The sequence below is a fragment of the Pseudomonadota bacterium genome (genome assembly GCA_008501635.1).
Taxonomy (GTDB): domain Bacteria; phylum Pseudomonadota; class Gammaproteobacteria; order QQUJ01; family QQUJ01; genus QQUJ01.
Window position 1 is genome coordinate 1 of the sequence record QQUJ01000004.1, and the last position, 57671, is coordinate 57671.

The following is a 57671-nucleotide window of genomic DNA, read 5'->3' on the forward strand; positions in this document are numbered from 1 at the left end:
ACTGAACTCGTTGATCCATCGCACAGGTCTCTTTCCAGGGCATCGGCAAGTCCTCCTTGCCAACGCAATCTACCCTGTAAACCTTGTGCCCGGTCTATTCTGTAAACCATGTTACCGGTCTGTACCCACCCTAACCCTCTCCCCGAGGGAGAGGGTTAGGGTGAGGGGATCAAACCCACAACCGCACTCAGATATCTGCCCCCCCTCTTCCTCACCTTCTCCCTCAGGGAGAAGGAGTTCTTCGCTCAAACCTTCAGCAGACTCCCGCTCTCGCGGCCACGCCCATGGCTCACCATCCAGCGCCTGAAGACGAGGGGTTTGCGGATCCCCTATCGGCGATCCGGAAAGGAAGAACCGGGGACAAAAACCCTGGACAAAAAAACCGGAAAAACCATGATCTGTCCGTGCGCAACCTCTGTTTGATTCTGGTCAGAAGAGGGTGTTGTTCAGAAGGCGCGAGTTCAATACCGAAAGCGCGGGTAATAGCGGGTACTGCCAAGCTTTCCAGCGCCGAAATCGCGCCCTCTGGGTAACAGAATCACTGAGCAGGACCTGATCAGGGGTACCCTGAGTGCTCCGTTCGTACAGGCGGGTTTGCACAATTTGGTGCGCCCGTCACGATCACTGTTGATCTCCTGGCAAATAAACGGATGTGTCCGTATTTACGAGTCCATGTTGAATCCGGGCGCTATAGCTGCGCTTCGACCTGCTCGACGTGAATCACCAGCGCGCCACGCGCCCAGGGGAATTTCGCCTTGACCGCATCCACGACATCCCCGGAGCCGACAATCTCAGCGGTGCCGACGATGAGGTACCCCTGGCCGGGGCTGCGGCTTCCCTGCACCTTCCTGGAGGCGACCAGTAACTGAACGCGGTTATTCTTGAGGAGATTTTGCTCCGTCTGATGATAGCGGCCAGCCGGGAGAATGATCGTGTCTTCCTGGATACCCAGAGCGCGGTGGTAGTCACCCCAGTTGCCGACCACGTGAGGCCCGTTCTCCCCGGAGGTGACGATCGCCATGAATTCGGACTCTTCGCAGACTTCTCGACAATTGCCTTCGATCTTCTTCATTGCAGTAACTCCTTGACAGTGGGGAATGTTCAGTGTTGGAGAAAGCGATCAGCGGATTTCATATACCGCTGAGTTCCAATATCGGGCGCGCACGGCTGAGGCGCACACCCTTACCCGAGTTCGATGACAAGACCAGGATCGAAGTTTGGGTTCTCACTCACGCCGTTCCTGGCGTAGCCGCGTGGGTTACAGACCACACGCGTATCGTTCAATACATAGTCAAAGCTGTCGTGGGTGTGACCGTGTATCCAAAGAGCAACGTGTCTCCCGTCGATCAGTCGTTCGGCATCGGAGACAAAGCAGGCATTCAACGGGGAGTCGGCGAATCTCGGATGTATGCTTTTCGGCGACGGGGCGTGATGCGTGGTGACAACGGTTATACCCTGGAACGATTCCGCCAATCTTTCTTCCAGCCAATTCGCATGGCGGGTGAACTGCACTGCGGAGGCAGCCGGCGTGAACAGCGTTTCCGATACTTCGTCCATTCGAATTCTGCTGAAGTCATGCATGAAGTTCAACGCTGCATCGATTGCCAGATCTCGTCTCTCATCTCCGCCAAACAGCTGGAAATCGGTCCACAACGTCGTTCCAAGAAAGCGCACGCCATCGATGACGACAGCATCGTTGTCTAGCACATAGATGTCGGATCGGCAGCATAGCTGTCGCATTTCCTCGACCGTTGAGGCAATACTGCCTCCGTAGTATTCGTGATTACCCGGCACGTAAAGAAGTGGCTTGGCAACCGCGCTTGCCCATGCAATGGCCTCTTTGGGACGGGCGATGTCTCCTGCGAGAACCACGATATCCGCATCCGTTTCAGGCACCTCAAATGCAGCGACATTCAAATGGAGATCGGAAAGAATATGAAGTTTCATGAACTTCGCTCCCTAAGATGATTCCGGTAGTCGCACACAATCATCTGGTGGCAAGAACCACTTCACAGCGCCTCCCTTCCCGTAAAGAGAACCTCATGTGCATACCCTACTTTCCGGGTGTTTGTTCCATCCGCGTGGGCCCTTCGTCCTCTCGGTTTTCCGGCATCCTGTTCAGTTCCTCCATCCGTGGCGGCTGTACCGGTTCCCTCCATTCCGGGTCATGCGATGCGGGATCGGCCGCATCCGTACCGGGTAGCGTCAATCCCCTGGCCTGTTGCTCTTCCAGAAAAGCCTTTATTGCCGGCTTCAAGGTCTGGAAGCGGTATTTCTTCGATTTCTTACGCTGCTTCTTGGAGAACGCTTCATTGAAGAAGCGTCCCAGGTGTCGCTTCACCCGCGCGATATAAAACGAAACACCTGCAGCGGCCAACTCTTCACGTAACTCGTAGAGCTTGCGCAGCCCGGTAACGTCAATCACATTGATAGCGCTGGCGTCCAATACAACCCATTTGACCGGTGTCTTTTGTGCAGCAACGGCTGCCCGAACCCTAGCCTTCATGTAATCGGCATTGTAGAACACCAGATCTGAGTCGAACCGGTAGAGCAGAAGGCCAGGGATTGTCCTGGCGTCGGGATAGTCGGCAATATTGTGGAAACCTCTGTGCCCTTCTGCCCTGCCCAGTACCGCATCGTGTGGCCGCGACCCGACCGACAGCAGCCAGATCAGGGACAGGGCAACCGCCAGCAAGACCCCCGGCAGAACGCCGAGCGCCAGCACCCCCAGGGTGGTGCCCACGGACATCAGAAACTCCCGGTAACTCATGCGATAGAGCAGCCGCAGATCCGCCAGATCGAACAGGCCCATCGCGGAAACCAGGATTACGGCGGCGAGTGCGGTTGTCGGCACGTAGGCCAGGGGCGAGCTCAGAAACACCAGGACCAGCAGCATCGCTCCGCCCGCTATCAGTCCAACCATCTGGGTTTTGCCGCCCATGGCATTGTTTACGGCGGTACGGGAATCGGCGCCCGTTACCGGAAAGCCCTGGGCCAGACCGGAAGCCAGGTTGCACGCCCCGAATCCGATCAGCTCCTGGTTGGCATTGATCTCGTAGCCGTTGCGCCGGGCGAAACTTTTGGCGGTGAGCACGCCGCTGGTGAAGCTAACCAGCACGATTCCGGCGGCAGCGCTGAAGAGGTCATTGAAGACGCCGTGGTGGAAAGAGGGCAGTACGATCGAAGGTAGACCGCCGGGTACGTGCCCCAGGACCGTCACCCCTTGATGATCCAGACCAAAGCCTGCAACCAGGAGGGTGGCCAGGCCGACCACGACGAAGGCGCCCGGCAGTCGCGGCTGATAGCGGATTATCAGCATCAGAACCAGGAGCATGCCGGTCCCGAGCGCCGCTGTTGGCCAGTGACTTTGATCAACACGCTGAAAAAACTCCAGGATCTTCCTGAAGAACTGCTCTTCCGTGCTCGTGTAGCCGAGCAACTTTGACACCTGCCCCACCATGATGAGTAAAGCGATGCCGTTCAGATAGCCTGTCAGAATCGGTTGGGAGAGGAAATTGGCGATGAATCCGAGCCTGATTACACCGGCAAACAGGTAGAGCAGTCCGGTCATCACCGTCAGCCCCAACAGCAGCGCTGCGTAGTGCTCCGGATCGCCGCCTGCCAAGGGGCCCAACGTAGCGGCTACAAGGATGCAGGTCGCCGCATCCGGACCGGTGATCAGCTGGCGCGAGGAGCCGAACAGCGCGTACGCAAAGAGCGGGAAGATCGCGGAGTACATGCCGATGACCGGGAGCACGCCGGCAAGATCCGCGTAAGCCATGCCCACGGGCAGAGCGATCGCTGCAACCGATAAGCCGGCGGCGAGATCCCAGGACAGCCAGGAGAGCCGGTATTCGGACAGGGCCAGTATTCCCGGCGCAATTTTTCGAATCAGATGGCGCAGCTTCCGTACTGTGTCGTGAACAGACATGGTCGTCATTTCCATGCGATTGGCGTCCGATACTGGCTTACCCGGAGCCAGGCGGGTTGCCTGTTTGTCCGCATGTAGCACGGCATCTCATCACCACTTTGCTAAATGTACGCGCGGGGGAACTCGTTACTCGCAGAATCAAACAGTGACCGGGGTCCGGCTGGATGCATCGTCGGCTACGTATAGCGCCCTGCCAGCGCCCCATCCCGCTACCACGGAACCGATGCAGCTCACGGTGAACAGCACGCCCACGGCTCAGCTGCTCAGACTCATCGAGCGGCGGAACAGTGCAAGACTGGCCACAAAGAATGCGACGCCCAGCCCGGCCATCAGCAGGACTTCGATCCAGACCGATTCGATACCCGCACCGCGAAAAGCCACCGCCTTGGCAAAGGCGAGGAAATGGCGCGAAGGCAGCGCCAGAGTCAGACGCTGGACGATGTCGGGCTGGCTCTCCACCGCACCCATGCCACCCGAGAGCATGATCACCGGGATAATCACCATGATCACCAGCAGCGCGAACTGCGCCATACTGCGTGCCATGGTGCCAAGGAACATGCCTATCGCGGCGGCCGCCCACAGATAAACCGCTGCACCCGCGACCAACAATGGCACCGACCCCGCCACCGGTACCCGTAACACCCCTTGCACGACAAACAGAAGCGAGCCGATAAAGGCCACCAGAACCACGGCCATCGTCGCCAGAACCTTGGATAGCGCCACTTCCACCGGGGTCAGCGGCATCACCATCAGATGCTCGATGGTGCCGTGTTCCCGTTCGCGCAGCATCGCCGCGCCGGTCAACGCGATGGTCAGCAGCGACAGTTGGTTGAGCAATGAGGAGACCGCCTTGAACCAGACCGGGTTGCCGTTGGAGTTGAAGGCACGGCGCAATTCCAGCCGCAGCGGTGGATCGGGTAGCGCGGGGCTGCCCGACAGGAACGCGCGCGCCTCAGACTGCACGATATTGCTGATGTAGTCGGTGCCAAGCTGCGCCTGCGACACCGCGGTGGCATCCACCTGAACCTGCGCGGCGGGCGTTTTGCCCGCGATCACATCGGCTGCGAAATCCGGTGGGAAGGACAGCACGAACATGATCTCCCCCCGGTCCATGGCAGCGCCCGCCTGCTCGGGACTCATGGCCACCGGCGTCTGGAACCAGGGCGGTACCAGCGCCGAGCTAATCTGTCTGCTGAGGGCCGACTGGTCTTCGTCGACAATGGCGATGGCGGCGTTGCGTACCGTGTCGCCCGCGCCGCTCGCCTCCAGCATCACAGCGACGACGAAGGACCACAGGATCAGGATCACCATGACCGGGTCGCCCAGTACGCTTTTCAGCTCCTTGCCGAAAAGCCAGAAAATATTGATCAGACGCCGCACGCTCACCGCTCCTGCTTGCGCAGCGCGAGGATGGCCAGCCCGGTGAATACCGGACCGAAGGCCGCCAGTCGGAGCAGTGCACCACTGAGATCCGCCAGCCCCAACCCCTTGGTGAAACTGCCGACGCTGATCGTCATATACCAGGTCGTGGGCCAGAAGGTGCCCAAAATCCGCGCTGGGCCTTCGAGCGATGAGACCGGTTCCATCATGCCGGAAAACTGCAGGGTCGGCATGACCGACAGGATGGTACTGGCAAACACCGCCGTGACCTGGGTTGCCGTCATCATCGACACCAGCAGACCAAAGCCGGTCGCCGCCACCGCATAGACCAGCGCCGCCAGCGCCAGCAGCAACGGCTCACCGCGCAGCGGCACCCCCAGCACCAGGACCACCAGCGCCGTCAGGATCGCAAAATTCAACAGCGTGATGCCGATGTAAACGAGTTGCTTGCCGATCAGGAACTCTGCCCTGCCGGTGGGGGTGACGTAGAAATTGGTGATCGTCCCGATCTCCTTTTCGCGCGCCACGCTGACGGCCATCAGGATCGCCGGAAACAGCAGCAACAGCAGCGGCGGGATCGAGGGGCCGATTGACGGCAGACTGTCCATCGCCGGGTTGTAGAGAAAGCGCGGTTCCAGCACGACGGGTGCGGCGGCGCTAGCCGCTGCCGGGCGCGCGAGCATATCGAGCGCAGGCACCGCACCGGCGGGTTCGGCCAGTACATGCGCGTGGGCGCCCGTGACATAGCTTTCGATGGTGCCTGCGCGCCCGGTGTCGGCCCCGTCGATCGTCGCCGCCACCTCGGCCCCGGTGCCGCGCCGCAGATCGGCGCCGAAACCGGGCGGGATCTGCAGCGCCAGCGCCAGTTCGCCACTGGTCAGTCGGCGCTCCAGCTCATCGATACCCAGAAGCGGCGTACGGCCCAGAAACCAGAGGGAATCCTCGAACGTCGAGAGATAAGCGCGGCTTTCCGGGCTGCCGTCCTGATCCAGTGCGGCGAAGGGGATGTTGCGCACCTCCTGGGAAATGCCAAACGACATGATCAGCAGCAGCAGTGCGCTACCCAGAAAAGCGAAGGCCAGTCGTACCGGATCACGGCGTACCTGCAGCGCCTCGCGTGCGGTGAAGGCGAGCAGGCGGCGCACACTGAAGCCGGCGGCATCGTGCGCTGCACTGGTTTCCTCAGGGGCGATAGAGAGCCCCGCGCCCGTGGCGGGCTCGGGCGGAATCTCGGCGGAGATGTAGGCGACGAAGGCATCTTCCAGCGTCGCGGCATCGCGCGAGCGGATGATCGCCGCCGGCGTGTCGGTGACCAGCACCCGGCCGGCGTGCATCAGCGACATGCGATCGCAGCGCAGCGCCTCGTCCATGAAATGGGTCGAGATGAAGATCGTCACGCCATCCTTGCGCGACAGATCCAGCAAGAGCCGCCAGAAGTCATCGCGCGCCTGCGGATCGACGCCCGATGTCGGCTCGTCGAGGATCAGGATCTCCGGCGCGTGAATCACCGCCACCGCGAGCGACAGCCGCTGGCGCAGGCCCAGTGGCAACGCCCCGGCGCGCTGGTCCAGGTAGGGTTCAAGACCGAAACGCGGCACCAGGTCGGCCATCTGTCGATCGGTCAGTTCGCGCCCGAGGTGAAAGAGTCGTGCGTGCAGCAACAGATTTTCGCGCACGCTCAGCTCACCGTAGAGCGAAAAGGCCTGCGACATGAAGCCCACGCGGCGGCGCGCCTGCGGGTCCTGCGCATCCACCGGCTGACCGAAAATCCAGGCCTCACCCTCCGAGGCGGGCAGCAACCCGGTCAGCATTTTCATGGTGGTGGTCTTGCCGCAGCCATTGGAGCCGAGAAAGCCGAAAATCTCGCCCCGCGCGATGTCGAAGCTGACCGCATCCACGGCCGTGAAATCGCCAAAGCGCCGGGTCAGGGCACGGGCACGGATCGCCGGTTCACCGCTCGCAGCGGGCAGCGCGGCAACCGGCGCGGGGTCCGCGGCCGCATCGGTTTCGGCCGCGCCCGATTGCAGCAGCGCGACAAAGGCCTCGCTGACCGACCCGGTGCCGGTCTGGCTCATCAGCTTCTGCGGGCTGGCCTCGGCCAGCACGCGGCCCGCGTTCATCGCCACCAGATGGTCGAAGCGCGCGGCCTCTTCCATATAGGCGGTGGACACCAGCACACTCATCCCCGGCCGGTCGGCGCGAATGGTATCGATCAGGTCCCAGAACTGGCGGCGCGCCAACGGGTCGACGCCGGTGGTGGGCTCGTCGAGCAGCAGGAAATCCGGGTCATGGATCAGCGCTGAACAGAGCCCCAGTTTCTGCTTCATCCCACCCGACAGCTTGCCGGCGAGCCGGTCGAGAAAAGGATGCAGGCCGGTGGCGCGCGTCAACCGCTCGATACGCGCGGCGCGTTCAGCCCGGCCCAGACCGAAAAGCTTGCCGAAGAATTCCAGATTTTCATGCAGGCTGAGATCATGATAGAGGTTGCGCCCCAGTCCCTGGGGCATATAGGCGATGCGCCCGCCCACGGCGGCGCGATGGCGCGCATCGGCCATGTCACCGTCCAGCGTTTGCACACCGCCCTGCTGCAGCCGTTTGGCGCCCGCGATCAAGCCCATCAGTGTGGATTTGCCCACACCGTCGGGTCCGATCAATCCCACCATCCGCCCGGCCGGCAGCGCCAGCGTCAGATCGCGAAGCGCGGTGACCTTGCCATAGCGGTGGCTGACGCGCTCAAGACGGGTGACGGACGCAGCCTGCATGGCTAATCGGTGGGCGGGTCGGTGGGCGTGGCGACCAGCGGTGGGATGAGTCCCTCCGGCCAGTCCGGCAGGTTGCCGTCGTCCCCCGCCAGCCGCACCCAGGCGACGCCGCGTACGCCGGTCTTGACCTGGTCCATCCGCGCCGCGGCCAGTTCGGGTGGAATACTCACGCGGATGCGGAACATCAGGCTCTCACGCTCGGTCACGGTTTCTACTTGTTTGGGTGTGAACTGTGCTTGCGGCGAGACGAAGGACACCACCGCGGGCACGGCGGCAGTGGGCATGATATCGGGGACGATGCGCGCCTCGTCGCCGAGCCTGACGCGTGGGGCTTCGGTGGCGGGCAGGAAGAACTCCATGTAGATATTCTCGAGGCTGACCAGCGTCAGCAGCTTGCCGCCGTTGCCTAGAATCTCACCTGGCTGCGCCAGACGGTAAAGCACCCGCCCCGCGCCCTGTGCGTAAAGCGTGCTGTCGGCGATACGTGCCGCGATCTCGGCGCGCGCGGCGGCTTCGGCGTCGACGGCGCGCTGTCGGGCTCGCAGGTTCGCCTTGGTGGCGGCCAGCGCAGCCTCGGCCACCTGCGTCTCGGTGCGGCGTATGTCGAGATCCTGTTGCGAGAGCATGTCGCGCGTGCTCAGCGTCTCGGCGCGGGCCTGTTCACTGCGTGCCAGCGCCAGTTTCGCCTCGGCCTCGACCACCTGTGCGGACGCCACCCCGACCGCCGCCTCGGCGCTGGCCACCGCCGCCTCGGCGCGCATCAACTGCGACTTCAGTTCGGCGGTGTCCATGACCGCCAGCACATCGCCCGGCTGCACTCGATCGCCCTCCCGCACCTTGATTTCGGCCACCCGCCCGGCCAGGCGTGGCGAGATGTCGACGAGGTCCGCCTCGATTCGGCCATTACCGCGGGCAAACCCCTCGGGCGGCAGGCCCGAGGGTTTGAACAACACCGTCCATGCGGCGAAACCCAGAAGAGCCAGAAGGGCGATGAGAACGATGGAAATGGAGATCTTGCGGGACATGTGCTCTCCTCGTTGGCAAGCCCCTTCTGGCAAAAAGATCTGCCCGCATCAACAGGGAGCCTTTAAATTTTCAGCCACTACCTTAATGGTTGGGCGATAATGTACAACCCCGCCGCAAGCGGCGGGGCATCACTGCAAAGTCTAGTTGAAACACTCGCGGCGAGCCGCGAGTAATTTGACCCCCAGAGATTTCCTGCATGCTCTTGCTGGGCGGCGCACCGGGCGGGACTTCTCAGGCTCCGAACTCAATCATCGGTTTGATCATGCCGTCTTCTTTCCTCTCCATCATGCGGAACGCTTTCTCAATCTCATCGAATCCAAAGGAATGGGTGGTCATCGGAGTGGGATCGATCCGCCCGGTTTCCAGCAACCTCAGCAGGCGGGAGAGCCGCAAATGTCCGCCCGGGCAGAGACCCGTCGCGATGTCCTTCTCCGCCATTCCCACGCCCCACTCCACGCGGGGGATCTCGACGAACTCGCCGTCACCATGGTAACCAGCGTTCGAGATCATACCGCCGGGCTTGGTCACCTTGACGCACTGTTGCAACACCTTGGACGAGCCCAGCGCATCGATGGCCGCATCCACGCCTTCGCCGTTCGTGAGCTCGAAAATCCGCTCTACCACGTCAACTTTTGTGAAGTCCAACACCTCGTCGGCCCCATAGTGCCGAGCCAGCTCCTGTCGCTTGGGCACGCTTTCAATCGCGATTACGAAACCGGCACCCTGCAGGCGTGCCCCCGCCGTGCACATGAGACCCACGGGGCCCTGTGCGAAGATCGCGACAGTGCCACCGATGGGAATCCGGGCGTTTTCTGCGGCCATGAATCCAGTGCTCATCATGTCGCACACGTACACAGCCGACTCGTCTGGCACACCATCGGGGATCAGCGCGAGGTTGGCGTCCGCTTCGTTGACGTGTACGTAATCGGCAAAGGTGCCGTCCTTGATATTGGCGAACTTCCATCCTCCCAGCGCCCCACCAGACTGCGACGAATGGCCTCCCTGCGCAGCGTCTGAACCCCAGTCGGGGGTGATAGCACCCACCGCCACCCGGTCTCCCTGCTTGAAGTTGGCGACTAACGATCCGACTTCCTCGACCACGCCAACGACTTCATGTCCCAGCGTGAGGTTCTTCCGTTCTCCAATCGCACCATGGACGGTATGCACATCAGATGTGCAGATCAGCCCCTTGGTCGGACGCAGGATCGCGTCCAGGGGCCCACAGGTCGGCCGTTCCTTTTCAACGACGCCCACTTGCCCGGTTTTCAACATTACGAATGCCTTCATAGAAGTCTCCTTAAATTCTCGGTATTGGAAAAGGGCCGGAAAAGGCGGAAAAGGGGACGCCCATTAGCCGACTCCGGTCAAGCGGCACGAATGCTGTTCTTACAGGCAAATGTACTGAATACCACTAGCATCCGGTGAGGCACTTTGGTTCTCGATGTATTGCTCGTTAGTCCCATCCTGCTCAATCACAACGACGCCGGTTTCGCGCACCACCGGGCCCGGATCACCAACGTAACGGTGAAATAAAAGCTTCTCATCCTCGTCGTACCAAACCGGCGTACGATCCAGATGTAGACCAACGCCGGGAGCACAGGAGACGCACAGGGCAGCGAAAGGCGCTGTAGTAGCCACCCGATAAATTTTTCCGCCCCCGCCCTCATAAGCCAGATATCGATTGTCTTTAGACCATGCGATTCGATTGGGCTTGGCTGTTAACGTCAATGGAGTGCTTCCTGCGAACACCGTGCTGGTCGCCTGGAGGCTACCGTCCGCTTGCCGAATGACGACGTCACGACCGCGCACAAAAGCGACCCGACCATCCGAAGCCCAGGAAGGCAAAATGTCGTTCACGCCAATCGTTCGAACCAGCAACGTGCGGTTGCTGCCGTCCAGGTTGCTGGTATACAGGTCGTAGTCGTTCGGATCAGCAGGGCCGGTGCTGGCGAAAACTATCAGCCGATTGTCGGTGGAGATGCTTGGGTGACGACTGTTTAGCGACAAGGGCGACAATGGAACAGGTACGCTTCCCGGCGTTCGTGTATCGACGCGATACAAAGACAGATTGTCGTTGGTATTTTCCCAAGTGAAATAGAGCCAACGACCATCGGAACCCCAAGCATAATCAGTGGTCGCACGGCCCGCCAGGCTCCCGGTTAAATTCTTGAATCCACTGCCGTCTCTCGTTGCGACAAAAATGTCGTTTCTGGCGTGCTGCGCACCAAAATAGGCAAAGCGGTTTTCAGAGGGGGCCCAGATGGGAACTTTGTTGTTACGTGTTGGCAGAGACACGTTCCTGATTCGCTCACAGATCACCAGCCGGATATTCCCAGTCGTTGGCTGATGGAAAAGGACCGCGGATTGGCAGCCTAAGAGTAAAAAGGCGATAAATAGTAATGTGCCTGCTTTGAGTGGTTGAACCATAGCTCTCCTCCTTGAAGCCAGTAGGCGATGAATGCGCGAGTCCGGCGATTCTTCTTAAAACGTGTTCAGATTAGTATTAAAGGGCTCTGACCCCTTTAAATGCTTTCCCTTCGTCCCCTTTATACTCTTTTTCGCGACGGTCTCTCAGGTTTCCTGTTGAAGCCTTTGTTCAATATCACGCAGTAGCTCAATGGTACTTTCAAGCCGCGCCGGATCGAGACCACGGCTCAGGTCGTTAACCCAGCGTGCCTGAATTTGGCTGATCTGCTCGTATTTGTGTTTTCCCAGTTCAGTCAGCCGTATCAGTTTTGCGCGGCGGTGAAGGGGGTTGGGCTCGAAGGCGACAATACCCTCCTCTGCCAGCACATCAACCAACCGTTGGACACTCTGACGTTTGAGCCCCATCTCACGCGCGATCTGCGTCGCGGTGAGTGCGTTCCCATCCAATGTACCCATGACCTGCCAGCGTGCGCTGGTTAGTCTCAGTTCGCGGGTCAGGCGGTCACCCGCCGCCAGAAGCAGGCCATTCACCCGAAAGACAGCCAGTATCAGGTTCGTGGTGATTTCTCCGGATCTCGTACGGTTCATGTAATCCTTCCACTGCCATTGACAGCATACTGACAAGATGACAGCATACTGACAAACACCATGCGGTTTGTCAATCCATAACAGGAGTAGGGTTATGAATACGTTTCTTAAGGGTTTTCATCTTGTCGCTCTGGCAATTTTCCTGGGAAGTATCCCTGGGCACATTCTATTGGGGGCTATGGGAGATCCAGCGCGGGATCTCGAAGGATTTGCGGTGCTGATGCAGGCGAAACAAATGAATGTCCAATGGCTCACCGTTCCAGGTCTCGTGATCACCCTGCTGTCGGGTCTCACCCTCATGGTGAGGCGAGGAATCAAACCGACCAGGAATCGGTGGTTGGCAGCCAAGCTTGCGTTGGTTGTGCTGGTTGCTCTGAATGGCGCGCTGATACTGGGTCCCCTTAGTCGTGAAATGGCCACTATGGCCCAACATGCCGTGCAGGCAGGTGCACTGCCAAGTGCCTTTGCGACGCTGGAAGGACGGGAGGCGATCTTCGGTGCGGTCAATCTGGCGATGATCCTGACCATTATCGGTCTTGTCGTCGCCAAACCCGCTTTGCGGCGTGCAAATGGCCCGTCTGCGGGTATTCCACAATGATCTACCCATTGCTCAAGTTTGCCCACATCGTTGGCGTGATGCTTATTGGCGCCGGGCTCATTGGCGTCTGGTTTGCCGATCTGCGCAGCCGCCAACTGAGGGAGTTGAGCCCTTTTGCGGAGGCGGTACGCAACATTGCGGTTTTTTATGATGGCCTGGTGGTCCCGGGTGCAATTCTGTTGTTGCTATCGGGCAGTTGGTTGATCGCGGAGTTCTTTGGAGGTTGGCAGTTTCTGAAACAACCTTGGCTTCTCGGAATGGTGGTGCTGTTTTTGTTCGAGTTCATAGAGGGAAATACTGTAACGCGGCTCTACTTCATGCGGATGCGCCGCCTGACCCGAGAGGCCCTTCGCGAGGGACACTTTACGCCTGAGCTTGAGGCGGCGCGGGCGGAATCGGTACCCTCCTTCACCCATTTTCTGGATCTGCCGGTGCTATTGGTCATCGTGGCCTTGGGCACGATCAAACCGGAGACCTGGACGTTGTTTCTGGTGGGCTGTCTCGCGGCCATCCTGGTGGCTGTCGCATTGACGCGATACATACCCAAACTCTATCCGTGGGGTGCGGGGTAGTCAGGGTGAATTGCTGGCGGTTTCATTCCCCAACCGCAAATACTCGACATCGCAACTCCCTTGCTTTCGTGTTTCGATGGATGTTATCGGCCAATCGGTGGGCTGGCTAATATTTATTCCCTTCGTCCCCTTTTTCCTATTCCTCAAACAACTTTCCTTCAACCACTACAATGGGAAAGACAACAGAACAGATATTCGGACTTCGACGAAGCATCCCTATCTCTTTTTTCTCCGCCTCTTTCCTTTCATCAAGCTCGGCTACAGCAGCCAATGCAGCTTTTGAAACAGAAGTAACAGCGGAATAACATACATCTTTACCTGATGTTAAGGCCTGAGTTACACCATAAGCAGGCCTTTTAGGTATTGAGAATATCGGCAGGCGTTGAATATCAGCGTTTTTACATGCTTCGTGAAGAAAGTGCCTTCCTAGACTATTTGCTGCTCGTTGTGCCACGCGAGCTGGATCAGCCAATCGTTTTTTATCAGATGTAAAAAGCAACCACGGCTTATCAGTTGAACGCTTACATTCAATAAGAAGAGAAATTCGAAACAATACGTTTTCTACTTTTTTCTGCTTATATGCGACAATATCCAGCTCACGCGAATCACCTGTTTCAGGATCTGAATAATACTCCGATTGAACAACGCGAAAACCACTTTGTTGTAAGGTAGACGCTACACGCATTTCCAAGGGGTAACCTTGCTCATCAAGCCACTTTGCTATCTTTGTTTTTAAGTCGTCTTTTTCGGTCATGCTTATAGGTTTCTAACGTTTATACTCTGCTGAGCTGCCTTTTTGGTGTCGGCTGGAGTACATCGTTATACGTTATTCTCATCATCACTATCGGGCTGCCAAGATAGAGGGAGGACTGATTTTCCTTCCATATCCCGGTATCTAATTAGACTTGCTTTTTCTTTTACATCTCTTATTACTTTTGACCTTCTTTCGTATTCGGAATTTGCTTCCCCGTTTTCAGTATCCTTTTCAGGCGGTTCTGCTATATTTCCTATGCGCGCAGAAAAATGATATCCAATATCAAGTCTTCCGGCGATTTTTTTAACACTCATACGTACATGGCCTTCAAGCTCATTACCTCTTAGGTCAGGACGTTTGACGACTTTATACTGCTCGATTAATTCGGATGTTATTTCATTTATTTTTTCAGACATTAAAGACTCAGCCCATTTGTCAATTTCATCAATTAGTTGTTTTGGTGCATCTTTTTCTTCCAGTTCTGCTTTTTTCTTCCTAATATCAAGAAGCTTCTCATAACCTAGCAGTAATATGGCAATTGTGCCTACTATCACTTGTGCTGTTTCAGGTAATACTTCGAGAAAAACTGAAAAATCTGATGAAGAAATTGATCTTACTTTGAACTGTTCGGCTTTTCCTGTAACAAGCTCATTAAAGTGCATTAACTCTCGATTTAATTTTTGTAGATCTTTTGAAAAGTACTCGAGATCATCAGCATTCTCTCGTCTTGGAATAAGAACCCCTAATTCCGCAGTATACCCTTTTAGCTCTTCAGCACTTATACCAAGACGTTCAAATCCTGCGACTAATTGTTCTAGGCCTCCTCTGAAAGATGCAAGCTCAGTATGCATTTCTAGAATTTCTTTTTGTACTATGGCTGGCGTTACATCTACTTGAGTAAAACTGGCTTCTATTCTTGACTTAAGTGCGCCACCAAGAATTCCTGAGCCGCCAATTTCAGTAATTATTTGTTGTTTAGATACAGGCCTTTCATAAGATTCTATTTTTTCTAGAGCACCAATAAGGCTTAATTTATGAGCTGCTACTTGCTCTTGAGGTTGCGGCTGGTTGGGTTGATTAATGGTATTTTGTAATGCATCAGCTAATTGATTTAGACCGCTCACAAGACTTGCAGAGTCAATTTCTTTTATGAGTTCTAAACATATTGAGTGAAGTTGCTCAGCGTTCAAATTCCTTCTCCCTTGCTATTGTTTATTCGCATAATGTTCACATAAAAGGCCGGAGCAAGCGAAGCTTGCGTAGGCCCAGCCCGCAGGGCGATTTTTGATGTGCTGGTTAGGCACTCGAACGCTCACTTTACGGCCGATACAGCAATAGACAGAAGAGATTCCGTACCTTGTAGCATGGCATTTTGATTCGGTAGCACTATGCCGTGGAATCCAAGTGGATACCTCAAATGGAATGGCCTGTCGTAAACCTGATGAAGGTGTACTACCCATTCTGGTTGTGGCGCGGGTAAAGGGTAGCCTCTATTCTTAGATTCCTCCCAGAGAGAGAGAATGTCGTGACCGTAAGGCGCGCGGCTGAGCGTCTCGACGTTTAAACCAGCCTCTGACAGCATAGCTTTAAGACTCGCTTCGCAGGTATGGCCGCATAGAAGGGTGATGGCAAATGGGGGCTTGGGCGAAATATCCGCTAAGGGTTTTGCGCCCAAGAACATTCCTTTTGCAGCAGTCAAATAACCCTGAGCTTCCGTAGGTTGGAATGTCCTAATGCCAGTAAGATTGACCATAATTGTGCCCAACAGTTTCTTCAATCGAACACTTCAGCTATCCCCCGCGCAGTCCATTTCTGACAACGCCAAAAAAATCCGCAAGCATTCAATTAAGATGAAACAACAGACAGAGAATTATACGGAACTGTTCCAGCTAACTCCCTGCCGCCTGTTTCTGATCTCCTGAAAACACCCCGCCGCCAACTATTTGACAACACCCGCCTTTTCCAACCAAACGAGCTCTCGGTCGCGAAACAGGCGGAACACTTCCGTTGAACTGGGGATCGGCCCCTCCGGCCGACCTCAACCGCTTGCAGCCTCCTTGGCCTCGCTCGCCGCTTTGGCCTTCGCCTTCTTGTCCGGGTCGGGCAACATCCCCGGCAGGTGAATGATGTCGGTGGGGCAGACCTCGACGCAGATCTCTTTGCACTCCGGCCCGTAGTGACGGCAGGTGAAGTGATTGACGTCGATGGCGCCGTCGCGGTAGTCGATGGCCTTGGCGGGGCAGGCCTTGATGCAGAGCTGGCACTGGATGCAACCGACCATGCAACTGTCCTTGACCGCCTTGCCGCGCTCCTGGGTGAGGCAGGAGAGGATCACGCGATGCTCGCGCGGATACATGGTGAGCACGTCTTTGGGGCAGGCGGCGATGCAGAGGGTGCAGCCGGTGCACTTTTTCACATTGATCTCGACGATGCCGAGATCACTGATGTGCATGGCGTCGAACTGGCAGACGCGCACGCAATCACCCAGCCCCAGACAACCGAACTTGCAGCTCTTGGGACCGCCGAATGAGAGCATCGCCGCCACGCAGGTGTTGATGCCGTCGTACTCGGCCTGCTGTTTCGCCCAGTTGTTGCTGCCGTAACAGCGCAGCCGTGCCACCTCGTCGCGCATCTCGCCGACCGCCTTGCCGGTGAGCTGCCCGATTTCGACCGCGACATCGGCGCCGCCCGGCGCGCACAGGATCGGCGAGACGTCGGGATTTTCCACCACCTCCTCGGCGTAGGCGTGACAGCCCGCGAATCCGCAGGCGCCGCAATTGGCGGCGGGCAGATTCTCATTGACCTCTTCGACCACCGGATTGGATGGCACATGAAAGCGGCGCGCCGCGGCTGCGAGGGCGATGCCAAAGAACAGCCCCATGGTGGTAAAGACCAGCACACCCCACAGCGCGATGGAAAGCAGATTCTCCATGCGTCACATCACCTTGAGACCGGAAAAGCCAAGGAAACTCAGCGCGAACAGCCCGGCGATAATGAAAGCGATCGGCAGGCCGCGAAACAGGCGCGGCACCGGCGCCATGTCGACCTTCTCGCGCGCGCAGCTCATGAGGAACAGCGCCAGGGCAAACCCCAGACAGGCGCCGAGCGACAAGCTCACCGCCTCGACGAACGAAGCGCCCGCCGTGGCGTTGAGCAGCGGGATGGCGAGGATGACGCAGTTGGTGGTGATCAGCATCAGATAGATACCGAATTTTTTGTGCAGCGCCGGCGCGATTTTTTTCAGCACCAGATCCGTGCCCTGCACCAGACAGGCGACGATGCCGATGAAGGCGATGATCTGCAGAAAATCGAGCTTCAGCGGCTCCAGCGCGGAGTGGTGCAGCAGCCACGACAGCGTGCCGCTCAGCACTCCCACGACGCCGAACGTCACCCCCATGCCGATCGCCGTCTCGCGTTTGCGGCTGACGCCGAAGAAGACGCACAGACCCAGATACTTGGTGAAGACGAAGTTGCTGATCAGCGCCGCGCCGATCACGCCGGAGACCAGCAGGGCGACCACCGAAGGCTCGATGGACCACAGCCCCTCGATCCCGGCGATGCTCATCAGATAGTGGCCGCTGCTGCTCAGCGGCTCGGCGGTGGTGACGATGAAGGTACCGGCGTCGGCGCCGGGCAGCAGGCCGGTCAGCGTGATCGGGATATCGGCATCGTTGGCCTGCACCAGGCGAATGGCATCGACGTCGGCGGGCATGACGCCCTCGACCAGCAGTTTGTAGTCGGATAACACTTTCGCTGTCGCCGCCATATCTCTTCCTCCTTCTACCGGGGCCACCGTCAACGACGGTCAGTGGTGGCACCCGCCTCCCACCTTCTCCTCGGGGAGTTTGTGGCCCAGTCGCAGATCCACCCAGTTGTAGAGCACCATGATCAGCCCGATGGTGAAGAAGCCGCCCGCGGGCAGTATCACCAACAGCAGCGGTTTGAACGCCACGATCTCGAAACCGAACAGGCTGCCGCTGCCCAGCAGTTCGCGGAACGCCCCGGCGAGCACCATCGCCACCAGAAAGCCCAGGCCCATGCCGAAACCGTCCCAGAACGACGGTACAATGTTGTGCTTCATGGAGAACAGCTCCATGCGCGAGATGATGATGGCGAAGGCGACGATCAGTTTCACGTAGAGGCCGACCTGCTGGTAGGTCACCGGAAAGTAGGCGGCCAGCGTCATGTCCATCACCGTCACCCAGATGGCGATGATGATGGTGAAGATGGGGATGCGGATCTTGGGATTGATGATGCCCTTGAGTGCCGAGGCGGAAACGCTGGAGAGCACCTGCACCACGAAGACCGCCACGCCGAGCATCAGGCCGTTCTTCACCGAGGTGGTGACGGCCACTGCGGGGCAGAGACTGAGCGCCAGGCGGAAGACGGGATTCTCCTCGAAGATCCCGCGCATGATCATGGTCGAAACCGGAGGGGGTGCTTTGGTCATCCTGGAAACCTCAGTGGAACGCGCCCGAGTGTGTGGTTCTCGGGTCGGCTGGCAAGGCGCGACGACGCGGCAGGGTAGGTTCCTGCAAGGAGGAGCAACGCCGCCAGGCGGCCCGAGAACCGTGCAATCGGGTGCGTAGCGGGCTCACCCCTGCGATGAGCGGCGTCGAAGACACAAAACTCAGTGCTCATCGAATGCCCCTGGCGCTGCTGAGCAGTCAACTGCGGTTTCCAGGATCATAAATAGGCCTCCACGATGCGCATGCGCTTGCGGAAATTGCGCAGCGAACGCTTGACGCCGTTGGTCACCGCCACGCTGCTGATGGTGGAACCGGTGATGGCGTGAATCTGCGGGTGGGCGTCGATCTCGGCGCGGTTCTCGCGCACCCAGCTGTCAAGATCCATGTCCCCCAGTTGCTCCAACCGTTTGCGCCAGTCGTTGGGCAGCGGGTCCTTGATCACCTCGATGGCGTCGATCTGCTCGAATCTGCGCCCGGCGTACTGGTTCTTGAAGTAGCGCTGGGTGATCTCGGCGCCGAGCCCGGGGTCCTCCTCGTGCTCGATCACCTCCAGCCCCTGCACGCCGAACCGGGCGTCGATGGCGAGGAAGTAGCGTATCCAGGTCTTGTAGCCCGGCGTGCTCCCCTCCACCACGTAGCCCGCCACCGCGCCGTCCTGTTCGCCGATGAAAAAACGCCCGGCGTAGTTGAAGTTCGCGTTCTCGCCCGCGCCGGCCGACTGGCGCACCCAGGCATCCTTGTGATCGGGCGACTTCTCGGCGGCCACCTCGGCGGGCACTTCGCGGGTATCGAGCGGATTGCCCGCCTCGTCGACGCGCACCAGGGCGCGCGGCGTCAGATAGAGCACCTCCAGCGTCTGCCCTTTCCAGTGCAGATAGCGGCGCACCTCGTGGATGCGCGCCGCGGGCGTGAGCGCCAGCAGCGTCTGGATCATCGCCTGTTCGCGCGCCTGGATGTTGCGCACCTTCGCCGGTTCGGTGAGGTAGAAAAAGAAGCCCAGCACGATGGCCGCGGCGAGACAGGTCAGCGTCAGCCCGACGGCGATGCGCATCATCTCCGTCGCATTGGGCGGTGCCTGTTGTTGCTCGAGTTGCGCGCTCATGACGGCGTCCCCCGGTCCGCGACCCGCCTGGGCCGGAACCACTCTTCCAGTGCCGGCACCAGCAGATTCATCAGCAGTATCGCGTAACAGATCCCCTCCGGATACCCGCCCCAGTTGCGGATGATGCCGGTGAGCAGCCCGATGCCGAGGCCGAAGACGATCTGCCCGCGCGGCGTCGAGGGGCTGGTGACGTAGTCGGTGGCCATGAAGAAGGCCCCCAGCCAGAGACCGCCGGAGAGCATGTAGAGCAGCGGCGCATCGGAGTACGGCGCCATCAGCGCGGCCCCGGCGAGGACACTGAGCGGGATGTAGAGCTTGATGATGCGGTGCCAGAGCAGGAACGCCGCGCCCAGCACGACGAACAGCACCGAGACCTCGCCGATGCTGCCCGACTGCAGGCCGAGGAAGAACGAGAGCCAGGGATTCATGTCGCCCGGCACGCCGGTGAGCTGCAGCGCTTCGCCGCTCTGCGTCGCCGCCTTCATCACCGCCAGCGGCGTGGCGCCGGTGAAGGCATCCACCTGCGAGGCGCCGATCAGCCCCGGCGCCAGCCAGCGCGTGGTCATCTCCACCGGGAAGGTGGCCATCATGATGGCGCGCGCGATCAGCGCGATGTTGAAGATGTTGTAGCCCAGGCCGCCGAAGACGCTCTTGGCGAGCAACACGCCGAGCAGCGCGCCGACGAAGGGCATCCACAAGGGCAGCGCGGGCGGCAGCGTGAAGGCGAGCAGAATGCCGGTGCAGACCACCGAGCCGTCGCGAATCGTCGAGGGGATTTTGGTCAGCCTGCAGGCCAGATGCTCGGCCACCATACAGCCGAGAATCGATGAGAGCGTGATGGCGACGACCTGCCAGCCGAAGACGATCCACGCCCAGATCAGCGCCGGCATCAGCGAGATGTTCACCAGCCACATGATCTCGGCGGTGGTGCGCCCGCGCCGGATGTGCGGGCCGTAGGAGAGGTGCAGCGAATCAGTCGACATGTGCCGCCATACCCTTGATCTGATAAAGGCGCTCAACGCCAAGACGCGAAGACGCAAAGAACGCGGAGAAAGATTTTTTACATAAAAAACCTTTGCACACCTGGCGTCTTGGCGCCTTGGCGTTGAACGCATTCAATACAGCCATGTTCATTGCCGGCTCCGGGCCTGGTTTCGATACGCGGTTTTGGCCACCTGCATGAACTGCACCAGCGGCCGGTTCGAGGGGCAGACATAGGAGCAGCAGCCGCATTCGAAGCAGTCCAGCACGCCGTAGACCTCGGTCTCCAGCGGCCGCCCCCACTCCACGTACTGCGACACCTTGTTGGGTTCCAGACCCAGGGGGCAGACGTCGAGGCATTCGCCGCAACCGATGCAGGCGCCGTAGCGGTCGAGGTTGGTTTCGCTGCGGGTCAGAAACAGCAGGCCGCTGGTGCCCTTGACCACCGGCACATTGAGATCGGCCAGGGCACGGCCCATCATCGGACCGCCCGCCAGCACCTTCACCACCTCGCCGTTAAAGCCCCCGCAGTGTTCGAGCAGCGCCGCGATCGACGTGCCGATGGGCACGCGCAGATTCTTGGGTTGGGCGATACCGAGACCGGAGACCGTCACCACGCGGTCGATCACCGGCTTGTCGTTGCGGATCGCCTCGAGACAGGCGTACGCGGTCGCGACGTTCTGCACCACGATACCGACCTGCAGCGGCAGGCCGCGACGCGGCACCACCCGGCCGGTGAGCGCCTCGATCAGCTGGCGCTCGGCGCCCTGCGGGTACTTGGTCTCGGTGAGCACCACCTCCATGGCGACCGGGAACGGCAGGCTCTCGATGCCGAGGCGCTCGATCGCCGCGCGCAGCGCCTCGACCGCGGGTTGCTTGTTGTCCTCGACCCCGATCAGGCAGCGATTGACACCGATCATCCTGGCGATGGTCCAGGCGCCGAGCACCACTTTCTCGGCATCCTCCAGCATCAGCCGGTAATCGCAGGTGAGGTAGGGCTCGCACTCGGAACCGTTGATCAGCAGGGTGTCGATTTTGGCATCGGGCGGCAGTGTCAGCTTGCGGTAGGTGGGAAAGGCCGCGCCGCCGAGGCCGACCAGTCCGCCGTGTTTGATCTTCTCCAGCATCACCTCGCGCGACAGTTCCATCCAGCCCGGCTGTTCGGGGAATTCGGGCTCGTCGTCGGTGGGCTTGGCGAGGATGGTGATTGCGGTGTCGTGCACCAGCACCGGATGCGGTTCGCGCTGGACGTTTTTGACGATGCCGGAGATCGGGGCGTGAATGCGCAGCCCATCCGGGGCTTCGGCGATCACGTCGCCGCGTTTGACCAGATCCTTTTTTTCGACCAGCGGTTTGGCGGCCGGGCCGAGGCTCTGACTGACGGGGACGGTGACACTGCTGGGAACAAACGACTCGATGGCGCAGGTGGCGGTGAGCTCTTTGTGCTCGGCGGGATGAATCCCGCCGCGCGCAAAGGTGCGCTCGCCGGGCTTGAGCCACAACAGAACGCTCATGACCTGCCCCGTTGCAGCACACGAGGTGATACCCCGAGCATCCGCACCCTTCTGTCCAGGGGGCAGGCGCTTGCGGCGCATGCATAGCGAAGCGTGTCTGAGGAGTCAGAAACGTCGGGTGATCTGCCGGTAATCCACCTACGGTGAACGACAACCCAGAATCGGCTACCCATCCGTACAGCAGCTCCTAATCCGTCGATCAGCTTTGTTGTTATGTGATTGGTGGTGCGCCATCGTACCGCAACGCGAATCACAGTCTGCACCCGCGATAGGCTTTGATCAAGTGTGGGTATTAAAACGCAATTCATTCTCATCGTGAGGGTGCAAAGCACTTTTGTCCGCCGCTGCTTCATTCAATCGAGTTCGGATTGGAATCGCACACAGCACACGATCGATGATCTCGCCGCCCCGGTACGAGTCATCGACTCGCGTCGGATGGGGCAGGGGCAGCCGCCTCGTCGGTCGCGTCGTTCCACTGTATCGCCTGGTAGTCGAATCCCGAGTCGAGGGTGGGTTTGACAATCTGGAAATAGGGCGACAGATCGAAATCACGCGGTGCAAACAGGCTGTGATGCCGGATGCGGTAGATTTCGCGGCGCATACGCCTCCCCCGCAGATTGTCGGGACAGCGCTCGACACCCGGCAGGATAGGGTAGCGAACCCGTTGGAAGGCTTGGGCAATCAGGCTGGAGCAAATAGCCCGCGTTGGATCACCGCTGCCGAGCGCCAACATGCCGCGCCGATGGCGACTCGGCACCGGCGGGAGCGGCAACAGGTAGCGCATCAGATCGACGACGTTTTTCAGATCGTATTGCATGCCAAGGCTCTCGACCATGGATTGGACCACCTCGCGGCGATCGCTTTCGCTTAATCCCACGGGTCGGCAGACGCGGGTATTGAACGAATGGTATTTGCTGAGGGGGACGGCGATCACACCCTGCTCGATATCGGCCTCGATCAGCATGCCAAACCCCGCATTGCCCGGCGGCGGCGCCACGGCGTCGCCCACATAGAGCGCGGCGTGCGACCATGTCGATTGCGTCAAATACTTGATGGCGGTGCTGATGCGCAGTTCGCCCTCTACCAGCAACACATCAGCGGGTTGGAGGATGCGCTCCAATGTATCGGGGTCATGCACAGAAAATGCGTGATGACCGGCAACGGGCTGCGTGAGGTACCGCGCCAGCCAACGACCGATCGCCGTCAAAGGCCTGTTCACCTCTCAAGCCTCAGCCAGGGTGATAGCCTTCGTTGCACAGTTCGATCCCCCATCAACGTCTCAGCAATTCCACCAACGTCCGGGTCGAGACATCGTGATCCGCCCCGGTCGACTCACCGGACAACTCACGCAACAGGGTAGCCGCCAGCTGCTTGCCCAGCTCCACGCCCCACTGGTCGAAAGGATTGAGATTCCAGATCACCGACTGGACGAATACCTTGTGCTCGTAGAGCGCGATGAGCATACCGAGGGTGTGCGGATCGAGTGCGCGATAGAGCAGTGTCGAACTGGGCTGGTTGCCGGGAAACAGCTTGTAGGGCAGCAACCGTTCCAACGCGGCATCACTCAAGCCGGCCTGGGAGAGCTCGATTCGCGCTTCGGCTTCGCTTTTGCCGCGCATCAGGGCCTCGCTCTGCGACAGGCAGTTGGCGATCAGCTTCTGCTGGTGATCCCCCAGCGGGTAGGCGCTCTCCGCCGCCAGCAGAAAATCGGTTGGGATCAGGCGCGTGCCCTGGTGCAGCAGTTGGAAAAAGGCGTGCTGTCCGTTGGTGCCCGGTTCGCCCCAGATGATCGGGCAGGTCGCATAATCGACAAGCTCGCCGTCGCGATCCACGCATTTGCCGTTACTCTCCATCTCCAGCTGCTGCAGATAGGCGGGCAGCCGCGCCAGGCGTTGCTCGTAGGGGAACACGGCGTGGGTCTCGGCGCCGAAGAAGTTCGTGTACCAGACACCGAGCAGCGCCATGAGTACCGGCAGGTTCCGTTCCAGGGGGGCGCTGCGGAAATGCTCGTCCACCGCGTACGCTCCGGCGAGCAGTTCCTCGAAGCGCTCCATGCCCACGTAGAGCGCAATGGGCAGGCCAATGGCCGACCACAGCGAGTAGCGCCCGCCCACCCAATCCCAGAAGGCGAACATGTTGGCGGTATCGATACCGAACTCACGCACCCCCGCCGTGTTGGTCGAAATCGCGACGAAGTGCCTGGCCACCGCGCGCTCGTCGCCGAGCCTTTCCACCAGCCATCGCCGCGCCGTATGGGCGTTGGTCAGCGTCTCCTGCGTGGTAAAGGTCTTGGAGGCGATGACGAACAGGGTGCGTTCCGGATCGAGGTGCTTCAGCGTTGCCCCGATGTGCGCGCCATCGACATTGGAGACGAAGTGCGCCCGCAGGTGCGCCGCGGCGTAAGGTTCGAGCGCGGCGCACACCATTTGCGGTCCGAGATCGGATCCGCCGATACCGATGTTCACCACATCGGCGACCGGCTTGCCGGTATGGCCGCGCCAGGCCCCCGCGCGCAACTGACCCGTAAACTCGCGCATCTGCGCAAACACGCGGCGCACCGCAGGCATCACGTCTTCGCCATCGACGGCATAGGGCCGATCCGAGCGGTTGCGCAGCGCCATGTGCAGAGCCGCGCGTTGTTCGGTGTGATTGATTCGCTCGCCGTTGAAGAATCTTTCTATCCAGCGCGGCAACTCGCGCGCCTCGGCCAGCGCGACGAGCATCCCGAGCGTGTCGCGGGTGATTCGGTGCTTGGAGTAGTCGAACAGCAGATCGCCCAACGACAGGGAGAAACGTTGGAACCGATCGGGATCCTCGGCGAACAGATCGCGCATGTGCACGGTGGCGATGTCGCGCTTATGCGCGAGTAGCGCCTTCCATGCCGGGGATTGCGTCAAAGCCGTCATGCTCTGCCCGTTGCATTGTTGGGGTGTGCTGGGAGGCGATCCTAGCATCCGATCCCGATGAATACGAACCGCGAAATAGAGGCGGCCTGCATCCGTTTACGCGCAGCTTCGGTTATAGTGGCTGCGGGCGACCAACGACCTTTCCATGAAAATCCTATTCGTCACCAGCGAAGCGCACCCCCTGATCAAGACCGGCGGTCTCGCCGACGTCTCTGGGGCGCTGCCCAAAGCGTTGCGGCAACTGCGCAACGACGTGCGCCTGCTGCTGCCCGCCTACCCCCAGGTCAAGGAGCGCGCCGGGAAGCTGCGCCCGGTGGCGACGCTGCAGGTGCCGACCAGCGATGAGCCGGTCGCGGTGCTGAAGGGGCGCCTGCCGGGCTCGTCGGTGCCCCTCTATCTGGTGGAAGCGCCGGCTTACTTCGACCGGATCGGCAACCCCTACACCGCCGCGGACGGCAGCGGCTGGCCCGATAATCCGCTACGCTTCGCCCTGTTCGCTCGGGTTGCCGCACTCCTCGCCCGGGACCAGGCCGGCCTCGACTGGCAACCGGATATCGTGCATTGTCACGATTGGCAAGCGGGGTTGGTGCCCGCGCTGTTGAGCCTGGAGACTCAGCGACCGCGTAGCGTCTTCACCATTCACAATCTCGCCTACCAGGGGATCTATCCGGCCCAGTGGCTGACGGAGCTGCAACTGCCGAGCGCCCTGTGGTCCATCGACGGGCTGGAATTTCACGACCACCTGAGTTTCATCAAGGGCGGGATCGCGTTCGCCGATGCGGTCACCACCGTGAGCCCCACCTACGCCCGCGAAATCTGCCACGCCGCCTTCGGCTACGGGCTGGAGGGACTGCTGCGCAGCCGTGCCGAACACCTGCACGGTATCCTCAACGGCGTCGATTATTCACAGTGGAATCCCCGGGACGATCCCCATCTCCCGGCTCACTACAGCGCCGAACAACTGGCCGGCAAGAGTGTGTGCAAGGCAGCGCTGCAGGAGGAACTGGGCCTGCCGGTGGCCGCGCAGACTCCCCTGTTGGCGCATATCGGGCGCCTGGTGGAGCAAAAGGGTGTCGATCTGATTCTTGAAGCCCTGGATGCCCTGCCCGAGAGCGTCGAATTTCAACTGGCCATCCTCGGCAGCGGTGAGCGCTGGCTGGAGCTGGCCCTGCTCGAGGCCGCGCGCCTGCACCCCGAGCGCGTCGCGATCCGGATCGGCTACGACGAGGGACTGGCCCACCGCATCGAGGCGGGCGCCGATATCTTCCTCATGCCATCGCGCTTCGAGCCGTGCGGGCTCAATCAGATCTACAGCCTGCGTTACGGCACCGTGCCCGTGGTTCATCGGGTGGGCGGATTGGCCGACAGCGTCGTCGACGCCATCGACCACACCCTGGCCTCGGGTATCGCCACCGGGTTCGTCTTTGATCACGCCGATGCCTTCGATCTGCGAATGGCGGTACAACGCGCCCTGACCCTCTATCGCGATCCGAAAGCGTGGCGTAAGCTGATGCTGAGCGGCATGGCGCAGGATTTCAGTTGGACCCGCAGTGCCCGCCAGTACGCTGCGCTCTATCGCAGCCTTTTGGAATCCAAAACACCCCTGTCATAAGAAGTCCGAAAAAAAAGGGAGCACGATTCGACGCAAGGAGGAGAGAGTCATGAACATGGCGGAGATTCGGGCCATCGCCCAATCCAGAGCTATTCGACCCCTGCCCAAATCCAAACTGGCGCTGGTGCGCGCCATTCAGGTCAGCGAAGGCAACTTTCCGTGTTTCGGAACGGCCAGCGCGGGCCGTTGCGATCAAAGCCAGTGCCTGTGGCGCGAGGACTGTTTCAAACTCACGCACGTCTCTTCGCCGGCGCAATAAAAAGGCCTGCCTCGAGGGGCAGGCCTCTTTACAGGCCGGACTGTTTTGTTCAGGCGACCTGAGCGGGAATCGCGTTGCTCTGGCGTGCGATCTCGTTGCGCTCGTTGCAATAGACCAGACGCGGCTTGTGGTTCAGCAGCTCCTGCTGATTGAGCTGGGCGTAGACGCAGATGATCACCCGATCGCCAGGACTTGCCTTGTGGGCCGCCGCGCCATTGACCGAGATGATCCCGGAACCCGCCTCGCCGCGGATCGCGTAGGTACTGAACCGCTCGCCGTTGGCCAGATTGTAGATGTGCAGCATCTCGTATTCGTGGATGCCCGCGGCCTCCATCAGGTCACTGTCGATGGCGCACGAGCCCTCGTACTCCAGCTCCGCGTGGGTCACCCGCGCCTGATGAAGTTTGGATTTCAGTAGCGTCACTATCATATCGGCATTGCTCCCCGGTTTGAGTTGCTCGCCCGCCGCTCAGGGGATCTGTACCGGCAGGTTGTCGATCAGGCGCGCGCCGCCTATATGAGCAGCGGTGAGCACCACCAAATCCTTGTCTTCAGGCGCGGGCAGATCGAGATCCACCGAACGGCGCACGGCGTAGTAGTCGGGACGGAAACCCACGCTCTGCAACGCCGCCGCGCCTTCGGCCTCCAGGGCGGCGAAATCACGCTCCCCGGCCAGCAGGCGCTGGGCGGTGTGGCGCAGGCAGCGATTGATCGCCGTCGCCGTCTGCCGATCTTCCGCCGACAGATAGGCATTGCGCGAACTCATGGCCAGCCCGTCGGGCTCGCGCACCGTCGTCACCCCCTCGATGGCCACCGGCAGGTGCAGATCGACCACCAGGTGGCGAATCACCAGCAACTGCTGAAAATCCTTGGTGCCGAAGACCGCCACATCGGGCTGCACCATGCCGAACAGTTTGGTCACCACCGTTGCCACGCCGGCGAAGTGATGGGGGCGAAACGAACCGCACAATTCGTCGGAGAGCCCCGGCACCTCCACGCGGGTGCGCATCGCGGTGCCTTCGGGATAGACCTCTTCCACCGAGGGCGCGAAGATCAGATCGGTACCGCGTGGTTCCAGTTTTGCGCTATCGCTTTCGAGCGTACGGGGATAGCGCGCAAAGTCTTCATTGGGGCTGAATTGAGTCGGATTGACGAAAATGCTCACCACCACCCGATCGGCCAGCGCACGGGCACGATCGACCAGTTGCAGGTGCCCCTCGTGCAGATTCCCCATGGTTGGCACCAGTGCCACCCGCTGACCGGCGGTGCGCCACCCGGCCACCGCCGCCCTGAGATCGGCGACTGTAGTTACCGTTTGCATCACTCGAAGCTGTGTTCTGGTGCCGGGAAGGTACCGTTCTTGACGGCAGTGACGTAGGCGCGCACCGCGGCGCCGATATCGCCCGTGTCGACCATGAAGTCTTTGACGAAGCTCGGTTTGCGGCCGAAGGTGATGCCCAGCATGTCGTAGAGCACCAGAATCTGACCGTCGGTTTCGGGACCGGCGCCGATGCCGATGACCGGAATGGAAAGCGTCTGGGTAATCTCCGCAGCGAGTGCGGTGGGAACGCACTCCAGCAGCAGGATATCGGCACCGACATTCTGCAGCGCAATGGCATCGGCGACCATGGCGCGCGCCGCATCGGTCTCGCGGCCCTGTACCCGGTAACCACCGAGCTTATGGATCAGTTGGGGCTGGAGACCGATATGCGCGCAGACCGGAATGCCCCTGGCCGCGAGTTCACGCACGGTTTCGACCTGAATCGCCGCTCCCTCGAGCTTGACCATCTGCGCCCCGCCCTCGCGCATCAGCCGCGCGGCATTGTGGATCGCCTGCTCGGGGGTGGCGTAGGTCATGAAGGGCATATCGGCCATCAACAGGGCGTTTTGCCGTGCCCTGGCCACGCACTGCGTGTGGTAGATGATCTCTTCGATGGTGACCGGCACCGTGGTCTCGTACCCCTGCACCACCATGCCCAGGGAATCGCCGACCAGGATCACCTCGACACCGGCCGCCTCCAACTGAGCAGCGAAACTGGCGTCGTAGGCCGTCAGGCAGGCGAACTTCTCCCCGGCCTGTTTGATCTTGGCCAACCGTGAGACGGTCACTGCCGAATTCTTCTGTTCCGCGTGCGAACTCATAACCACCCGCCAAAGGGAAAGGCGCGTATTATAACGCGCCCTTGGTTTAAACCAGCGTCAGTTTTTTGCAGTGCACCACAGCAATCCGTGGCGGTCAAGCGCCGACAGCCGGGAGCTGCAAGAACCGGAAATAAAAACTTCCCGCCATGATGCTCGTGCCAGGTCACTGAGAACACAGAAAAATAAACAAAGCATTTCAAGTGGTTACTCTTTAATCAGACGAGAAATCTTTGAGTGGTGCGTTACAGCGCAATCGGGGCGGGATTGAAATAGTGACGTCCGCTGCGGATCCCGCGGATCTGCTGCAAGAGCTGTTCATAGTCGCGATCGTTATTGACCAGATCGATGCCGGCCGCGTTGACAATCAGCAGCGGCGACGCGTCGTAGTGGTAGAAAAACCGGGTGTAAGTCTCCGACAGGCGCGTCAGGTAGCCCGCATCGATCGCCCGCTCGGAGCGTCGGCCGCGTTGGGCGATGCGTCGCGCCAGCACGTCCACGGGAGCCTGCAGATAGATCACCAGATCGGGGATCGGCGCGTCGATCTCGACCCGCTCGTAGACCTGTTCGTAGAGCCGCAGCTCATTTTCGTCGAGGGTCAGCTGAGCGAAGAGCCGGTCCTTTTCCAACATGAAATCGGCGACGAACGAGGGGCGGAACAGATCCGATTGGCGCAGCGCCTGGACCTGTTGGGACCGGGTGAAGAGAAACTGCAGTTGCACCGCCAGCGCAGCACTGCGCGGATCCTGGTAGAAGCGCTCGAGAAAGGGGTTGTCGTCGACGTTCTCCAGCAGCGGGTCGGACTCGTAAGTCTCGGCCAGACGCCGCGCCAGGCTGGTTTTGCCCACACCGACAGGCCCTTCGACAACGATATAGTGTGGTTGCTCTTTGGCAATCATGCTGGTCATTCGGATCCATCAACGCGTTGCAGTCCGTCCGCTGGAACCCGCTCCAACAGATCGGAAATTCGCTCGCCCCCGGGGAGCGCCAACGTCGGCGCAATCTCGTGCAGAGGATACAAGATGAAGGCGCGTTCGCGCAGCCCCGGATGCGGAACAGTGAGCCTTGGATTGCCAATGACCGCATCGCCATAGAGCAGCAGATCGAGATCCAGCGTGCGCGGCCCCCAGCGCACCCCGGTGCGTTCGCGGCCGAAACGGAGTTCGATGCGCTGCAACCCCGCCAGCAGGGCATCCGCCGGGAGCCCGGTAAACAGCTCTGCGACCGCGTTGTGGTAGTCGGGTTGATCCTGCGGTCCCAGCGGGGCGCTACGGTAGAGGCCGGAACAGGCGCCCAGATCGATCTGCGGCCACTCGCGCAGTGCCGCGATCGCAGCGTGCAGCGTGGCCGCCGCGTCGCCCAGGTTGCCGCCCAATCCGACAAAGGCGCGTACTCGCCGAACGCGTGGACTCATGCCTCGCCGGAGGGTGTGTCGGAGGATTTTCGCCGGCGTGACCGGCGCCGCGGTTTGCGCCGCGGCGTGCTCAGCTTGTCGACCATCCCTTGTTGATCGGTATGATCGCCTTCCTGGAAGCGCGTCCACCACTCCGCCATCGCAGGCTCGATTTCTCCCGACTCGGCGCGCAGCAGCAGGAAGTCGTAGCCCGCCCGAAAGCGCGGATGAGCTGCCAGCCGCCAGGCACGCTTGCCCCCCGGCCGTGCCAATCGCCACTGCAACTGCCAGATCTCGCGCATCGGCACGGAAAACCGGCGCGGAATGGACACCCGCTCGATCTGCCGTGCCAGCACCTCGTCCGCGGCCTGCTGCGTCGCCACCTGCTCATCCGCACCCTCCGTTCGCAATTGGGCCGCGCGCTCGCGCACCGGCTCCCACAGCAATGCGGCGAAGAGAAACGCCGGCGTCACCGGCTTGCCCTCGGCGATACGATTGTCGGTATTCTCCAGGGCGCGTGCCACGAAAGTGATGGGGAACCCCTTCTCCTCGTGGGCGAGACTGCGCTCGGTTTGCGGGAACAGGTGGGCGAAGAGCCCGTAGTGACGCAGCTTCTCGAAGGTCTGCACAGCATAGCCGCCGAGAAAGATCTTCAATACCTCTTCAAAGAGACGCGCGGGCGGGATTTCAAGCAGCAGCGATGCCAGGCGGGCGATCGGTGCTTCGGTACCGGGGTGGATGATGAAACCCAACTTGGCGGCAAAGCGCACCGCACGCAGCATGCGCACCGGGTCCTCACGATAGCGCTGTTCGGGATCGCCGATCAGGCGTAACACGCCGTCGTTGAGATCGGCCATTCCACCGACATAATCCACAACCGAGAAGTCATCGACATTGTAGAAGAGCGCATTGACCGTGAAATCACGGCGCCACGCGTCTTCTTCGATGGTGCCGAAAACGTTATCACGCAGAATGCGGCCGTTCTCTATCTCCCGCTCTTCCGATTCCTCATCGGCATCATCCCCTTGTTCGTGCAAAGCGCGGAAGGTCGCCACTTCGATGACCTCATTGCGAAAGCGCACGTGCGCGAGGCGAAAACGCCGCCCGATCAGACGGCAATTGCGGAACAGCTCGCGTATCTCCTCCGGCCTGGCGTCGGTGGCGATATCGAAATCCTTGGGCTCCCGTCCCAGCAGCAGGTCACGGACACCGCCACCGACCAGATATCCCTGATACCCGGCGCCGCGCAACCGATAGAGCACCTTGAGGGAGTTTTCGCTGATATTGGCCCGCGAAACGATGTGTTCGGATCGCGAAATGATGAGTGGTTCGGAAATCGTGCACCTCCGGCAGCGTTGGCGAGAGCGTAGCGGTAACGTGTCAGCCCAGGAGGCTCGACCATGTTCACAGGGGGGTAAAGTGCGCGTATACTACCACGCGCTCAAAGCCTCCCGCAGTTGGAGGCGATTTCTTTTTAGCTCCCTTCGTCTAGTGGTCTAGGACGCTGGCCTCTCACGTCGGTAACAGGGGTTCGAGTCCCCTAGGGAGCGCCATCTGATGAGGGCGGAGCCACACTGTGGCTGCCGCCCTTCTCTTTGGATCCGCCCTTTTTCTTCGCAAGTCGTTCGATAATGGCTAGGCTTATGCAACAGGTAGCGACTTCCAACAGCCTCAAATGAATCCGGACCGCCCATCGCCATGAGACTCCAACGCACCGTGATGACACTGATGACAGCGGCCATGATTCTGCTGGCACCGCCCAGCAACGCCCGTCAGGAAATCATGATCGGAGCGGGTTCGATCACGGGGCTCTATTTCGGCGTCGCCCAGCACATCTGCGACCTGGTCAATCGCTATTCCGGCGGCAAATACCAATGCAGCGGACGCCCGGCGCTCGGCTCGGTATTCAATATCAACGCCGTAACCGGCGGCCTGCTCGATTTCGGTATGGCGCAATCCGATCGCAACTGGCAGGCCACGCTGGGACGCTCGGACTGGCAGGGCAAACCCACGGAAAGCCTGCGCAGCGTTTTCAGCCTGCATCCCGAGACGGTGATGTTGGTGGCCCGGCGCGACTCGGGCATCCGCAGCATCGAGGATCTGCGTGGCAAGAGGGTCAATATCGGTAATCCGGGATCGGGCCAACGGGGTAATGCCGAAGATATCCTGCGTCTGCACGGTTTCGATCTCGCGAAGGATCTGGTGGCCTCCGAGTGGCAACAGCATGAAGCCGCACGCGCCATCGTCGACGGCGAGATCGACGCCTTTTTCTATACCGCGGGGAATCCCAGCGACGCGATTCAGGTGCCTGCCACTCAAACGGAGCTGGTGCTCATTCCGCTGAACGGAGAGGCGATTCTGCACTTCGTCTCAGGCAAGACCTATTACATGATGACGGAGATACCGGCCGGAACCTATCCGGGCAACGACCAGGCAACACCCACGTATGGCGTGCGGGCCTCGCTGGTCAGCAGTACCAACACACCCGAGGAGCTGGTCTACGACGTGACACGCATCGTCTTCGAGCACCTCGACGAACTGCGCGGCCTGCATCCGGCGCTACACGGACTCACACCCAACATCATGCTCGCCTCGCTCACCGCAGCGCTGCACCCGGGCGCCGAGCGCTACTACCTGGAACGCGGCTGGATATTGGCGGAGACCAACGATTGATCCCTTTGTGACCGCGCCAACGAAGAGGGACACCATGGCTTTCAACGAAGCGTATTACCCCGACGTTCACCTCAATCTCAACGTGCGCGAACTCTCGCAATCCGCCACGTTGGCGATCAACGAGCGCTGCGCCCAGCTCCGCCACGAAGGTCGTGAAGTCTTCAAACTCGGCCTGGGTCAATCCCCCTTTCCGGTCGCTATGCCGGTCATCGAAGAGCTCAAGGCCAACGCCCATCAGAAGGACTACCTGCCGGTCAAGGGCTTGCGCCAACTGCGCGACGCGGTGGCCAACTATCACCGTCGCCAGGAGGGCGTCGACTATTCGGGCGAGGATGTCCTGATCGGCCCCGGCTCCAAGGAGCTGATGTTTCTCGTACAGCTCGTCTACTACGGCGATCTGGTGATTCCGACCCCCAGCTGGGTCTCCTACGCGCCGCAGGCGATGATCATCGGGCGCCACATCCGCTGGGTATCGACACGCGCCGAGGATGGCTGGCGCCTGACCCCCGCCGGTCTGGATGCACTCTGTCGCAAGGATCCCAAGCGCCCGCGCATCGTCATCCTCAACTACCCCAACAATCCCAGCGGCATGACCTTTGCCCTCGACGAGTTGGAGGCCCTGGCCGAGGTGGCACGCCATTACCGCGTGATCCTGCTCTCCGACGAGATTTATGGCGAGATGCATTTCGAGGGTCAGCACGCCTCCATCGCGCGCTTCTACCCCGAAGGCACCATCATCAGCGCCGGATTGAGCAAATGGTGTGGCGCCGGCGGCTGGCGCCTCGGCACCTTCACCTTTCCGCACAACCTGCGCTGGCTGCAGGACGCCATGTCCGTGGTTGCCAGCGAGACCTTCACCTCCACCAGCGCGCCGATCCAGCACGCCGCGGTGCGCGCCTACGAAGGCGGCATCGAAATCGAACGCTACCTGTGCAACAGCCGGCGCGTGCTGAAACGCCTCGGCCATGAGGTTGCGACCCGTCTGCAGCGCGCGGGGGTTCAGGTGGATAAACCGCAGGGCGGTTTCTACGTCTTTCCCGATTTCGCGCCGTTTGGCGAAGCCTTTTCCCGCATCGGGATACAGAGCAGCGCCCAGTTCTGCGAACGCGTGCTGGAAGAGACGGGTGTCGCGATGCTGCCCGGCAGCGAGTTCGGCCGACCCGCCGATGAGTTCACGGCACGCATGGCCTTTGTCGACTTTGACGGGGGGCGTGCGCTGGTCAGCGCCGAGACCGTAGCGCTGGACGTGGAGTTGCCGGATGACTTCCTCGACCAGCACTGCGGCGCCGTGCTGACCGCCATCGATCGACTCTGCAACTGGGTTCGCGCCTTGTGACGCAGTGCAATATCGCCGGCACCAGAATCCAGGCCGGCTTGTAACTCCCCCATTTGCAGCTAGGCTAAAGGAGTATGGGCGGCATCACCCCCGGCCTGTCATTTCTCGGTGCACGCGTATTCGTGATCACCGTCTCATCGATAAAAGCCAAACACATTAGGAGGCACCATGCACAGGATTTTTCAGGCTTTTCTTTCTGCCACCGTCATAGCACTCGCGGTCAGCGCGACTCCCGTTCGCGCGTCCCAGGACCTGCTGATCGGTGGTGGCTCAGTCACCGGCGTCTATTACCAGGTAGCGCTCCACGTCTGCAATCTGATCAACAAGCACTCCGACGGCAAGTACAACTGTGTCGGACGTCCGGCGCTGGGCTCGGTGTTCAATATCAACGCCGTCAATCGCGGTCTGCTCGATTTCGGTGTGGCGCAGTCGGATCGCAATTTCCAGGCCTACAAAGGCACAGCCGATTGGGAGGGCAATCCTGTCACGGGCCTGCGCAGCGTCTTCAGCATGCATCCCGAAACCGTGCTGGTGGTGACCCGCAAGGATTCCGGCATCAAGATGGTCAGCGACCTCAAGGGCAAGCGGGTCAATATCGGTAACCCCGGCTCCGGACAGCGCGGCAACGCCGAAGACGTACTGAAGATCTACGGTATCGACAAGGACAAGGACATGCAGTCCGAAGGTCTGCAGCAGCACGACGCTTCGCGCGCACTGGTCGACCGCAAGATCGACGCCTTCTTCTATACGGTGGGCAATCCGAGCGCCGCCATCGAGGAACCGGCCAACTCGACCGACATTACCCTCGTACCGGTCAATTCGAAGGGCATCAAGGAGTTCATCAGCGACAAGCCCTTCTACGTGATGACCGCCATCAAGCCCGGCACCTATAAGGGAGTGGACAAACCGGTCGAGACATTCGCCGTGAAGGCTACCGTGGTAGCCAGCGCCGAAGCCTCGGAGCAGATGATCTACGACGTGACGAAGATCATCTTCGAGAACATCGACGAACTGCGTGCGTCTCACGCTGCCTTCAAGAATTTGGAGCCCCAGGAGATGCTCGGCGGACTTTCAGCGCCGCTGCATCCGGGTGCGGCAAAATACTACAAGGAACGTGGTTGGAAGCTGCCCAGTACGCTCTAGGCTAACGCCGTTACCACAGGGGAGAGCGTCGCTCTCCCCTGTCATTTACAGCCCTTAAACATCCCCGGTGCCACCGCATACCAGCGCCGCACGCATAAACGACAAGGGACTGGAGCATGACCGACCCAAGCAAGCCCGGTGCGCGTGATATCCCCGATGTCGTCGCCAACACCAAGGCTCAAGAGATCGTCGCCGAGGTCGAGACCGGACCACGCGAGCCGGTCAACCGCTTCACGGCGGCATTGATAGTCGGACTTTGTGTCGTCTGGTCGGTCTTTCAGCTCTACATCGCCTACCAGCCGATCAACGCGATCATCGCGCGGTCCTGGCACCTGGCCTTTGCCATCTGCCTGGTCTTTCTCGCCTACCCGCTCTACAAGGAATCGAGCCCGCCCAGGTGGCTGCTGCTGATTCGCAAGGTCTGGCCAAATTTCGATGCCCGACGCTCCAACCGCGACTACATTCCGATCTACGATTTCCTCTTCGCTGCCATCGCGGCAGCTGCTGCGCTCTACATCTGGTGGGATTACGAGAACATCATCCAGCGCTCGGGGCTGCCGAGTGAACTCGATGTCTGGATGGGTGTTGTCATGCTCGTCTTCCTGCTCGAGGCGGCACGGCGCGCACTCGGTCCGGCGTTGCCGATTCTAGGGATGATTTTCATCGCCTACTGTTTCGTTGGCCCCTACCTGCCGGAATTTCTGCGCCACCGCGGCATCCCGCTCGACTTCGTTATCAACGACATGTACCTCTCGGACACCGGCATCTTCGGTGTGCCGCTGGGCGTGTCGACCAGTTTCGTTTTCCTGTTCGTACTGTTCGGCGCGATGCTCGACAAAGCCGGTGCCGGAAAATACTTCATCGACGTCGCGTTCGCGGGGCTCGGCGGACTGCGCGGCGGTCCGGCCAAAGCGGCCATCGTCGCCTCGGGGCTCACCGGTCTGGTGAGCGGCTCATCCATCGCCAATACGGTCACTACCGGCACCTTCACCATTCCGCTGATGAAAAAGGTCGGTCTGCCCGCACACAAGGCCGCCGCCGTGGAGGTGGCCGCGTCCACCAACGGCCAGCTGATGCCGCCGATCATGGGTGCGGCCGCATTCATCATGGCCGAGATTATCGGCATCCCTTACATCGATGTGGTACGTGCCGCGATCATCCCGGCGCTGATCTCCTATCTCGCACTGTTTTACGTGGTGCATCTCGAGGCGATGAAGCTCGATATTCGTGCGCTGTCCAAGGATGAGCTGCCGGAGCTGCTGAAAACCTTCCTGCGCGGCATCCACTATCTCATTCCTTTGCTGGTCCTGATCACCTACCTGGTGGTGCTGCGCTACTCGGCCATCACCGCGGCGTTGCATGCGATTCAATCCATTGTCGTGATCATGCTCATCCAGCGTCCGATCATCGCCTGGCTGGCGTTCAGCGCGCATCGCAAGGCAGGCACGCTCGATACCAACACCGCTGTCGGCGCCCTTCTTGTCGCCGCGCTCAAAGACGGCGTCATGGATATCTGGAACGGCCTGATCGCCGGTGCGCGCAACATGATCTCGGTCGGTGTGGCGACGGCGGCTGCGGGCATCATCGTCGGCGTCGTCACCATCACCGGACTGGTGGGGCGTTTTGTCAACGTGATCGATGTGATCAGCTTCGGCAACGTCTACCTGATGCTGATCCTCACCGCCATCACCAGCATGATCCTCGGCATGGGTCTTCCCACCACGGCCAACTACATCATCATGGCGACGCTGACCGCGCCGGTGATCGTTCATCTGGGCGGTGACGCCGGCCTGGTGTTCCCGCTGATCGCCGCGCACCTGTTCGTCTTCTACTTCGGCATTCTGGCCGACGACACGCCGCCGGTGGGATTGGCCGCTTACGCCGCGGCAGCCATTGCGCGCAGCGATCCCATCATCACCGGCATCCAGGGATTTACCTACGATCTGCGCACCGCCATCCTGCCGTTCATCTTCCTCTTCAATACCGAACTGCTGATGATCGCCGGTGTGGGTGCCGGCGGTGAGATCATCTGGCTCGACAGCATCGTCAAGATCGGCTGGGTCTTCGTCGTGTCGCTCGCCGCCATGTTCGCCTTCGCCTCGTTCATGCAGGGCTACGCGGCCGATCACTGCAACTGGTTCGAACGCCTGCTGTTACTGGCGCTCGCCCTGTTCATGTTCCGGCCCGGCATCATCGAGGATGCACTGCCGGTGACCCGCGAGATCGTTCAGGCCGCCTGCCTGATCACCTACGGCGCGTTCTACGCGATGCAGAAGGCACGTCGCAAGCTCCGCGAAGCTGAGGAAACCGCCTAACCACAGTGCCATTGCCGTAACGAGGAATCGATCATGTTCAAACGGATATTGCTCCCCGTCGCCCTGCAGGGGCCGCGCGCCAACGAAGACACGCTGGAGGTGGCACTCGATTTTGCACGCCGCGACGGTGCCGAGCTGATTGTCATGCACGTACTGCCCGGATTCGGCATGCCGGTGGTCGCCTCCTATTTCCCGGCTTCGGCACGCGAAACCGCGACCAGGGAGACCAATGAGAAACTCGCCGAGTGGGTGGAGCAGAACATCCCGGCCGGTATCAAGGTAGCGACCACGATAGGCGAGGGCCGTGCCTACGAACAGATCCTGCGCGAGGCCAAGCAACGCGAGATCGACCTGATCGTGATCCGCAGCCAACGGCTGGGCAAGATAGGGAGCTTTCTGCTTGGCTCCACCGCCGAGCGCGTGACGCGTCACGCCCACTGCACGGTGATCGTGGTGCGTGACTGGAAGAACAACAGGAAGTAGATCCATGGCATTGTGCAAGCAGCGCTCCACGCAGGTCCGCAGGGAACTCGGCAGGGCGTGACGCCTCTATCATTGAGAAACCATACTATGCGTTCGCGAACGACATGCACTCCCGGAGGGTAGATCCAATGAAATACACACTTGTTTCCCTGGCAATGCTCCTTACCGCCTCCCTCCTTGGCGTGCAAACGTCCGTCGCCGAGGAGAACGGTGCATCCAAAGATGCGAACACCACCCCTTCGGTAATCACTGTCTATCGCAGCCCCACCTGCGACTGCTGCAAGAATTGGCTGACACATTTGCGCAACCATGGCTTCACGGTTGAGGATCACACGGAAGCGGACATGACTCCCATCAAGGATCACCTGGGGGTACCCGGTGCGGTGCGCTCATGCCACACCGCCACGATCGACGGCTACCTCATTGAAGGTCATGTGCCCGCCACAGATATCAGGCGGTTGCTCACCCAACGCCCGCAGATCAAGGGCCTCGCCGTGCCCGGCATGGTGGTCGGCTCGCCGGGGATGGAGATGGGGAATCGTAAGGATCCCTACACCGTGGTCAGCATCGGCAGGCATGATGAGCTGCGCGTGTTTCGCGAATACCGGGACTATTGAGTCGCTAGGCTTTGAGGGGAGTCAGCGCTGGCAGGCGCGGCGCGACCGGGAAACCGCTGGTCCGCCAGGGAGGTTGACTTCAAGTGGTATGCGCCTGGTCTGCCAGGGCGCGAATCGGATCGAGCAGCGCCGGGTCATCCCATTCGCGATCCCCGACGGCTTTATAGACCAGACGCCCCTGAGGATCGATCACAAAGGTGGTCGGCAATCCGATCACCGGCCAGCTGCTGCTGGTTTTTCCGTACTCATCGAGCAGAATCGGAAAGGTGAGCTGCGCCGCGGCAGCGTACGACCACACCTGTTCTTCCTTCTGTCCGACATTGACGGCGAGCATGACCACGCCTTGGGACTGCAACTGCTCCCAGGCCCGCTGCATCGACGGCATTTCGCGCCGGCAGGGTGGGCACCAGGTGGCCCAGAAGTTCACGATCACCACCTTGCCGCGGTAATCCGAGAGGCGGTGGATCTTTCCATCCAGATCCCGCAACGCAAACTCATGCGCCAGGGGTGCACCGGGGATACTGCTCAACGTCTGAGGGTAGACCGCGGTTGGAAGCAGTCCTGTCACCAGGAACAGGACCAGCCCGATGACCGGCCATTGTTTTCTATTCATGCCCCTCCTCATCGGGTGTCAGCGGCGCATTGCAGCGATCTCATCGCCGCCGTTTCGGTCTGTGCTCCCCGCATCCACTGCATGAGCAGGTCGAATCGGGTCCCGACCGCCAGACCCGTAGTGATCATGCCCCAGTTGCCATCCCCAGGGTGGAAGGTCTGGTCAACCGGAAACAACGCCCAGCGAAATGCCAGCCGTGCTTCGGGCGCCGTGCCCTGCGCGTCCCAGAGCGTATCCCAGTCGCCGGTAAGCCGCAGCGGCTGCCGGCCGGCCGCGGTGTGGACCCCCCAGTGTGCCAGTGGCAGTTGAATCGGCTGCGCCCCGGTCGGTTGTGCATTCCGCACGATCATCTGCATGAGACAGGTGACCGCCAGTGATTCAGCCTGCTCGGCACTGAAACCCCGCGCGATATAGAAAGCGCGCACCTGATTCGGCTGCAGCTGGACCAGTTCGACCTGGAACCCTTGTGCATCCATTCGCCAATAGGCCCGCCCATCGTCGCGTACGCCCGTGCTCATTTCAATGGCAAAGGCTGGGAGGCTGCCGGCAAACACCCACACGGCGAGGAGCAGGGCCGGTGCGCCACGCGCGCGGCGAACCCCATCGAGCCTCCCACACCTCACCGGCGGTTGACATACCTCAACCTGGGTGCGGGGATCAGCCTGCAACTGCGTGATATCCACCGCTACCGCCGACAATCACCTGCGGTTACGAACGGTACGAGCAATGCGGATTTCAAATATCGTCCCCTCCCATTCGTCACCTTCTGCTGTTCACTGATGGCGCCTATACTGGTTTGATAACATTTTGCCCGTCAGCCCGCCAGTGAAGGAGTGATTCCATGGCCACGATCAGCAGTCTTCTGGGTGAGGAGGCCGAATACCTGCTCAACCATCAGTGCACCGGCATCAAGCACGATACCCTTCACCTGCCGGGCGCCGATTTTGTCGATCGCGTGGTCTCAGGCTCCGACCGACCGCCCCAGGTGCTGCGCAATCTGCAGACGCTGTTCAACACCGGTCGCCTGGGAGGTACCGGCTATCTTTCGCTGCTGCCGGTGGACCAGGGCATCGAGCATTCGGCGGGCGCCTCGTTCGCCCCCAACCCGATCTACTTCGATCCTGAGAACATCGTGCGCCTCGCCATCGAGGGCGGCTGCAACGGCGTCGCCTCGACACTCGGGGTACTGGGTTCGGTATCGCGCAGATACGCCCACAAGATCCCGTTCCTGGTCAAACTCAACCACAACGAACTGCTCACCTACCCCAGTATGCACAACCAGACGCTCTTCGCCTCGGTACAGCAGGCCTTCGAGTTGGGCGCCATCGCGGTGGGTGCCACGATCTACTACGGCTCCGAAGAGTCGCGGCGGCAGATCCAGGAGATCAGCGAAGCCTTCGCCTACGCCCACGAATTGGGCATGGTCTGCGTGCTGTGGGCCTACCTGCGCAATCCGGCCTTCAAGCACGAGGGGATCGACTACCATACCGCCGCCGATCTCACCGGTCAGGCCAACCACCTGGCGGCCACCATCGAGGCCGATATCGTCAAACAGAAGCAGGCCGAGGGCAACGGCGGCTACACCGCGATCAACTTCGGCAAGACGCACAAAAAGGTCTACGAGGAGCTGACCAGCGATCACCCCATCGACCTCACCCGCTATCAGGTGGCCTGCTGCTACATGGGCCGCGCCGGGTTGATCAACTCCGGCGGCGCCTCGGGCAGCAACGACCTGGCGCAGGCGGTGCGCACCGCGGTCATCAACAAGCGCGCCGGGGGCATGGGGATGATTTCGGGGCGCAAGGCATTCCAGAAACCGATGAGCGATGGTGTCGAGTTGCTCAACGCCATTCAGGATGTCTACCTCGCACCCGAGGTGACCATTGCCTGAGGCCAGTGAGGATCACCCGTCCGTAGGTCTTGTGCGGCGGCTCGCCGCGATGGTTTACGACGCCCTTATCGTTTTCGCGTTGGTGTTCATCACGGCATTCGTGGTGCTGCAGATTTTCGGCGAACCGCTCGATAACATCGGCAAGGCGGTCCTGCAGATCGCCGCGGTACTGGTCGCTTACGGGTATTTCGCCGGCTTCTGGACCCACGGCGGGCAGACCATCGGCATGCGCGCCTGGCGCATCCGGGTGGTTGGTGTTGACCCCGTGCGCGTCACCTGGGCCAAGGCGACCCTGCGCTTCTTCGCCGCCATTCTATCCTTGCTGCCCGCCGGTCTGGGATTCTGGTGGATACTGATCGACCCGCAACGGCGCGCCTGGCATGACCGTTGGTCGCGTACGCGACTCGATCGATCAGACAGAGGCGGGTAGTCCTCAAAAACCGGACCCGCGGTGACACACGCACCGCAGCCAAGGAACCTCTGATCAAGTCTGTTTAGATGAGAGTGTTGTTCAGAAGGGGCGAGCTCAGGGCGGAAAATACAGGTAATAGCCCGCTATGGCCAAGCTTTCCAACACTGAAATCGTCGCTTCCGGGCAACAGAATCACTGAACACGACTTGATCAGAGGTTCCCTAAGATTCAATCATCCCGCTCTTCGGGTGGCTTTTTGTGGGCTACACCTTTGTGGCACTCGATGCAGGTCTCGCCACGCTCTTGGGCCTTTTCCATCTTTTCTCGCGCTCGCGCTTTCTGTTTGTGGAAATCCATGCTGTCGTAACTGTGGCAGTTGCGGCATTCACGCGAGTCATTAGCCTTCATCGTCGCCCATACATGCTCGGCCAGCTCCTTGCGTTTGGCCTCGAACTTCTCTGGCGTATCGATGGTGCCGAGCACCTTGTGATAGAGCTCGTTGGTCGCCTGGATCTTGCGCCAGACCTTGGCTCCCCAGTCGCGCGGCACGTGACAGTCAGGACAGGTCGCCCTGACGCCTGAGGCGTTTTTGTAATGGGGAGAAGTAAGGTACTCCTGATAGACCGTCCGCTCCATTTCGTGGCAGGAGATGCAGAAGGTCTGCGTGTTGGTAAGCTCCAACACGGTATTGAACCCCCCCCAGAAGAGAATGCCGAACACCGTCCCGGACAAAAAAATCACCACCAGCCGCTTGCCCCAGCGGCTGGTGGCACCGATCGATTGCCTCATGCCTGACGCGTTCCGCTGCCGCTATTCACTCGGCAAGGTCTGCATATAGGTGGCGAGATCGACAGCGATCTTCACATCCAAAGCCCGCAACGCCGGCATACTTTCGTTGGGCTGACCGTTGAGGATCTTGTGCAGCATTTCCGGTACGTTGTCGGCAACGGATCCCAGCGGCGGCGCATCTCTAACCTTTTTGCCGTCTCGCCCGTGGCAGCCGGCGCAAATGGTGTTGAAGTACGCCTCACCCTGTCCGGCGTTTCCTTTTGCAACCTTGCCTTCATAGTAGGGTGAATAGTCCACCTGACCTTTGGTGACAAATAGCGCAAGATCGCGGCGATCCGCCGCGGAGAGTTGCGCATCAGTAAAGGCGTGGTTCTTATCCCTGAGTATCGCTTCGATAGCACTCGGGTCTTTGCCCGCCATGGCGCTGACGCCCTTGATACCGCTGGCATGGCTACCACTCTTGTAGGCCCCATCCTTGCCGCGATAGTCCCAGCCGTGACACTCCTTGCAACGGAAAGAGTTGTGATTGGCGTATTTGCCGTCCTTGATCGGGTACGCGGCATGCTTGCCTTCAGGTTTGACAGTGCCGTTCTCTGCCCACCACTTGTCGTAGAGCTTACCGCCGCGGGCGATCGCGGACTCCTCCTCCGCGGCCTGTACCGGCGCTACTGGCGCCACCAGCACAAGACCGAACAGGGCGAGCAATACAGCACCTGCTGAATATTTCGTTTTCATTGTGGTACCCCTTTCGCGAATCAAATAGTTGACGTAATCCACCCAAGCAAACGACATACCAACGTCGCTTCTGATAGATGGAGCAAGCAACACGAAAGAGTGGGCTGACTTGATCGGCTAAACAGGTGGGTCATAGACGCGCGAAATTGTCACTGACAAGTGACATGTGTCGCTATTTTTTGACGAATCCCCATCGCTGCATGCGTACGTAGAGATTCTGACGCGGGATACCGGAGAGCCGCGCTGCTTCGGAGACATTGCCTCCAGCTGTTTCCAGCACCCGTTCCAGGTAATCGCGCTCAAAGGCATGGCGCTCAATCTGGTAGGGATCTACGCCGGTCTGCTGCTGACTTTCAACGCCGGACACTACCCTTTCGATACACCCCACGACATGTGCCGAATCCACTGGACCGCCGGGATGAAGAGCCACAAGTCGCTCCAGGGCATGCTCCAACTCGCGGACATTGCCGGGCCAATCGTGGGCTTCCAGCCGGCGTATGGCATCCGTCGACAGGGGGCCGACTTGCTTGTTGAATTTTTCGTTAAAGTGATCGAGAAAGTGAGTGGCGAGGCGCAGCAAGTCGCTGTCGCGCTCGCGCAGTGAAGGTAGGCGCAGCACAATAACGTTGATGCGGTAATAGAGATCCTCCCGGAAGCGACCCGCCTGCACCTCTGCCGCCAAGGCACGGTTGGTGGCACAGATCAGACGGAAATTGCTGGTACATGGCTCGGTGCTGCCAATCCGGTTAAATCGACCGTCCTGCAAGACCCGCAGCAGACTTGCCTGGAGTTTCGGACTCATGTCGGCAATCTCATCGAGAAAAATGGTGCCACCATCGGCTTTTTCGAAAAACCCGAGCGTGGCGCGCAACGCACCGGTAAATGCCCCCTTTTCGTACCCAAAAAGCAAACTTTCTAGCAGATTTTCCGGCAACGCACCGCAATTCACATCGAGGAATTTCCCCTGCGCCCGCTGACTCTCTGCGTGCACCACCTTGGCGACGAGATCCTTGCCCGTACCGCTTTCCCCTTCGAGCAGCACCGTGGCGTCCAGGTGGGCCACCTGGTGGATTTGTTCGATCAGCCGTTTCATAACAGGCGACTGGCCGATCAGGACCGGTGCACCCCCTGCCGCCGCCAGCGAAGCGCGTAGCGAATCGATCTCCCGGTAGGCGCGATCCAGCTCCAAGGCGGTGTCAATGACCCTTTCCAGCTCTTCCAGATCCTCGAAGGGTTTAGTGAGGTAATCGAACAATCCCTCGCGCACCGAGGCCATCGCATCACGCACGTCGGCGTAGCCGGTCATGAGGATCGCAACAAGGCGGGGGCGCCGTTCGCGCATCTCGCGCAGCAATTCCAGCCCGTTCCCATCTGGAAGACGCTGATCCATGAGCACGAGGTTGAAATCCTCGGTAACGAGCAGACGACGTGCTTCGGCGGCATTCTCGGCAAAGGCCGGTTGGGTCGGTCGGGTCTGAAGCAGTTCCTGCAGCAGGCCGCGAGTGTAACGATCATCGTCGACGATCAGGATTTTCGACATCAGCGCCTCTCTCCGCCTCCTCGTCGGGCAACCATATTGCAAATCGCGCGCCGCCTTCTTCACGGTTCGCGGCATCCACCCGTCCACCGTGCAGTAGCGTCACGTAAAGAACCACCGGCAGTCCCAAACCGGTGCCCTCCGGTCGGGTCGTGAAAAACGGATCGAATAGGCGCTCCATCACCTCCGGTTCCAGGCCCGGCCCTTCGTCCTCGACAGTGAGCATCCAGCCCGGGCGGCCATTCTCAGGAGAGTATCCGGGTTCCAATGTCAACCAGATGCGTCCCTTACCACCCATTGCCTGACAGGCGTTGAGCAATAGGTTGAACAGGGCGTGTCTGAGCAGCACGGGATCGACCGCAATCCGGACCTGCTCGGGCACCCGGAGTTCCACACTGACCTGTTGTCCGCCGCTCTGGCGAAACAGCGAGATCGTCTCGCGCACCAACGCGCACAGATCTGTCGATTTGCGATGAACGCGCGAGACCTTGGTAAACTCGAGCATACGCCGTACGAAGCTTCTGCAGTCCTCACCCGCCTGGCGAATCTCGCCCAGCAATTTGCGGACCCGCAGCGGATCATCGATCACACGCTCTGCCAGCTGGGCCATATTGACCACACCAACCAGGGGATTATTCAACTGATGCGCGATCTCGCCGGTCAATGTACCGAGCGCTGAGAGCTTCTCTACCTGAGCCATGCGCTGATGTTCGGTGCTGATGTGCAACAAGCGCATTTCAAGCTCGTGCTGCCGCTGGTAGTCGCGTTCGACACGGGCCAACGCGCTGCGAAAAAAGAGGAACACGAAGACTCCCGCCAAAACGCTGACCAGCGTGGCCAGCAGCAGCGAGCGGCGGAAGTTGGCCTCTAACCGGGTTACGTCGCGCACGATCACCAAGCGGCCGATCTCGTTACCAGCGGCATTGGTCAGCGGCAGACTGGCGAAAAAGAGGCCTTTGCGGTTATCGCTGACCTCGATCTCCCCACCCCTCGCCAGAATGGGCGAGAACCGCTCCTTGAGCGCGATCGGGATCCGCTCCAGGGTCTGCGCAACCAGCACAAAGGATCGAAATTCGTCCCACTGCCCTTCCCGGCCAAGCAGCCGTAATCCGGCTTCCCACCGCTCCCGCGTCAGATACTGCTTGTCGACAAAGGCCAGGAGTTCCACACCGAGTGTGGCCCGGATATCGAACAGCAGATGCTCGATCTCCTGACCGAGCTCCACGTATCCGAGCAGTTCCGCGCCGCGTTTCCAGGGGATTACGGTGCGCAGCGTCAGGGTCCCCTGCCGGCCCAGTTCTAGGCCATAGACAACCTGCTGGAGCTCCTTCGCGCGTTGAACCGTAAACCGGTCGATCACATCGCCATACTGTTGGGGGTCATACATGCGCAACAGGTTCACCAAATCGGGACCGGTGAAATAGAGGTGGGTGATCCCGTAATCGGTGCGGATCGTCTCGAACAGCGGCGTCGCGATATCGAGCAGCGCCTGGCGATCATGGACGGCCAGCGCCTTCTCCAGTGCCCGATTGTGAAATAGCGCCGTAGCCAGGCCGCGCATCGCCTTCGCCTCTTTCTCCACCTTTTGACGCAATAGTGTACTCACAGCGCTGGCACTCTTGGCGAGATCGTCATCGCGTGTCTTCTGTTCGAGGAAATAGACGGTGACGAGGAAGGCCGCCACCACCAATAGAACCACCACGAGAAAGGTACCAAGGATCGATGTGACGACCCTTCGTCCATGCCGCGCTGGCCTGTCGTTTTTCATTACACTTCCCGCTTTCCCGAGTGCCCGTCACATTAGGGAACCTCTGATCAAATCGTGTTCAGTGATTCTGTTGCCCGGAAGCGACGATTGCGGTGTTGGAAAGCTCGGCCATAGCGGGCTATTACCTGCACTTTCCGCCTTGAACTCACCCCTTCCGTACAGCACTCCCATCTAAACAGACTTGATCATAGGTTCCTCAGGTTCTACCCGTTTGCAGGGCGAGCTCTCGAACCTTCCCTCCATTGTGGCGGGGATCGCTGCGGATATCCAAAGGACGCTGACGACAAGCGACATGCAGCAAGGCGAGGGCGCGCAAGAAGCGCGTTCGGCTATACATCCGGTGATATCCCTTTGCCGGTGCGCGACCCGTTAGAATCCCGTGTACCCAAAAGCACGCCCAACTCATCCTGCTATCATGGACCGCGCTGCCCAATAGCGCACTCGACCACCAGCCCTGCAATGGATACCACCACGCAGACCACCACGATCCCGCTGCACCACCCGCTGCTGCGCGGCGATCAACGCCTGCGTATCGCCTTGGTCGGTCTGCCCAAAAGCGGCAAGAGCACCATTTTCCAGGCGGTCTCCTCGACCAGCATCTATCGTGGCGAATTGCTCGGCACCCGCAAGGACTTCAGCGAATCGCGTGTGCAGATCGGGCTTGATGAAGCCTCGGTGGTGGATCTGCCCAGCATCGATGCTTTGCATCACCTACCCGAAGAGGACCGCGTCACCCTGAAGCACCTGCTGTGGGGCGATCGCCGCCCACCGGTGAGCAGTCACGAGGGCGGCGAGCCGCCGGCGCCGTTCGCGCCACCGCAGGTGCTGATTCAGGTGGTCGACGCTACGGCGCTGCAGCCGAGCCTGGAACTCACCCTGGAACTGAGCCTGCTCGGGCGTCCGCTGGTGATCGCCCTCAATCGCCTCGACGAGGCGCGGCGCAAGGGACTGTTCATCAACGCCGACACACTCAGCCAACAGCTCGGCGTGCCGGTGATCCCCACAGTCGCCCATATGGGCAAGGGGATAGCCGCCCTGTTCGAAGCCGCAGTGGCGGCGTATCGCAATCAGGTATGCCCGTTGCCCGAACCGGCCAGCCCCCATCTGCAGATCGCCCTGCAGCCACTCGGCAGAACGTTGGCGCGTCCGGCGCTGCATAAGGCCTTCCGGGTCCCGCAATCCCTGCTGTTGATGCAGCTTGCGGTTGGCGACGATTACTTCCAGGACGAACTTCTGGCCCACTTCCCCCAGGTGATTCCCGAGATCGCAGCCGCGTGCGTCGCTGCCGAAGAGCACCTGCCGCGACCCCTGGCCGATGAGTTGCATGCCGATCGCCACCATCGCGCGGCCACCCTCTACGAGGCTGCGACGCGGCTCGGCGGGAGCGCTGACGACCGTCGCTGGAAGCGCTGGCTTGACGAGCTGTTTCTGCATCCACGCTGGGGGCTGGTGGGCAGCCTCGCTGTCTTCGCGCTGGTGCTCTATGTCGTCTTCGAGGTGAGCGCCGTGCTCGATAGCTGGAGCGTGGGACCGCTCACCGCGTGGGCCGATCAATGGCAGCCGCAATCGACGACCGGGGTGATCGGGCGTGCCGTCATCGACGGTCTGATCGGGCTGGTGGGCATCGTCGTGCCCTACATGATCCCCCTGGTGATGCTGCTGGTGGCGCTTGAGGAGTCGGGCATCATGCAGCGCATCGCCTTCGTGGTGGACCGCGGTTTCCATCACATCGGCCTGCACGGCGGGGTGGCGGTGCCGTTTCTGCTCGGCCTCGGCTGCAACGTCCCGGCCATCTCCGCAGCCGCGCGCATGGGTCAGGGGCGCGAGCGGGTCGTCGCCGCGCTGCTGATCACCTTCGTCCCCTGCTCGGCGCGCTCGGCCGTCATCCTCGCCATCGGTGGCAAGTATCTCGGCGGCCTCGGTGTCTTCGCCATCTTCGCCATGACCCTGGTGGTGATCGCGGTACTGGGGCGCGTGCTGTCGCCGCGCTTCGGCGACGCCATGCCGGGGCTGATCCAGAACATCCCCGCCTATCGACTCCCCCGCTTCCGGTCCCTGACAGCACAGACCTGGGAACGCACCAGCGACATCCTCACCATCGTCACGCCGCTGCTGGTGGGCGGTAGCGTGGTGCTGGCCCTGCTCAGCCATGCCGGCGCAGACGCCACGATCAACACCCTGCTGATGCCGATCACCGACTGGTGGCTGGGCCTGCCGGTGGTACTTGGCGTACCGATCCTGTTCGGCATCCTGCGCAAGGAGCTGTCGCTGCTGATGGTCTACCAGGCGCTCGGCACCTTCGAGATCGGTCCGTTGCTGAGCGATGTGCAAATCCTCACCTTTCTGCTCTTTCTCACCTTCTATGTCCCCTGCATCTCGACCTTCGCGGTGATGATGAAGAGCCTGGGGCAGCGCGAGGCGTTCTACTCGGTGACACTTTCGGTGGGCGTGGCGCTGGTGATCGCCGGGGTGGCGCGGGCGTTGATGGAAACGGCTGCCTGGGTGACGGGCGGCTGGCTCTAATCTGTCATAGAGCGCGGCGCATCAGATAAACCGCCAACCCAGTAAAAAGCAGCAGCGGCAATGACGCCGCGAAAAGCGGGTTGAGGTCGAACACCTGTCCCATGTGTCCAAAACTGCGCGAGAGAATCTGAAAGCCGATGCCGAGCAGCGTGCCTATCAGCACCCTCTGACTGACCGGTACCGAACGGTTCGAACCGAAGACGAAAGGCAGTGCCAACGATAACATCACCACGGTGGCCACAGGCGCAAGCACGCGGATCCAGAATGCGATCCGGTAGCGCTGGGATTCCAGGCCGTTCCGTTCCAGGTAATCGATATACTGATGCAGCCCCGCCGTGGACAGGCGTTCCGGCTCGACTGAGACCACCTTGACCAGCTCCGGATCGAGGTCGGTGCGCCACACCATCTCGTCAAGACGCTCCGCCTTGACCCGCTCTGCCCCGATCTCACTGCGTGCCACATCGCGCAGCCGCCACTCGCCCTTCAGGTAAACGCCACTTGCGGCATGCAGCGAGTAACGCAGCTGCTGCGCCGAATCGAACTCGTAGACGTAGACATCCACCAAGCGCGAGCCCGGCAGGATGCGGCGAATGTTGATGTAACGATCACCCTCGCGTACCCAGAAGCCGAGTTTGGTCTTGTTGGAAAACTCCTTGGACAACGCGGCCGCGCGCCGCTCCTGTGCCCACTGGTCGGTCACCGGCGAGATGCCTTCGCCAAGAATCAGCGTCACCACGATCAACACAAAACCGACCCGCATCACCGAGCCGAAGATACGCAGCACCGAGACTCCGGCGGCACGCACCACCACCAACTCGCTGTTGTTGGCCAACGCACCCAAGCCGATCAGGGTGCCGATGAGCGCGGCGAGGGGCAGCATCTCGAAGGCACGCCGCGGCATGGTGAGCAGCACGTACTCCAGCGCCTGCAACAGGCCGTAGTTGCCGCTGCCGACATCGGCCAGCTCGACCACGAGATCGATCACCGTCATCAGCGCCACCAGAATCAGCAGCACCGTCAGCGACCCCTGCAATACCGCGCGCCCCAGGTAACGATCGAGGATTCTCATGCCACCGACCTGCGCCAGCCAGGACCTGAACGCCGCGCCTGCAATGCCAGCCACAGGGCCAGTACGCCGATGTGCACCCACCACATTCCCAGTGCGGAGGGGATGACACCACGGGCCAGCCAGGTCTCCGCCATGACCAGGATGTTCGCGTAGACCACGTAGACGAGGATCGCCAGAAAGAGTTTTCCGTAGCGCCCCTGCCGCGGTGAGGCGTAGCTGAGCGGCAGCGCCAGCAGCGCCAGCAGCAGGGCACTGATCGGAACAGCCAGGCGGGTATGCAGCTCGGCCCAGGCCCAGGTCGTTCCCTCGGCGAGCAACTCTCGCGTCGGGCGGCCCTTGGTCCGTATGGTTCTGTCCGCCTGCGGATCGCGCTCATCGATACGCACCGCGTATTCCTTGAAATCGAGGATGGTGTAGTCGGCATCGCCGGGGTGGCCCTCGAATCGTCGCCCATCCGCCAACACCAGATAGCGATCGCCAGTGTCCGGGTCGGTGCGCTCCTGGCCGCTTTCAGCCACCACCACACCCAGGCGATCGTTGCTGCGATTCTGGATGAACACCCCTTGATAGCGGTTCTGTTCGCGATTGAGCGTTTCGGTGTAGAAGACCACCCCGCCGTCATCCGATTCCTTGAAACGGCCGGCGCTGATCCCCGAGACATCGGCGCGTTGCTCTGCGTCCTGCTTGATGCGTTCGCCGGTGGCATCGGCCCACGGGCCCACCGTGAACGACAATCCGCTCAACAGCACGACAACCGGGACAATAAAGATCAACAGCGCGCGGTAGAGTCTGTCATAGCCGACCCCGCACGCATTCAGCACCGTGATTTCGTTATCGCGATACATGCGGCCCATGGTCAGCAACACCGCAATGAAAACTGCCGGCGGAATCACCAATGCCAGGTTGGTGACCGATTTCAGGAACAGCAACGCAAAGATCACATCGCCCGCCATTTCACCGGCCGCCACACGCGCCAGCAGCGGTGCCACCCGGCTGCTCAGATAGATGAGCATCAATACGGTCGCCACCGACAGCAGCGATTTGCTGAACTCTTTGAGCAGATAACGGTTGATGACGGTCAAGAAGTTTTCGCTTTGAAAATTTAGCCGGAGTTTCGCTCGATAAAATCGCTCATTGCGATAAACTTGCCGCAATCGATAGTTTTGATTGGCGCCTGCGGACACCCCTCTGCGCAAGGTTACGTCAGAACGCCCTTCCTGAAAACCAAACCCCGGAGCTGTAATGGAATTCCAGATCAAAAGCGGTACTCCCGAAAAACAGCGCACCGCCTGCCTGGTCGCCGGCGTCTACGAAGGCAAACGCCTGTCGCCCGTTGCCGAAGCGCTCGACAAGGCGGCGAATGGCCATCTCACCCAGGTGATCCGCCGCGGCGATCTCCTGGGCAAGTCCGGCCAGACGCTGCTGCTCCACCAGGTGCCGGGAATCACGGCGGAACGGGTGCTGCTGGTCGGCTGCGGCAAAGCCGCGGAGTTCGGTGATCGCCAGTACCGCGAAGCCCTCCTCGCCGCCCTGCGCAAGCTGCAGGAGACCGGCGCGGCCGATGCGCTGCTCACCCTGACCGAGCTCGACATCAAGGGGCGCGACAGCTACTGGAAGGTCCGCCAGGCCGTCGAAATCGCCGCGGCCAGCGCGTATCGCTTCGAAACGACCAAGTCCAAAAAGGACAAGACACCGCGACCGCTGCGCAAAATCGCCCTCTCGGTAACGGAAAAGAGAGCGCACAAGGCTGGTGAGCAGGCGATTCGCCACGGTAGCGCCATCGGCGCCGGCAGCGTGCTGGCCAGGGAACTCGGCAATCTGCCCGCCAACATCTGCACCCCCACCTACCTGGCCGCCCAGGCACGCCAGCTGGCACGGGGCAACGCCAAGCTCAGGGTGACGGTGCTCGACCAGAAACAGATGGAGAAACTGGGCATGGGCTCACTGCTTTCGGTCGCCAAGGGCAGCCAGGAGCCGCCGAAGCTGATCGTGCTGGAGTACGGCGGCGGCAAGAAGGGCGACAAACCCCACGTGCTGGTGGGCAAGGGAGTCACCTTCGACTCCGGCGGCATCTCCATCAAACCCTCACCCGCCATGGACGAGATGAAGTTCGACATGTGCGGCGCGGCGAGCGTGCTGGGCACGCTCAAGGCCTGCACCGAGCTCGATCTGCCGCTCAACGTGGTCGGCATCGTGCCCGCCTGCGAGAACCTGCCCAGCGGCACCGCCAACAAGCCGGGCGATGTGGTGACCAGCATGGCGGGACTCACTATCGAGATCCTCAACACCGACGCCGAGGGCCGGCTGATCCTCTGCGACGCGCTGACCTATGCCGAGCGCTACCACCCGAAGTCGGTAATCGACATCGCCACCCTGACCGGCGCCTGCGTCATCGCCCTGGGTAAGCACGCCTCGGGTCTGTTGGCCAATCACGCCCCGCTGGCCCAGCAGCTGCTGAAAGCCGGCACCTACGCCGGCGACCGGGTCTGGGAACTGCCGCTGTGGGAGGAGTACCAGGAGCAGATCAAGACCAACTTCGCCGATGTCGCCAACGTCGGCGGCCGCGAGGCCGGCACCATCACCGCCGCCTGTTTCCTGGCGCGCTTCACCAAGAAGTACCACTGGGCGCATCTCGACATCGCCGGGACCGCCTGGCTGCAGGGCGAGGCCAAGGGCTCGACAGGGCGGCCGGTGCCGTTGCTGACCCAATACCTGCTGGATCGGTCGAGGAGCGCGACCTGATTCATCAAGAGATACCGGTGGGAGCGGCGGAAGCCGCGAATCGATGCGGCCAATCGCGGCTTCCGCCGCGCCTACGGTTGAATCCGCTATGACCAGGATCGATTTCTATGTACTCCCCGAGCAGGGTCGCGGCAGTCGCGAGCTGCTCGCCTGCCGCCTGACCGAGAAGGCCTACGACCGCGGCCATCGCATCTTCATCCATACCGCGACCCGCGAACAGGCGGAGACGCTGGACAGCCTGCTCTGGACCTACCGCGACGAAAGTTTCCTCCCCCACGCGCTGTGCACCCAAGAACTGGCGGACGATTCACCGATTCAGATCGGGCACAGCGAGGAGCCGCGCGGCAACTGCGACGTGCTGATCAATCTCAGCCTCGAAGTCCCCGCCTTCTTCAGCCGCTTTGAACGGGTCGCCGAACTGGTGGGATCCGGCAATGATGAACGGCAGCGCGCACGCGAGGCATTTCGCTTCTACAAAGACCGCGGCTATCCCCTCGACACGCATCAGCTGAAATCGTAAACATCTATTCGCAATGCTTGACGCGCGCAACCGCAATCACCGCGATGGCTGGACAGGTTCTAAAAGAGCGCGTCAATCCGGCCAAGACGGCATCCATCCTGACGACGCTGCCTGGCATCGCCATGCCGCGCCTGACTCGCTGAAAGCTTTCGAGCGCCCCCGATCCCGGCTTACTTTTCCAACAACGTCTGGATGAGGTCGATGACATCGGGCGCCACCCAGTCCAGAGCACCATAGTAGCCATAGTGAATGCGCCCGTTACCGTCCAACAGGTAGTTGGAGGGATAGGCGTACACCTTCCAGCTCTTGATCGCCTCGCCGTTGCTATCGAGAAGGACGGGAAAGTCGACAGGATGTTGCTCAAGAAACTTCCTGATCACCGCCTCCTGTTCGCCGACGTTGATCGTTAGCAGCTGAAAATCCCGATTCGCCATTCTCCTGTTCAACTCATTCAGCGACGGGATCTCCTTGACGCAGGGTGGACACCAGGTCGCCCAGAAATTGATCAGCACCACCTTGCCGCGATAAGCGGAGAGCCGATGGCGATTTCCCTGCAGATCATCGAGCTCGATGTCGGGCAGATCCTGCGGTCCGCGATAGGGCGCAAGGCGCGGCTCTGCCACCGCCTGGCGCCTGTAGTTCTCCGGGTCTCGGGATGCAGCGGCGCGTTTCGGGGATTCGATCTTCGCCATTTTTGCCATCGCATGGTGCAATCGCGCGGGTAGTTCGCGCCGGGCACTGAGTTCGGCGTCCGACAGATCGTCAGCGGAGCGCGCCTCAAATCCCGACTGGACGCCCTTCTGTTCTTCATAGGTCACCGGACTTCCACCCACTTCGAGCGCTTCGACGAGTTCTTCCACGCGCCAGTACTTTTCGGAAAGCGTCGGCTGGAGAACAAGAACCGGGAGATTGGTCTCGTGCACCACTGAGAGAAAACGATTGTCTTCGCCGAGTTTTGGACTGCCCTGGTAGAGAAACGGGCTAAGCAGTAGAAGTCCGCGAAGATCCCTGCGCCCCGCGGCGCGCAACTGCATTTCCCGCGCCGTCTGCAACGCCAACCCCGCGCCCTTGCCTGAGGCCATCAGGAACAGGGTCTCTTTACCGGCGGCCAGTATCTTCTCGGCCAGTTCCACCACATCCGCGACGGGAAATTCCTGAATACTTTCTCTTCCCGGGGCTACGAAGTAGGCGGTATGGAGATCCGCCATCCAGACCTCGTATCCCAGCGATGCCAATGCCGCTGCCGTCACATCCTGACCGGCCCTTACGCCGTACTCCGAGGGCAGCCAGAGCAGAGCAGCTTTGCCTTGCCCCGCAAAATGTTTGACCCGTATTTCCGCCCCGCTCTGCACCTCGACATTGCGAATCTCGGTTTCAGCGTGCGCGGCGAAGACAAAGCTGTTCGCCAGCAGCATAGCGACCAGCAGCTTCACGACCGGCTTACCGAACAACACGAGATACCTGTACCACATATCCGAAATCCATCAGACAAGGAAGAAAACAGCGGCGGCGTTGGGCGCAGCGGTTCACGAAAGTTACGCTGATCATTCCTCACTCTCAAGCTGCAATCCCTGAGCGCGGTGACGGCACATCACGAAGGGATACCCGGGTCAGACGCGAAACCCCCTTAAGTCAGAAAGAAATTATGGCTATAATCAGCCACTTCCTGCGGACCGGGTGAACAACCCGGTCCTTTGCTTTTATCGAAAACGTTCAACACGCGGATCGGGCCCGGATGGACAAGACTTACGACCCCCACGCCATCGAACAGCGCTGGTACAACACCTGGGAGGATCAGGGCTACTTCGCCCCGGCCGGCGCAGGCGAGCCCTACTGCATCATGATCCCGCCGCCCAATGTCACCGGTACGCTGCACATGGGGCACGGCTTCAACAACACCCTGATGGATACGCTGACCCGCTACTACCGCATGTGCGGGCGCAACGCCCTGTGGCAGCCCGGCACCGACCATGCCGGTATCGCCACTCAGATGGTGGTGGAGCGCCAGCTCAACGCGGAGCAGAAGACCCGCCACGATCTCGGTCGTGACGCCTTCATCGACCGCGTCTGGACCTGGCGCGCCGAATCGGGCGGCACCATCACCCGCCAGCTGCGCCGCCTGGGTGCCTCGCTTGACTGGGCGAACGAGCGCTTCACCATGGACGAAGGGCTCTCCAAGGCGGTCCAGGAGGTCTTCATCCGCCTCTACGACACCGGGCTGATCTACCGCGGCAAGCGGCTGGTGAACTGGGACCCGGTGCTGCACACCGCGGTCTCCGATCTGGAAGTGGTCTCCGAGGAGGAGCAGGGCCACCTCTGGCACCTGCGTTATCCGCTCAGCGACGCTGCACAGGGACGTGCGAGTGCCGCGGGAGGCAGGACGCCGGGAGCGGCCGGCGAAGACTATCTCATTGTCGCCACCACCCGCCCCGAGACCATGCTCGGCGACACCGCCGTCGCCGTGCACCCTGACGATGAGCGCTTCCAGGCGCTGATCGGCAAGACGGTGATGCTGCCTTTGGCGAACCGCGAGATCCCCATCATCGCCGACGACTACGTCGACCCGGAGTTCGGCTCCGGCTGCGTGAAGATCACCCCGGCCCACGATTTCAATGACTACGCCATCGGCCAGCGCCACGAGCTGGAGATGATCAACATCCTCACCATCGACGCCCGGATCAACGACAACGCGCCGGAGAAATATCGCGGCCTTGACCGTTACGAGGCGCGCAAGCAGGTGGTGGCCGATCTCGACGCCCTGGGTCTGCTGGAGAAGATCGACGATCACAAACTGATAGTGCCGCGCGGCGATCGCTCCGGCGCGGTGGTCGAGCCCTACCTCACCGATCAGTGGTTCGTCGACCTCACCCGGGAGACGCTGGACGACGGCAGCCCCGGCGGCTGGACCGCCATCACCAAACCGGCGCTCGACGTCGTCGCCAGCGGCGATATCAAGTTCGTGCCGACCAACTGGGTCAACACCTACAACCAGTGGTTGGAGAATATCCAGGACTGGTGCATCTCGCGCCAGATCTGGTGGGGCCACCGCATCCCCGCCTGGTACGACGCCGAGGGCAACTGCTACGTGGCCGAGTCCGAGGATGATGTGCGCAAGAAATACCGGCTTGCCGATGACCTGATGCTGACCCAGGACAACGACGTGCTCGACACCTGGTTCAGCTCCGCTCTATGGCCCTTCTCCACCCTGGGCTGGCCGGAGCAGACCGAGCGGCTCAAGCTCTTCTACCCCACCTCGGTGCTGATCACCGGCTTCGACATCATCTTTTTCTGGGTGGCGCGCATGGTGATGATGGGCCTCTACGTCATGGAGGAGGTACCGTTCCGCGAGGTCTACATCCACGGCCTGGTGCGCGACGCCCACGGGCAGAAGATGTCGAAATCCAAGGGCAACATCCTCGACCCCATCGATCTGATCGACGGTATCGAACTCGATGCGCTGCTGAAAAAGCGCACTACCGGCATGATGCAGCCGCAGATGGCGAAGAAGATCGAGAAGCAGACCAGGGAGGAGTTCCCCGACGGCATTCCCGCCTACGGCACCGATGCGCTGCGCTTTACCTTTGCGGCGCTGGCCTCACCCGGGCGCGACATCAACTTCGACATGGGCCGCCTCGAAGGCAACCGCAACTTCTGCAACAAGCTGTGGAATGCGGCGCGCTACGTGTTGATGAACACCGAAGAAAAAGATTGTGGCGCAGAAGGCGGCGATCTCGAATTCTCGACCGCCGACCGCTGGATCATCTCGCGCCTGCAGCGCACCGAACAACTGGTCAATGAAGCCCTCGCCAACTACCGCTTCGATCATGCCGCGCAGGCCCTGTTCGAGTTCACCAAGAACGAATACTGCGACTGGTATCTGGAACTCTCCAAGCCGGTGCTTACGAGTGAGACAAGCAGCGCCGCGCAGCAACGCGGCACGCGCTGGACGCTGGTGAACGTGCTGGAAGCGCTGTTGCGCCTGATCCACCCGGTGATGCCCTATATCACCGAGGAGATCTGGCAGCGTGTTGCGCCTCTGGCCGGCAAAGAGGGCGCGACCATCATGCAGCGCCCCTATCCGCAACCCGAGGC

50 protein-coding genes and 1 tRNA gene (1 of these 51 running past the window's edge) are annotated in these 57671 nt (G+C 60.8%); 19 read left to right on the forward strand and 32 right to left on the reverse strand.

Features of this window, described 5'->3' with window-relative positions; translation table 11 throughout:
- Positions 1 to 688: 688 nt before the first annotated feature.
- The 9 genes from DWQ09_00690 to DWQ09_00730 all read right to left on the reverse strand — a co-directional run bounded on the left by DWQ09_00690 (position 689) and on the right by DWQ09_00730 (position 12114).
- Positions 689 to 1072 carry a hypothetical protein gene (locus tag DWQ09_00690; GenBank protein KAA3630303.1) on the reverse strand — a complete coding sequence of 128 codons (384 nt, stop codon included), beginning with the start codon at positions 1070 to 1072 and terminating at the stop codon, positions 689 to 691.
- 110 nt (positions 1073 to 1182) lie between these two features.
- Positions 1183 to 1947 (reverse strand): metallophosphoesterase, encoded by a 765-nt coding sequence (locus tag DWQ09_00695; protein ID KAA3630304.1) that lies wholly within the window; start codon positions 1945 to 1947, stop codon positions 1183 to 1185.
- Between the two features lie 106 nt (positions 1948 to 2053).
- On the reverse strand, positions 2054 to 4012 hold the full coding sequence (locus DWQ09_00700; protein KAA3630305.1) for a SulP family inorganic anion transporter: 1959 nt from the start codon (positions 4010 to 4012) through the stop codon (positions 2054 to 2056).
- Between the two features lie 174 nt (positions 4013 to 4186).
- Positions 4187 to 5311, reverse strand: a complete 1125-nt coding sequence (locus DWQ09_00705) for an ABC transporter permease (GenBank protein KAA3630306.1) — start codon at positions 5309 to 5311, stop codon at positions 4187 to 4189.
- Between the two features lie 2 nt (positions 5312 to 5313).
- Positions 5314 to 8073, reverse strand: a complete 2760-nt coding sequence (locus DWQ09_00710; GenBank protein KAA3630307.1) for an ABC transporter ATP-binding protein/permease — start codon at positions 8071 to 8073, stop codon at positions 5314 to 5316.
- Between the two features lie 2 nt (positions 8074 to 8075).
- Complete coding sequence (locus DWQ09_00715) at positions 8076 to 9098, reverse strand: biotin/lipoyl-binding protein (GenBank protein KAA3630308.1); 1023 nt, start codon at positions 9096 to 9098, stop codon at positions 8076 to 8078.
- 232 nt (positions 9099 to 9330) lie between these two features.
- Positions 9331 to 10386, reverse strand: coding sequence for an NAD(P)-dependent alcohol dehydrogenase (locus DWQ09_00720; protein ID KAA3630309.1), 1056 nt, complete (start codon positions 10384 to 10386; stop codon positions 9331 to 9333).
- 99 nt (positions 10387 to 10485) lie between these two features.
- Positions 10486 to 11526 carry a hypothetical protein gene (locus DWQ09_00725; protein ID KAA3630310.1) on the reverse strand — a complete coding sequence of 347 codons (1041 nt, stop codon included), beginning with the start codon at positions 11524 to 11526 and terminating at the stop codon, positions 10486 to 10488.
- A 144-nt stretch (positions 11527 to 11670) separates the two neighbouring features.
- Positions 11671 to 12114, reverse strand: coding sequence for a MarR family transcriptional regulator (locus DWQ09_00730; GenBank protein KAA3630311.1), 444 nt, complete (start codon positions 12112 to 12114; stop codon positions 11671 to 11673).
- A gap of 94 nt (positions 12115 to 12208) precedes the next feature.
- Between DWQ09_00730 and DWQ09_00735 the strand changes: the two genes are divergently transcribed.
- From DWQ09_00735 to DWQ09_00750, 4 genes are all read left to right on the forward strand, one after another.
- Positions 12209 to 12712: a DUF2269 family protein gene (locus DWQ09_00735; GenBank protein KAA3630312.1), complete on the forward strand. Its 504-nt coding sequence runs from the start codon at positions 12209 to 12211 to the stop codon at positions 12710 to 12712.
- A complete protein-coding gene (locus DWQ09_00740; protein KAA3630313.1) occupies positions 12709 to 13284 on the forward strand; it encodes a DUF2269 domain-containing protein in 576 nt (191 codons plus the stop codon). The genes DWQ09_00735 and DWQ09_00740 overlap by 4 nt, the downstream gene beginning before the upstream one ends.
- Before the next feature lie 76 nt (positions 13285 to 13360).
- Positions 13361 to 13567 carry a hypothetical protein gene (locus tag DWQ09_00745; GenBank protein ID KAA3630314.1) on the forward strand — a complete coding sequence of 69 codons (207 nt, stop codon included), beginning with the start codon at positions 13361 to 13363 and terminating at the stop codon, positions 13565 to 13567.
- Between the two features lie 2204 nt (positions 13568 to 15771).
- A complete protein-coding gene (locus tag DWQ09_00750) occupies positions 15772 to 15960 on the forward strand; it encodes a hypothetical protein (protein KAA3630315.1) in 189 nt (62 codons plus the stop codon).
- 116 nt (positions 15961 to 16076) lie between these two features.
- Here DWQ09_00750 and DWQ09_00755 read toward each other — a convergent pair whose 3' ends face one another.
- From DWQ09_00755 to DWQ09_00790, 8 genes are all read right to left on the reverse strand, one after another.
- Entirely contained in the window at positions 16077 to 16970 is an 894-nt protein-coding gene (locus tag DWQ09_00755; GenBank protein ID KAA3630316.1) for a Fe-S cluster domain-containing protein, read from the reverse strand.
- A gap of 3 nt (positions 16971 to 16973) precedes the next feature.
- Positions 16974 to 17603 carry an electron transport complex subunit RsxA gene (locus DWQ09_00760; GenBank protein ID KAA3630359.1) on the reverse strand — a complete coding sequence of 210 codons (630 nt, stop codon included), beginning with the start codon at positions 17601 to 17603 and terminating at the stop codon, positions 16974 to 16976.
- Positions 17604 to 17843: 240 nt separating this feature from the next.
- Positions 17844 to 18488: an electron transport complex subunit RsxE gene (locus DWQ09_00765; protein KAA3630317.1), complete on the reverse strand. Its 645-nt coding sequence runs from the start codon at positions 18486 to 18488 to the stop codon at positions 17844 to 17846.
- A gap of 236 nt (positions 18489 to 18724) precedes the next feature.
- Positions 18725 to 19651: an FMN-binding protein gene (locus DWQ09_00770; GenBank protein ID KAA3630318.1), complete on the reverse strand. Its 927-nt coding sequence runs from the start codon at positions 19649 to 19651 to the stop codon at positions 18725 to 18727.
- Positions 19606 to 20592 (reverse strand): RnfABCDGE type electron transport complex subunit D, encoded by a 987-nt coding sequence (locus tag DWQ09_00775; GenBank protein KAA3630319.1) that lies wholly within the window; start codon positions 20590 to 20592, stop codon positions 19606 to 19608. The genes DWQ09_00770 and DWQ09_00775 overlap by 46 nt, the downstream gene beginning before the upstream one ends.
- A 147-nt stretch (positions 20593 to 20739) precedes the next feature.
- The gene (locus DWQ09_00780; protein KAA3630320.1) at positions 20740 to 22185 is read right to left on the reverse strand and encodes an electron transport complex subunit RsxC; all 1446 of its coding nucleotides are present in this window, start codon (positions 22183 to 22185) and stop codon (positions 20740 to 20742) included.
- Between the two features lie 337 nt (positions 22186 to 22522).
- On the reverse strand, positions 22523 to 23323 hold the full coding sequence (locus DWQ09_00785; GenBank protein KAA3630321.1) for a lipo-like protein: 801 nt from the start codon (positions 23321 to 23323) through the stop codon (positions 22523 to 22525).
- 52 nt (positions 23324 to 23375) lie between these two features.
- On the reverse strand, positions 23376 to 25010 hold the full coding sequence (locus DWQ09_00790; protein KAA3630322.1) for a glucose-6-phosphate isomerase: 1635 nt from the start codon (positions 25008 to 25010) through the stop codon (positions 23376 to 23378).
- Between the two features lie 145 nt (positions 25011 to 25155).
- On the opposite strand from DWQ09_00790, the gene DWQ09_00795 reads away from it, so the two are divergent.
- Together DWQ09_00795 and DWQ09_00800 are read left to right on the forward strand one after the other, a co-directional pair.
- Positions 25156 to 26622, forward strand: a complete 1467-nt coding sequence (locus DWQ09_00795) for a glycogen synthase GlgA (GenBank protein ID KAA3630323.1) — start codon at positions 25156 to 25158, stop codon at positions 26620 to 26622.
- Positions 26623 to 26671: 49 nt separating this feature from the next.
- Positions 26672 to 26881 carry an SAP domain-containing protein gene (locus DWQ09_00800; GenBank protein ID KAA3630324.1) on the forward strand — a complete coding sequence of 70 codons (210 nt, stop codon included), beginning with the start codon at positions 26672 to 26674 and terminating at the stop codon, positions 26879 to 26881.
- A 49-nt stretch (positions 26882 to 26930) separates the two neighbouring features.
- On the opposite strand, the gene DWQ09_00805 is transcribed toward DWQ09_00800, so the two are convergent.
- From DWQ09_00805 to pcnB, 6 genes are all read right to left on the reverse strand, one after another.
- Positions 26931 to 27311 carry an aspartate 1-decarboxylase gene (locus DWQ09_00805; GenBank protein KAA3630325.1) on the reverse strand — a complete coding sequence of 127 codons (381 nt, stop codon included), beginning with the start codon at positions 27309 to 27311 and terminating at the stop codon, positions 26931 to 26933.
- Positions 27312 to 27350: 39 nt separating this feature from the next.
- Entirely contained in the window at positions 27351 to 28202 is an 852-nt protein-coding gene (locus DWQ09_00810; protein ID KAA3630326.1) for a pantoate--beta-alanine ligase, read from the reverse strand.
- Positions 28202 to 29023, reverse strand: coding sequence for a 3-methyl-2-oxobutanoate hydroxymethyltransferase (gene panB, locus DWQ09_00815; protein ID KAA3630327.1), 822 nt, complete (start codon positions 29021 to 29023; stop codon positions 28202 to 28204). The genes DWQ09_00810 and panB overlap by 1 nt, the downstream gene beginning before the upstream one ends.
- A 242-nt stretch (positions 29024 to 29265) precedes the next feature.
- Positions 29266 to 29919, reverse strand: coding sequence for a deoxynucleoside kinase (locus tag DWQ09_00820; GenBank protein ID KAA3630360.1), 654 nt, complete (start codon positions 29917 to 29919; stop codon positions 29266 to 29268).
- Between the two features lie 5 nt (positions 29920 to 29924).
- Complete coding sequence (folK, locus tag DWQ09_00825) at positions 29925 to 30434, reverse strand: 2-amino-4-hydroxy-6-hydroxymethyldihydropteridine diphosphokinase (GenBank protein KAA3630328.1); 510 nt, start codon at positions 30432 to 30434, stop codon at positions 29925 to 29927.
- Positions 30431 to 31750 carry a polynucleotide adenylyltransferase PcnB gene (pcnB, locus tag DWQ09_00830; GenBank protein KAA3630329.1) on the reverse strand — a complete coding sequence of 440 codons (1320 nt, stop codon included), beginning with the start codon at positions 31748 to 31750 and terminating at the stop codon, positions 30431 to 30433. Before pcnB ends, folK begins: the two co-directional genes overlap by 4 nt.
- A 140-nt stretch (positions 31751 to 31890) precedes the next feature.
- Between pcnB and DWQ09_00835 the strand changes: the two genes are divergently transcribed.
- The 7 genes from DWQ09_00835 (at position 31891) to DWQ09_00865 (ending at position 38980) form a co-directional block, all read left to right on the forward strand.
- Positions 31891 to 31966: transfer RNA gene (locus tag DWQ09_00835), tRNA-Glu, on the forward strand.
- 145 nt (positions 31967 to 32111) lie between these two features.
- The gene (locus DWQ09_00840; GenBank protein ID KAA3630330.1) at positions 32112 to 33086 is read left to right on the forward strand and encodes a C4-dicarboxylate ABC transporter substrate-binding protein; all 975 of its coding nucleotides are present in this window, start codon (positions 32112 to 32114) and stop codon (positions 33084 to 33086) included.
- Between the two features lie 34 nt (positions 33087 to 33120).
- A complete protein-coding gene (locus tag DWQ09_00845; protein ID KAA3630331.1) occupies positions 33121 to 34422 on the forward strand; it encodes an aminotransferase class I/II-fold pyridoxal phosphate-dependent enzyme in 1302 nt (433 codons plus the stop codon).
- A gap of 168 nt (positions 34423 to 34590) precedes the next feature.
- The gene (locus DWQ09_00850; protein KAA3630332.1) at positions 34591 to 35565 is read left to right on the forward strand and encodes a C4-dicarboxylate ABC transporter substrate-binding protein; all 975 of its coding nucleotides are present in this window, start codon (positions 34591 to 34593) and stop codon (positions 35563 to 35565) included.
- A 116-nt stretch (positions 35566 to 35681) separates the two neighbouring features.
- Positions 35682 to 37880, forward strand: coding sequence for a TRAP transporter permease (locus tag DWQ09_00855; GenBank protein KAA3630333.1), 2199 nt, complete (start codon positions 35682 to 35684; stop codon positions 37878 to 37880).
- A 33-nt stretch (positions 37881 to 37913) separates the two neighbouring features.
- Complete coding sequence (locus DWQ09_00860; protein KAA3630334.1) at positions 37914 to 38363, forward strand: universal stress protein; 450 nt, start codon at positions 37914 to 37916, stop codon at positions 38361 to 38363.
- A 128-nt stretch (positions 38364 to 38491) separates the two neighbouring features.
- Positions 38492 to 38980: a DUF411 domain-containing protein gene (locus DWQ09_00865; protein KAA3630335.1), complete on the forward strand. Its 489-nt coding sequence runs from the start codon at positions 38492 to 38494 to the stop codon at positions 38978 to 38980.
- 79 nt (positions 38981 to 39059) lie between these two features.
- Here the strand turns inward: DWQ09_00865 and DWQ09_00870 are convergent, their stop codons facing one another.
- Positions 39060 to 39593, reverse strand: a complete 534-nt coding sequence (locus tag DWQ09_00870; protein KAA3630336.1) for a TlpA family protein disulfide reductase — start codon at positions 39591 to 39593, stop codon at positions 39060 to 39062.
- An 8-nt stretch (positions 39594 to 39601) separates the two neighbouring features.
- Entirely contained in the window at positions 39602 to 40291 is a 690-nt protein-coding gene (locus tag DWQ09_00875; protein ID KAA3630337.1) for a hypothetical protein, read from the reverse strand.
- A 143-nt stretch (positions 40292 to 40434) separates the two neighbouring features.
- Here DWQ09_00875 and DWQ09_00880 point away from each other — a divergent pair, with 143 nt between their 5' ends.
- Both DWQ09_00880 and DWQ09_00885 read left to right on the forward strand, forming a co-directional pair.
- The gene (locus DWQ09_00880) at positions 40435 to 41484 is read left to right on the forward strand and encodes a class I fructose-bisphosphate aldolase (protein ID KAA3630338.1); all 1050 of its coding nucleotides are present in this window, start codon (positions 40435 to 40437) and stop codon (positions 41482 to 41484) included.
- A gap of 49 nt (positions 41485 to 41533) precedes the next feature.
- Positions 41534 to 41914, forward strand: a complete 381-nt coding sequence (locus DWQ09_00885; GenBank protein ID KAA3630339.1) for an RDD family protein — start codon at positions 41534 to 41536, stop codon at positions 41912 to 41914.
- A gap of 210 nt (positions 41915 to 42124) precedes the next feature.
- Here DWQ09_00885 and DWQ09_00890 read toward each other — a convergent pair whose 3' ends face one another.
- The 4 genes from DWQ09_00890 to DWQ09_00905 all read right to left on the reverse strand — a co-directional run bounded on the left by DWQ09_00890 (position 42125) and on the right by DWQ09_00905 (position 46725).
- Positions 42125 to 42685 carry a hypothetical protein gene (locus DWQ09_00890; GenBank protein KAA3630340.1) on the reverse strand — a complete coding sequence of 187 codons (561 nt, stop codon included), beginning with the start codon at positions 42683 to 42685 and terminating at the stop codon, positions 42125 to 42127.
- A gap of 21 nt (positions 42686 to 42706) precedes the next feature.
- The gene (locus DWQ09_00895; GenBank protein ID KAA3630341.1) at positions 42707 to 43477 is read right to left on the reverse strand and encodes a cytochrome c; all 771 of its coding nucleotides are present in this window, start codon (positions 43475 to 43477) and stop codon (positions 42707 to 42709) included.
- 115 nt (positions 43478 to 43592) lie between these two features.
- A complete protein-coding gene (locus tag DWQ09_00900) occupies positions 43593 to 44963 on the reverse strand; it encodes a sigma-54-dependent Fis family transcriptional regulator (GenBank protein ID KAA3630361.1) in 1371 nt (456 codons plus the stop codon).
- Positions 44932 to 46725 (reverse strand): histidine kinase, encoded by a 1794-nt coding sequence (locus DWQ09_00905; GenBank protein KAA3630342.1) that lies wholly within the window; start codon positions 46723 to 46725, stop codon positions 44932 to 44934. Before DWQ09_00905 ends, DWQ09_00900 begins: the two co-directional genes overlap by 32 nt.
- 459 nt (positions 46726 to 47184) lie before the next feature.
- Between DWQ09_00905 and DWQ09_00910 the strand changes: the two genes are divergently transcribed.
- Positions 47185 to 49248, forward strand: a complete 2064-nt coding sequence (locus DWQ09_00910) for a ferrous iron transporter B (GenBank protein ID KAA3630343.1) — start codon at positions 47185 to 47187, stop codon at positions 49246 to 49248.
- Positions 49249 to 49252: 4 nt separating this feature from the next.
- Here the strand turns inward: DWQ09_00910 and lptG are convergent, their stop codons facing one another.
- Both lptG and lptF read right to left on the reverse strand, forming a co-directional pair.
- Entirely contained in the window at positions 49253 to 50371 is a 1119-nt protein-coding gene (gene lptG, locus DWQ09_00915; protein ID KAA3630344.1) for an LPS export ABC transporter permease LptG, read from the reverse strand.
- Entirely contained in the window at positions 50314 to 51603 is a 1290-nt protein-coding gene (gene lptF, locus DWQ09_00920) for an LPS export ABC transporter permease LptF (protein KAA3630345.1), read from the reverse strand. The genes lptG and lptF overlap by 58 nt, the downstream gene beginning before the upstream one ends.
- On the opposite strand from lptF, the gene DWQ09_00925 reads away from it, so the two are divergent.
- Positions 51560 to 53059 (forward strand): leucyl aminopeptidase, encoded by a 1500-nt coding sequence (locus DWQ09_00925; GenBank protein KAA3630346.1) that lies wholly within the window; start codon positions 51560 to 51562, stop codon positions 53057 to 53059. The two genes, lptF and DWQ09_00925, sit on opposite strands and share 44 nt — an antisense overlap.
- Positions 53060 to 53147: 88 nt before the next feature.
- On the forward strand, positions 53148 to 53579 hold the full coding sequence (locus DWQ09_00930; protein ID KAA3630347.1) for a DNA polymerase III subunit chi: 432 nt from the start codon (positions 53148 to 53150) through the stop codon (positions 53577 to 53579).
- Between the two features lie 170 nt (positions 53580 to 53749).
- On the opposite strand, the gene DWQ09_00935 is transcribed toward DWQ09_00930, so the two are convergent.
- Complete coding sequence (locus DWQ09_00935) at positions 53750 to 55051, reverse strand: TlpA family protein disulfide reductase (protein ID KAA3630348.1); 1302 nt, start codon at positions 55049 to 55051, stop codon at positions 53750 to 53752.
- 263 nt (positions 55052 to 55314) lie between these two features.
- On the opposite strand from DWQ09_00935, the gene DWQ09_00940 reads away from it, so the two are divergent.
- Positions 55315 to 57671 carry the 5' portion of a valine--tRNA ligase gene (locus DWQ09_00940; protein KAA3630349.1) on the forward strand. 493 nt of this gene lie beyond the right edge of the window, so only the first 2357 of its 2850 coding nucleotides appear in the window; its start codon is at positions 55315 to 55317; its stop codon lies beyond the right edge, outside the window.

Bases quoted from the DNA above. Each gene is read 5' to 3' on its own strand.
- DWQ09_00690 (KAA3630303.1), bottom strand. From the start codon at position 1,072: ATGAAGAAGATCGAAGGCAATTGTCGAGAAGTCTGCGAAGAGTCCGAA.
- DWQ09_00695 (KAA3630304.1), bottom strand. From the start codon at position 1,947: ATGAAACTTCATATTCTTTCCGATCTCCATTTGAATGTCGCTGCATTT.
- DWQ09_00710 (KAA3630307.1), bottom strand. From the start codon at position 8,073: ATGCAGGCTGCGTCCGTCACCCGTCTTGAGCGCGTCAGCCACCGCTAT.
- DWQ09_00715 (KAA3630308.1), bottom strand. From the start codon at position 9,098: ATGTCCCGCAAGATCTCCATTTCCATCGTTCTCATCGCCCTTCTGGCT.
- DWQ09_00720 (KAA3630309.1), bottom strand. From the start codon at position 10,386: ATGAAGGCATTCGTAATGTTGAAAACCGGGCAAGTGGGCGTCGTTGAA.
- DWQ09_00725 (KAA3630310.1), bottom strand. From the start codon at position 11,526: ATGGTTCAACCACTCAAAGCAGGCACATTACTATTTATCGCCTTTTTA.
- DWQ09_00730 (KAA3630311.1), bottom strand. From the start codon at position 12,114: ATGAACCGTACGAGATCCGGAGAAATCACCACGAACCTGATACTGGCT.
- DWQ09_00735 (KAA3630312.1), top strand. From the start codon at position 12,209: ATGAATACGTTTCTTAAGGGTTTTCATCTTGTCGCTCTGGCAATTTTC.
- DWQ09_00740 (KAA3630313.1), top strand. From the start codon at position 12,709: ATGATCTACCCATTGCTCAAGTTTGCCCACATCGTTGGCGTGATGCTT.
- DWQ09_00745 (KAA3630314.1), top strand. From the start codon at position 13,361: ATGGATGTTATCGGCCAATCGGTGGGCTGGCTAATATTTATTCCCTTC.
- DWQ09_00750 (KAA3630315.1), top strand. From the start codon at position 15,772: ATGCCAGTAAGATTGACCATAATTGTGCCCAACAGTTTCTTCAATCGA.
- DWQ09_00755 (KAA3630316.1), bottom strand. From the start codon at position 16,970: ATGGAGAATCTGCTTTCCATCGCGCTGTGGGGTGTGCTGGTCTTTACC.
- DWQ09_00760 (KAA3630359.1), bottom strand. From the start codon at position 17,603: ATGAGCATCGCCGGGATCGAGGGGCTGTGGTCCATCGAGCCTTCGGTG.
- DWQ09_00765 (KAA3630317.1), bottom strand. From the start codon at position 18,488: ATGACCAAAGCACCCCCTCCGGTTTCGACCATGATCATGCGCGGGATC.
- DWQ09_00775 (KAA3630319.1), bottom strand. From the start codon at position 20,592: ATGTCGACTGATTCGCTGCACCTCTCCTACGGCCCGCACATCCGGCGC.
- DWQ09_00780 (KAA3630320.1), bottom strand. From the start codon at position 22,185: ATGCGCCGCAAGCGCCTGCCCCCTGGACAGAAGGGTGCGGATGCTCGG.
- DWQ09_00790 (KAA3630322.1), bottom strand. From the start codon at position 25,010: ATGACGGCTTTGACGCAATCCCCGGCATGGAAGGCGCTACTCGCGCAT.
- DWQ09_00795 (KAA3630323.1), top strand. From the start codon at position 25,156: ATGAAAATCCTATTCGTCACCAGCGAAGCGCACCCCCTGATCAAGACC.
- DWQ09_00800 (KAA3630324.1), top strand. From the start codon at position 26,672: ATGAACATGGCGGAGATTCGGGCCATCGCCCAATCCAGAGCTATTCGA.
- DWQ09_00805 (KAA3630325.1), bottom strand. From the start codon at position 27,311: ATGATAGTGACGCTACTGAAATCCAAACTTCATCAGGCGCGGGTGACC.
- DWQ09_00810 (KAA3630326.1), bottom strand. From the start codon at position 28,202: ATGCAAACGGTAACTACAGTCGCCGATCTCAGGGCGGCGGTGGCCGGG.
- panB (KAA3630327.1), bottom strand. From the start codon at position 29,023: ATGAGTTCGCACGCGGAACAGAAGAATTCGGCAGTGACCGTCTCACGG.
- DWQ09_00820 (KAA3630360.1), bottom strand. From the start codon at position 29,919: ATGATTGCCAAAGAGCAACCACACTATATCGTTGTCGAAGGGCCTGTC.
- folK (KAA3630328.1), bottom strand. From the start codon at position 30,434: ATGAGTCCACGCGTTCGGCGAGTACGCGCCTTTGTCGGATTGGGCGGC.
- DWQ09_00840 (KAA3630330.1), top strand. From the start codon at position 32,112: ATGAGACTCCAACGCACCGTGATGACACTGATGACAGCGGCCATGATT.
- DWQ09_00845 (KAA3630331.1), top strand. From the start codon at position 33,121: ATGGCTTTCAACGAAGCGTATTACCCCGACGTTCACCTCAATCTCAAC.
- DWQ09_00850 (KAA3630332.1), top strand. From the start codon at position 34,591: ATGCACAGGATTTTTCAGGCTTTTCTTTCTGCCACCGTCATAGCACTC.
- DWQ09_00855 (KAA3630333.1), top strand. From the start codon at position 35,682: ATGACCGACCCAAGCAAGCCCGGTGCGCGTGATATCCCCGATGTCGTC.
- DWQ09_00860 (KAA3630334.1), top strand. From the start codon at position 37,914: ATGTTCAAACGGATATTGCTCCCCGTCGCCCTGCAGGGGCCGCGCGCC.
- DWQ09_00865 (KAA3630335.1), top strand. From the start codon at position 38,492: ATGAAATACACACTTGTTTCCCTGGCAATGCTCCTTACCGCCTCCCTC.
- DWQ09_00870 (KAA3630336.1), bottom strand. From the start codon at position 39,593: ATGAATAGAAAACAATGGCCGGTCATCGGGCTGGTCCTGTTCCTGGTG.
- DWQ09_00880 (KAA3630338.1), top strand. From the start codon at position 40,435: ATGGCCACGATCAGCAGTCTTCTGGGTGAGGAGGCCGAATACCTGCTC.
- DWQ09_00885 (KAA3630339.1), top strand. From the start codon at position 41,534: ATGGTTTACGACGCCCTTATCGTTTTCGCGTTGGTGTTCATCACGGCA.
- DWQ09_00890 (KAA3630340.1), bottom strand. From the start codon at position 42,685: ATGAGGCAATCGATCGGTGCCACCAGCCGCTGGGGCAAGCGGCTGGTG.
- DWQ09_00895 (KAA3630341.1), bottom strand. From the start codon at position 43,477: ATGTCGTTTGCTTGGGTGGATTACGTCAACTATTTGATTCGCGAAAGG.
- DWQ09_00905 (KAA3630342.1), bottom strand. From the start codon at position 46,725: ATGAAAAACGACAGGCCAGCGCGGCATGGACGAAGGGTCGTCACATCG.
- DWQ09_00910 (KAA3630343.1), top strand. From the start codon at position 47,185: ATGGATACCACCACGCAGACCACCACGATCCCGCTGCACCACCCGCTG.
- DWQ09_00925 (KAA3630346.1), top strand. From the start codon at position 51,560: ATGGAATTCCAGATCAAAAGCGGTACTCCCGAAAAACAGCGCACCGCC.
- DWQ09_00930 (KAA3630347.1), top strand. From the start codon at position 53,148: ATGACCAGGATCGATTTCTATGTACTCCCCGAGCAGGGTCGCGGCAGT.
- DWQ09_00935 (KAA3630348.1), bottom strand. From the start codon at position 55,051: ATGTGGTACAGGTATCTCGTGTTGTTCGGTAAGCCGGTCGTGAAGCTG.